General features: G+C 59.4%; 55 protein-coding genes and 7 pseudogenes (2 of these 62 cut by a window edge). 41 read left to right on the forward strand and 21 right to left on the reverse strand.

The genetic code is table 11. From position 1 onward, the window contains the following. Window positions 1-86: pseudogene (locus tag AC56QP_RS34535) on the reverse strand (cytochrome b) (it extends 528 nt beyond the left edge of the window). Between the two features lie 42 nt (window positions 87-128). Between AC56QP_RS34535 and AC56QP_RS34540 the strand changes: the two are divergent. Together AC56QP_RS34540 and AC56QP_RS34545 are read left to right on the forward strand one after the other, a co-directional pair. Beyond that, the gene (locus AC56QP_RS34540) at window positions 129-926 is read left to right on the forward strand and encodes a YdcF family protein (protein WP_269908173.1); all 798 of its coding nucleotides are present in this window, start codon (window positions 129-131) and stop codon (window positions 924-926) included. A gap of 219 nt (window positions 927-1145) precedes the next feature. Beyond that, window positions 1146-2159: an iron ABC transporter substrate-binding protein gene (locus AC56QP_RS34545; protein ID WP_497100897.1), complete on the forward strand. Its 1014-nt coding sequence runs from the start codon at window positions 1146-1148 to the stop codon at window positions 2157-2159. Window positions 2160-2618: 459 nt separating this feature from the next. Here AC56QP_RS34545 and AC56QP_RS34550 read toward each other — a convergent pair whose 3' ends face one another. Both AC56QP_RS34550 and AC56QP_RS34555 read right to left on the reverse strand, forming a co-directional pair. Beyond that, entirely contained in the window at window positions 2619-3872 is a 1254-nt protein-coding gene (locus AC56QP_RS34550; protein WP_269908226.1) for a type II restriction enzyme NmeDI-related protein, read from the reverse strand. Window positions 3873-4306: 434 nt separating this feature from the next. Continuing rightward, the gene (locus AC56QP_RS34555) at window positions 4307-4543 is read right to left on the reverse strand and encodes a hypothetical protein (RefSeq protein WP_269908171.1); all 237 of its coding nucleotides are present in this window, start codon (window positions 4541-4543) and stop codon (window positions 4307-4309) included. 447 nt (window positions 4544-4990) lie between these two features. Between AC56QP_RS34555 and AC56QP_RS34560 the strand changes: the two genes are divergently transcribed. From AC56QP_RS34560 to AC56QP_RS34585, 6 genes and pseudogenes are all read left to right on the forward strand, one after another. Further along, complete coding sequence (locus tag AC56QP_RS34560) at window positions 4991-5635, forward strand: hypothetical protein (protein WP_497109013.1); 645 nt, start codon at window positions 4991-4993, stop codon at window positions 5633-5635. Window positions 5636-5749: 114 nt separating this feature from the next. After that, entirely contained in the window at window positions 5750-6493 is a 744-nt protein-coding gene (locus tag AC56QP_RS34565) for a transglutaminase-like domain-containing protein (protein ID WP_269908169.1), read from the forward strand. Window positions 6494-6497: 4 nt separating this feature from the next. Then, window positions 6498-8264, forward strand: a complete 1767-nt coding sequence (locus AC56QP_RS34570; RefSeq protein WP_497100896.1) for a peptidoglycan D,D-transpeptidase FtsI family protein — start codon at window positions 6498-6500, stop codon at window positions 8262-8264. 189 nt (window positions 8265-8453) lie between these two features. Next, complete coding sequence (locus AC56QP_RS34575; protein ID WP_497100895.1) at window positions 8454-8900, forward strand: hypothetical protein; 447 nt, start codon at window positions 8454-8456, stop codon at window positions 8898-8900. 215 nt (window positions 8901-9115) lie between these two features. Then, window positions 9116-10006 carry a transglutaminase-like cysteine peptidase gene (locus AC56QP_RS34580; protein ID WP_497100894.1) on the forward strand — a complete coding sequence of 297 codons (891 nt, stop codon included), beginning with the start codon at window positions 9116-9118 and terminating at the stop codon, window positions 10004-10006. Between the two features lie 215 nt (window positions 10007-10221). After that, a pseudogene (locus tag AC56QP_RS34585) lies at window positions 10222-10963 on the forward strand (pyridoxine 5'-phosphate synthase). A gap of 5 nt (window positions 10964-10968) precedes the next feature. Here AC56QP_RS34585 and AC56QP_RS34590 read toward each other — a convergent pair. The 3 genes and pseudogenes from AC56QP_RS34590 to AC56QP_RS34600 form a co-directional block, all read right to left on the reverse strand. Then, window positions 10969-11637, reverse strand: a complete 669-nt coding sequence (locus AC56QP_RS34590) for a DUF1007 family protein (protein ID WP_489861492.1) — start codon at window positions 11635-11637, stop codon at window positions 10969-10971. A gap of 86 nt (window positions 11638-11723) precedes the next feature. Next, a pseudogene (locus AC56QP_RS34595) lies at window positions 11724-13707 on the reverse strand (M23 family metallopeptidase). 391 nt (window positions 13708-14098) lie between these two features. Continuing rightward, window positions 14099-15193: an acyltransferase family protein gene (locus tag AC56QP_RS34600; RefSeq protein ID WP_489861490.1), complete on the reverse strand. Its 1095-nt coding sequence runs from the start codon at window positions 15191-15193 to the stop codon at window positions 14099-14101. Window positions 15194-15649: 456 nt separating this feature from the next. Here AC56QP_RS34600 and AC56QP_RS34605 point away from each other — a divergent pair, with 456 nt between their 5' ends. The 3 genes and pseudogenes from AC56QP_RS34605 (at window position 15650) to AC56QP_RS34615 (ending at window position 18023) form a co-directional block, all read left to right on the forward strand. Continuing rightward, a complete protein-coding gene (locus AC56QP_RS34605) occupies window positions 15650-16291 on the forward strand; it encodes an NrsF family protein (RefSeq protein ID WP_489861489.1) in 642 nt (213 codons plus the stop codon). A 98-nt stretch (window positions 16292-16389) separates the two neighbouring features. Further along, window positions 16390-17255: pseudogene (motA, locus tag AC56QP_RS34610) on the forward strand (flagellar motor stator protein MotA). A gap of 144 nt (window positions 17256-17399) precedes the next feature. Next, a complete protein-coding gene (locus AC56QP_RS34615; protein ID WP_489861488.1) occupies window positions 17400-18023 on the forward strand; it encodes a transglutaminase-like cysteine peptidase in 624 nt (207 codons plus the stop codon). A gap of 208 nt (window positions 18024-18231) precedes the next feature. Here the strand turns inward: AC56QP_RS34615 and AC56QP_RS34620 are convergent, their stop codons facing one another. The 4 genes from AC56QP_RS34620 to AC56QP_RS34635 form a co-directional block, all read right to left on the reverse strand. After that, complete coding sequence (locus tag AC56QP_RS34620) at window positions 18232-18648, reverse strand: rhodanese-like domain-containing protein (protein WP_269908157.1); 417 nt, start codon at window positions 18646-18648, stop codon at window positions 18232-18234. Window positions 18649-18923: 275 nt separating this feature from the next. Further along, window positions 18924-19379, reverse strand: coding sequence for a L,D-transpeptidase (locus tag AC56QP_RS34625; RefSeq protein WP_489863446.1), 456 nt, complete (start codon window positions 19377-19379; stop codon window positions 18924-18926). A 75-nt stretch (window positions 19380-19454) separates the two neighbouring features. Then, window positions 19455-20405: an IS630 family transposase gene (locus AC56QP_RS34630; protein WP_489861487.1), complete on the reverse strand. Its 951-nt coding sequence runs from the start codon at window positions 20403-20405 to the stop codon at window positions 19455-19457. A 680-nt stretch (window positions 20406-21085) separates the two neighbouring features. After that, complete coding sequence (locus AC56QP_RS34635; protein ID WP_489863445.1) at window positions 21086-22063, reverse strand: L,D-transpeptidase family protein; 978 nt, start codon at window positions 22061-22063, stop codon at window positions 21086-21088. A 415-nt stretch (window positions 22064-22478) separates the two neighbouring features. Here AC56QP_RS34635 and AC56QP_RS34640 point away from each other — a divergent pair. Both AC56QP_RS34640 and AC56QP_RS34645 read left to right on the forward strand, forming a co-directional pair. Then, window positions 22479-22777: pseudogene (locus tag AC56QP_RS34640) on the forward strand (hypothetical protein). Window positions 22778-22814: 37 nt separating this feature from the next. Further along, entirely contained in the window at window positions 22815-23060 is a 246-nt protein-coding gene (locus tag AC56QP_RS34645; protein ID WP_269908462.1) for a hypothetical protein, read from the forward strand. Window positions 23061-23299: 239 nt separating this feature from the next. Here AC56QP_RS34645 and AC56QP_RS34650 read toward each other — a convergent pair whose 3' ends face one another. From AC56QP_RS34650 to AC56QP_RS34670, 5 genes are all read right to left on the reverse strand, one after another. Then, complete coding sequence (locus AC56QP_RS34650; protein WP_489861486.1) at window positions 23300-24091, reverse strand: DsbA family protein; 792 nt, start codon at window positions 24089-24091, stop codon at window positions 23300-23302. A 364-nt stretch (window positions 24092-24455) separates the two neighbouring features. Continuing rightward, a complete protein-coding gene (locus tag AC56QP_RS34655; protein WP_489861485.1) occupies window positions 24456-26255 on the reverse strand; it encodes a peptidoglycan L,D-endopeptidase MepK in 1800 nt (599 codons plus the stop codon). A 476-nt stretch (window positions 26256-26731) separates the two neighbouring features. Next, window positions 26732-27106: a hypothetical protein gene (locus AC56QP_RS34660; RefSeq protein ID WP_269908459.1), complete on the reverse strand. Its 375-nt coding sequence runs from the start codon at window positions 27104-27106 to the stop codon at window positions 26732-26734. 4 nt (window positions 27107-27110) lie between these two features. Beyond that, complete coding sequence (locus tag AC56QP_RS34665) at window positions 27111-27632, reverse strand: signal peptidase II (RefSeq protein WP_269908458.1); 522 nt, start codon at window positions 27630-27632, stop codon at window positions 27111-27113. 89 nt (window positions 27633-27721) lie between these two features. Next, complete coding sequence (locus tag AC56QP_RS34670; protein ID WP_489861484.1) at window positions 27722-28681, reverse strand: NAD(P)/FAD-dependent oxidoreductase; 960 nt, start codon at window positions 28679-28681, stop codon at window positions 27722-27724. A gap of 221 nt (window positions 28682-28902) precedes the next feature. On the opposite strand from AC56QP_RS34670, the gene lgt reads away from it, so the two are divergent. Continuing rightward, window positions 28903-29757 (forward strand): prolipoprotein diacylglyceryl transferase, encoded by an 855-nt coding sequence (lgt, locus tag AC56QP_RS34675; protein WP_489861483.1) that lies wholly within the window; start codon window positions 28903-28905, stop codon window positions 29755-29757. Between the two features lie 137 nt (window positions 29758-29894). On the opposite strand, the gene AC56QP_RS34680 is transcribed toward lgt, so the two are convergent. Then, a complete protein-coding gene (locus tag AC56QP_RS34680; RefSeq protein ID WP_489861482.1) occupies window positions 29895-30503 on the reverse strand; it encodes a transglutaminase-like cysteine peptidase in 609 nt (202 codons plus the stop codon). A gap of 289 nt (window positions 30504-30792) precedes the next feature. Between AC56QP_RS34680 and AC56QP_RS34685 the strand changes: the two genes are divergently transcribed. From AC56QP_RS34685 to AC56QP_RS34735, 11 genes and pseudogenes are all read left to right on the forward strand, one after another. After that, window positions 30793-31260, forward strand: coding sequence for a hypothetical protein (locus tag AC56QP_RS34685; RefSeq protein WP_489861481.1), 468 nt, complete (start codon window positions 30793-30795; stop codon window positions 31258-31260). A gap of 149 nt (window positions 31261-31409) precedes the next feature. Continuing rightward, the gene (locus AC56QP_RS34690) at window positions 31410-32852 is read left to right on the forward strand and encodes a multicopper oxidase family protein (RefSeq protein ID WP_489861480.1); all 1443 of its coding nucleotides are present in this window, start codon (window positions 31410-31412) and stop codon (window positions 32850-32852) included. Between the two features lie 31 nt (window positions 32853-32883). Beyond that, window positions 32884-33324, forward strand: a complete 441-nt coding sequence (locus tag AC56QP_RS34695) for a DUF411 domain-containing protein (RefSeq protein ID WP_497100889.1) — start codon at window positions 32884-32886, stop codon at window positions 33322-33324. Window positions 33325-33490: 166 nt separating this feature from the next. Further along, window positions 33491-34099 (forward strand): DsbE family thiol:disulfide interchange protein, encoded by a 609-nt coding sequence (locus AC56QP_RS34700; RefSeq protein ID WP_489861479.1) that lies wholly within the window; start codon window positions 33491-33493, stop codon window positions 34097-34099. After that, window positions 34096-34623 carry a TlpA family protein disulfide reductase gene (locus AC56QP_RS34705; protein ID WP_489861478.1) on the forward strand — a complete coding sequence of 176 codons (528 nt, stop codon included), beginning with the start codon at window positions 34096-34098 and terminating at the stop codon, window positions 34621-34623. The genes AC56QP_RS34700 and AC56QP_RS34705 overlap by 4 nt, the downstream gene beginning before the upstream one ends. 13 nt (window positions 34624-34636) lie before the next feature. After that, on the forward strand, window positions 34637-34984 hold the full coding sequence (locus AC56QP_RS34710) for a hypothetical protein (protein ID WP_489861477.1): 348 nt from the start codon (window positions 34637-34639) through the stop codon (window positions 34982-34984). Window positions 34985-35100: 116 nt separating this feature from the next. After that, window positions 35101-35784 (forward strand): SCO family protein, encoded by a 684-nt coding sequence (locus AC56QP_RS34715; RefSeq protein WP_489861476.1) that lies wholly within the window; start codon window positions 35101-35103, stop codon window positions 35782-35784. Window positions 35785-35825: 41 nt separating this feature from the next. Then, window positions 35826-36614, forward strand: coding sequence for a DsbA family protein (locus AC56QP_RS34720; protein ID WP_489861475.1), 789 nt, complete (start codon window positions 35826-35828; stop codon window positions 36612-36614). A 33-nt stretch (window positions 36615-36647) separates the two neighbouring features. Next, entirely contained in the window at window positions 36648-37388 is a 741-nt protein-coding gene (locus AC56QP_RS34725; RefSeq protein ID WP_489861474.1) for a cytochrome c biogenesis CcdA family protein, read from the forward strand. Between the two features lie 21 nt (window positions 37389-37409). Next, the gene (locus tag AC56QP_RS34730; protein WP_489861473.1) at window positions 37410-37976 is read left to right on the forward strand and encodes a hypothetical protein; all 567 of its coding nucleotides are present in this window, start codon (window positions 37410-37412) and stop codon (window positions 37974-37976) included. 90 nt (window positions 37977-38066) lie between these two features. Next, a pseudogene (locus AC56QP_RS34735) lies at window positions 38067-38408 on the forward strand (HAD-IC family P-type ATPase); the annotation flags it as partial. Window positions 38409-38500: 92 nt separating this feature from the next. On the opposite strand, the gene AC56QP_RS34740 reads toward AC56QP_RS34735, so the two are convergent. Continuing rightward, the gene (locus AC56QP_RS34740) at window positions 38501-38947 is read right to left on the reverse strand and encodes a pyridoxamine 5'-phosphate oxidase family protein (RefSeq protein WP_489861472.1); all 447 of its coding nucleotides are present in this window, start codon (window positions 38945-38947) and stop codon (window positions 38501-38503) included. A 591-nt stretch (window positions 38948-39538) separates the two neighbouring features. On the opposite strand from AC56QP_RS34740, the gene AC56QP_RS34745 reads away from it, so the two are divergent. The 12 genes from AC56QP_RS34745 to AC56QP_RS34800 all read left to right on the forward strand — a co-directional run bounded on the left by AC56QP_RS34745 (window position 39539) and on the right by AC56QP_RS34800 (window position 49576). Beyond that, on the forward strand, window positions 39539-39748 hold the full coding sequence (locus AC56QP_RS34745) for a hypothetical protein (RefSeq protein WP_489861471.1): 210 nt from the start codon (window positions 39539-39541) through the stop codon (window positions 39746-39748). A gap of 65 nt (window positions 39749-39813) precedes the next feature. Beyond that, window positions 39814-40755 carry a LysR family transcriptional regulator gene (locus AC56QP_RS34750; protein ID WP_497109014.1) on the forward strand — a complete coding sequence of 314 codons (942 nt, stop codon included), beginning with the start codon at window positions 39814-39816 and terminating at the stop codon, window positions 40753-40755. Between the two features lie 37 nt (window positions 40756-40792). Continuing rightward, on the forward strand, window positions 40793-42262 hold the full coding sequence (locus tag AC56QP_RS34755) for an NAD(P)-binding domain-containing protein (RefSeq protein ID WP_489861469.1): 1470 nt from the start codon (window positions 40793-40795) through the stop codon (window positions 42260-42262). Continuing rightward, the gene (locus AC56QP_RS34760; RefSeq protein WP_489861468.1) at window positions 42259-42741 is read left to right on the forward strand and encodes a CMD domain-containing protein; all 483 of its coding nucleotides are present in this window, start codon (window positions 42259-42261) and stop codon (window positions 42739-42741) included. Before AC56QP_RS34755 ends, AC56QP_RS34760 begins: the two co-directional genes overlap by 4 nt. Continuing rightward, entirely contained in the window at window positions 42738-43301 is a 564-nt protein-coding gene (locus tag AC56QP_RS34765; RefSeq protein ID WP_489861467.1) for a peroxidase-related enzyme, read from the forward strand. The genes AC56QP_RS34760 and AC56QP_RS34765 overlap by 4 nt, the downstream gene beginning before the upstream one ends. A 56-nt stretch (window positions 43302-43357) precedes the next feature. Then, window positions 43358-44098 carry an amino acid ABC transporter ATP-binding protein gene (locus tag AC56QP_RS34770; RefSeq protein WP_489861466.1) on the forward strand — a complete coding sequence of 247 codons (741 nt, stop codon included), beginning with the start codon at window positions 43358-43360 and terminating at the stop codon, window positions 44096-44098. A gap of 31 nt (window positions 44099-44129) precedes the next feature. Beyond that, on the forward strand, window positions 44130-44957 hold the full coding sequence (locus AC56QP_RS34775; RefSeq protein ID WP_489861465.1) for a transporter substrate-binding domain-containing protein: 828 nt from the start codon (window positions 44130-44132) through the stop codon (window positions 44955-44957). 66 nt (window positions 44958-45023) lie between these two features. Beyond that, window positions 45024-45740 carry an amino acid ABC transporter permease gene (locus tag AC56QP_RS34780; RefSeq protein WP_489861464.1) on the forward strand — a complete coding sequence of 239 codons (717 nt, stop codon included), beginning with the start codon at window positions 45024-45026 and terminating at the stop codon, window positions 45738-45740. A gap of 20 nt (window positions 45741-45760) precedes the next feature. Continuing rightward, window positions 45761-46453, forward strand: coding sequence for an amino acid ABC transporter permease (locus AC56QP_RS34785; RefSeq protein ID WP_489861463.1), 693 nt, complete (start codon window positions 45761-45763; stop codon window positions 46451-46453). Window positions 46454-46727: 274 nt separating this feature from the next. After that, the gene (locus AC56QP_RS34790; RefSeq protein WP_489861462.1) at window positions 46728-47798 is read left to right on the forward strand and encodes an NAD/NADP octopine/nopaline dehydrogenase family protein; all 1071 of its coding nucleotides are present in this window, start codon (window positions 46728-46730) and stop codon (window positions 47796-47798) included. A 153-nt stretch (window positions 47799-47951) separates the two neighbouring features. Next, window positions 47952-48233: a metal-sensing transcriptional repressor gene (locus tag AC56QP_RS34795; RefSeq protein ID WP_489861461.1), complete on the forward strand. Its 282-nt coding sequence runs from the start codon at window positions 47952-47954 to the stop codon at window positions 48231-48233. An 8-nt stretch (window positions 48234-48241) separates the two neighbouring features. Then, complete coding sequence (locus AC56QP_RS34800) at window positions 48242-49576, forward strand: cation diffusion facilitator family transporter (RefSeq protein WP_489861460.1); 1335 nt, start codon at window positions 48242-48244, stop codon at window positions 49574-49576. 181 nt (window positions 49577-49757) lie between these two features. Here AC56QP_RS34800 and AC56QP_RS34805 read toward each other — a convergent pair whose 3' ends face one another. After that, on the reverse strand, window positions 49758-50228 hold the full coding sequence (locus tag AC56QP_RS34805) for an Lrp/AsnC family transcriptional regulator (RefSeq protein WP_256752878.1): 471 nt from the start codon (window positions 50226-50228) through the stop codon (window positions 49758-49760). Between the two features lie 112 nt (window positions 50229-50340). Here AC56QP_RS34805 and AC56QP_RS34810 point away from each other — a divergent pair, with 112 nt between their 5' ends. Together AC56QP_RS34810 and AC56QP_RS34815 are read left to right on the forward strand one after the other, a co-directional pair. Further along, window positions 50341-51831: an aminotransferase class V-fold PLP-dependent enzyme gene (locus tag AC56QP_RS34810; protein ID WP_489861459.1), complete on the forward strand. Its 1491-nt coding sequence runs from the start codon at window positions 50341-50343 to the stop codon at window positions 51829-51831. 196 nt (window positions 51832-52027) lie between these two features. Further along, window positions 52028-52654 (forward strand): hypothetical protein, encoded by a 627-nt coding sequence (locus AC56QP_RS34815; protein WP_489861458.1) that lies wholly within the window; start codon window positions 52028-52030, stop codon window positions 52652-52654. Here the strand turns inward: AC56QP_RS34815 and AC56QP_RS34820 are convergent. The 3 genes and pseudogenes from AC56QP_RS34820 to AC56QP_RS34830 all read right to left on the reverse strand — a co-directional run bounded on the left by AC56QP_RS34820 (window position 52632) and on the right by AC56QP_RS34830 (window position 54169). Beyond that, window positions 52632-52970 carry a phosphorylase family protein gene (locus tag AC56QP_RS34820; protein WP_497103871.1) on the reverse strand — a complete coding sequence of 113 codons (339 nt, stop codon included), beginning with the start codon at window positions 52968-52970 and terminating at the stop codon, window positions 52632-52634. The two genes, AC56QP_RS34815 and AC56QP_RS34820, sit on opposite strands and share 23 nt — an antisense overlap. Before the next feature lie 56 nt (window positions 52971-53026). Then, window positions 53027-53464, reverse strand: a pseudogene (locus tag AC56QP_RS34825) (nucleoside phosphorylase-I family protein); the annotation flags it as partial. Between the two features lie 36 nt (window positions 53465-53500). Next, a complete protein-coding gene (locus AC56QP_RS34830) occupies window positions 53501-54169 on the reverse strand; it encodes an ArsR/SmtB family transcription factor (protein WP_489861456.1) in 669 nt (222 codons plus the stop codon). 69 nt (window positions 54170-54238) lie between these two features. Between AC56QP_RS34830 and AC56QP_RS34835 the strand changes: the two genes are divergently transcribed. Together AC56QP_RS34835 and AC56QP_RS34840 are read left to right on the forward strand one after the other, a co-directional pair. Beyond that, the gene (locus AC56QP_RS34835; protein WP_489861455.1) at window positions 54239-54979 is read left to right on the forward strand and encodes an MBL fold metallo-hydrolase; all 741 of its coding nucleotides are present in this window, start codon (window positions 54239-54241) and stop codon (window positions 54977-54979) included. A 90-nt stretch (window positions 54980-55069) separates the two neighbouring features. After that, on the forward strand, window positions 55070-55872 hold the 5' portion of the coding sequence (locus tag AC56QP_RS34840) for an MFS transporter (protein WP_489863444.1). Its footprint extends 373 nt past the window's final position; 803 of the gene's 1176 nt are visible here — the first part of the coding sequence; the start codon lies at window positions 55070-55072; its stop codon lies off the right edge, out of view.

Consider the following 55872-nt stretch of genomic DNA (forward strand, 5'->3'; position numbering starts at 1 on the left):
GCGATTTGCGCCGCGAGCGCGATCACGGTCAGCCAATGCAGCAGCCGAATGCCGAAATGCCAGTGCAGGCGAGGATTCTCTCTCACCTTTGAGGCCCGCCGGTTGTCAAATGCGCGTGAGAGGGCGTGATGTTTTTCGTCATCTCAAAGCTCGTCGAGTTTTTCCTGATCCCTTCCAATCTGATCGCGCTGCTCGGCATGGTCGGCATTCCTGCCGCGCTCCTCGGCAGATTCCGCCTGGGACGGGCATGCATCATAGCGTCGGTTCTGTTGTTGGCCATCTGCGGTTGGAGCCCTCTGGGACCGGCTGCGTTGATGTTGCTCGAGAACCGCTTCCCCCAGCCGGTCATCGATATGCCGGTGGCTGGTATCATCCTGCTTGGCGGGGCCGTCGACCCGCATATCAGCAGCTATCGCGGCACTTTGGCGATGAATGAGGCGGGAGAACGGCTGACCGCGACTGTCGATCTCAGCAGGCGTTATCCAGATGCACGAATTTTTCTCTCCGGAGGGTTGGGCCAGAGTCATGGTGCCAGCACACTGACGGAATCAAAGGTCGCCCGCGATATTCTCGTGTCGCTGGGCGTGTCGCCCGAGCGCATCGAGATGGAGGAACGATCTCGAAATACCTGCGAGAACGGCACGGAGAGCGCCGCCTCGATCCAACCGAAGCCAGGCGAGCTTTGGCTCCTGGTCACGTCGGCGAGCCACATGCCGAGGGCGATCGGATGTTTTCGCGCTGCCGGTTTTGATGTGACCCCTTACCCTGTCGACTATCGTACGCGCGGCGCGGCAGATCTCAAACGCCCGACTGATTCAATCACGGTCGGTCTTGCAGCGACCGATCTCGCCGCGCATGAATGGTTCGGCTTATTGACTTACCGGATTGCAGGGCTGACGGCTGAGTTGTTTCCTTCCGTGCATTAGGTATCATTCGCGAGGCGAAGTTATCGCTCCGGTCGTGAGGGGAGACGATTTCCGAAGCCACCTCCCGCCAAGGATTGCTGTCGAACGACAAATCGCTCAGCCAGACGCCATATTTTTCCCGCCTCGGCGGCTACTGCGACCTGTGTAGTTATGTTGACATCAATACTCCAGTATTGCTAAGAGCCGGCCGGCACATCAGCCTGTAGCCTGGAGCATCCGATGAGATCCGCCCTTTCAATTTTCGCGAGCGCCATGGCGCTATGCTACGCCTTTCTCGCTGCACCGGCGCTGGCCCAGGACACAAACGACGGTATCATCGTCTACAATGCCCAGCACGAGAGCCTGGCCAACGAATGGGTAAAGGGCTTCACCAGGGACACAGGAATCAAGGTCACACTGCGCAACGGCGAAGACCCTGAATTCGCCAACCAGATCGTCACCGAAGGCGCCGCCACGCCGGCCGATGTATTCCTGACAGAAAATTCGCCCGCCATGGCACTTGTCGACGCGGCGGGCCTGTTCGCGCCGGTCGATGGAGACACGCTGGCGCAGGTGTCCAAAGAATTCCGTCCTGCTAATGGGCATTGGGTCGGTATTGCCGCGCGCAGTACCGTCTTTGCTTACGACAAGACCAAGCTGACTGCCGACAAGCTTCCAAAGTCGCTGCTGGATCTGGCTGACCCGGGCTGGAAGGGCCGTTGGGCTGCTTCTCCGTCGGGTGCCGATTTTCAGTCGATCATTGGGGCCCTGCTTGAGATAAAGGGCGAAGCCGATACGGCGGAATGGCTGAACGCGACAAAGGCCAATGTCACCGCCTACCGAAGCAATAGTGCCGCCATGAAGGCGGTCAATGCTGGTGAAATCGAAGGTGCGGTGATCTTCCACTACTACTATTATGGAGATCAGGCCCAGACTGGAGAAAACAGCAAGAACGTGGGGCTCCTCTATTTCAAGGATCAGGATCCGGGCGCATTTGTCAGCATTTCTGGAGGGGGCGTGCTTACTTCGAGCAAGCATGCCAAGGAGGCGCAGGCCTTCCTGAAGTGGATCACCGGCAAGGATGGCCAGGACGTCCTTAAGACCGGAACGTCGTTCGAATATGCCGTCAGCGTCGGTGCCGACAGCAATCCAGCGCTGGTTCCGCTGAAGGATCTTCAGGCGCCGAAAGTCGATCCGTCGAATTTGAACAGCAAGAAGGTCACCGACCTTATGACCGCTGCCGGGTTGCTCTGAGCGGCTTACCATTGGCGACGATAGCCGCATTTTTCCCACCCGATACCTAGGCTCACTGCCATATCCGGCAGTGAGCCTTTTGTTTAGGCGGAAGAGAAACAAACCCACTCTTCGGGCGGCCGAAACGTTCGCATCAAATGATCGCTGCGGCAGAAGCCGACCAACAGCTTAGCCAACACATTCTTGTGACCTGCCCGATGGGCCTTGCTCCCCTAGCGGCCAGGGGATGTAGGGTGATGAGGCCGTCGCGCGTGTTCCTTTCACTTCAAGGGCCACGGCGATATGGAGCGGCCGCCGGCACGCGGCCGCTCCAACTTTTGTGCGCTGTGGTTCGCCGACACCTCGATCACTCGACAACTTTTCCAAGCCAGCATCCCTCAACCATGAGTTCCAGCTCTTAAACGCTATCTTGTTTCGGTCCGCGTAGCCGAGGTGCGCGGGTTCGAATAATATCGACTCTCAACTGAGCGTCCGCGAAATCGCGTGGATGGGCTTCATGCCATGGCCGAATTTGGCGATAGCCTCGCGATTGTGCTTGAGTTCGCCGTACGCCAAATATCGCACCTTCAGATCCGCAATTCGGCTGAATGCCGGCCTGTTGAGCTGATTGCGGACATCTTGCTCCCGCGCGTCGGGCGCTACAAGGAATAGCCCCTCCAGCCCTTGCACTTCCTCGCCAAGGGCAAGATCCAACATGCGGACTATTCCGGAATAGATCGATGTGGTGTGCTCTACCTCGTAGGCAGCGACGATCCGCCTCGTCGCCTTATCGAGCCACAGCACGTCGATGAGCCGAACTGCGTCCGCGGCCGAAACGCCTTCGGGAAATGGAAGGACTTCAAGACAGAAGTCGCTGAGCTTCCCACCGCCAAAAGCACGGTTGCGGTCGTTGGAAGCCACCCAAACATCGTAGCCCATAGCGAAACCGAGATCGCGCAACCAACCTTGGATCTCTGTGTGTGTGTGATCGTTCTCGCGCGCCGCATTGATCAGACGGTCGGCTATCGCCTCCTCCCGAACGCGCGCCAGGTCGTCGCGCCAGGCGGCCATCGCCACAGGACTGTCCTCGAGCGGCGGCGCGGCGTACCGGCCACTGCCAATATCGAACAGCAGGCCGCCAATCGCTCCAAGATCGTTCGAAAGCGAAGCGCGGTTTTTGGCGTTCAGGACAAGGATTCCCTTCCTCATTGCCAGATATTGCTCCCATCGGCCGAGCTTCACTTTGGCCCCGGTGAGCGCGTTGTAGCCGTTAACGATCGCGGTATTGAAGGGCGGCGCCAACGTTGGATGCAGGAAATAAAGAAGATTTGCGACGGCAGGGCCTAGCCCCTTGATCGCCCGTGCGTCGATTTCCTGTATCGCCGCGAGCATCACCGACTCCTCGTTGCAGCACACGCAGGTGTCGAGCATTCGTCCGAATGCGCGCTGGTTGTCGGCATTCTCGTAGATGTCCGGGATTCGTAGCTTGGGTTTCCAAAGAAAGGCGTGATCGGCCCCCTTGAAAATCTGTCTTTGCTCGGCGATCGAATGGACGACCACTTCCAACGAGGACCCTCTGTAGGCGTTTCCGAACGCGCCCGCACCGATCTCGCTCACGACCTGCTGAATGCCACGGCGTATCGAGCGAAAGTTCTTGATGCGCTCTTCCCACAAGAACCATGATCGATAGGTCCCGTTGGGATCACTGCGCCAACGGTTCAACAACGCCGCCATCGCTTCTGACAAGCCGACCTCCCTAAGCTGCGCTCGCTTGCGAACTGCAACCGCCAAGGTGCATTTTGGCGTGTTACCGTGACCCGCGGCAAGGGCGCTTGCCACAAAATCACAGAACGGGTTCCAGGGTTCAGTGCATGCCTTGCATCATAGGAGCTGGATCCAAAGAATAGCACCGTCGAAGGCCCCCCGGCCACCGCCGTCGCCAAGGGTGATCTTCGGCGAGGGAAGGCCAAGGCGGCAACGCCAGGCGTCGCCGCGAACATGCGATGCTCCGTCGCACGAATGCATGGACACGTTGAGCGCCTGGGATTATCCCTAGACTAAGTGACGCCTTACGATTCGGCGAAGCTGTCTGGCCTTAACCAGACCTTAACAATGTGATGCAAACTGGAACTATGCGCATTCCTCGCTCAGCTTGGCCGGCCCGTCGCCTAATTGCTGCAGCCATCACTTTGGTGATGCTGTTGTTGGCATTTGCTGCGCATCCGCCGGCGCTTGAGGCTGTCGATCTTCCACTCGCGCAGCTCACTCACGTTCACGATCAGGGATCCAAGGATGCGGGCGCTTTGTCGCATCAGGTTCTGCATCACGATCATCATTTCGAGATGATCAGTCAGCAGGCAATTGACATTGCAGGGATGAAGGACCGCCCAACCTTTGTTGCCCATCAGGACGACGTGCGCATAGTCCAGATAACTTTCGATCGCCCTCCGCGATCCGCTTGGTGCTGATGCACTGAGTGTGTTTTTGCCGGCGCCGATGGCGCCTGTCCTTCTTCCGCTCAGTGCCCACCCGCCGCCCGCAATGCGGGCGGCATTTGAAGCTATAGCGGAATTTCACAATGTTCATCGCAGCGGCGCGCGCGCGCAAATTGATTCTACGCAACCTCGAAGCCATTGGATACGAACCGGACGAGGCCGCGTGGCGCTCGATCCGAATGGGCGTGAAACGGGACCTGCAAGCTCACAGACTGCGTCCCAACGTACCGATACCATCGCGGCGGAACCCGGTCAGGTATCTGAAAGCGATGTTTCGCGAGACTGGGTCGATCTACGATACCCTTGTTTCCTTTCTTCATGACGGAACATGGACCTCTAGCGGCGGGTCGTTTCGTCTTGCTGAACAGCTTGGCTTCGATCTGGTCCACGAAGCGAGATCGCCGTCTGCAGGCGGACGGAACCTTACGATATCTGGAAGTCGGCGGCGGCTGGGCAGGATTGAAAAGCCCTGCGTCAGGGAGCTCTCGCGATATTGCAGGCCTTGCCAAACATTTTGAACGCGATCTTGGTCAGAGCGTCTTTCTCCACTTCACGAATCTGACGCAGTGGCACGCCGACCTGCCAAAGGGGATCTTTGAACACCCTTATGTCACAGCTGCGGGCCTGCCGGTCCTTGACACACAAGGAATTCCGCCTGGGACGGTCGGCATCCTCTATTCGCAAGCAGCGGCCTATTTCGAAACAGATGTAAAATCGTTTCTGGCCGCAGCCGCAGCCCTGCTGTGTCCTGGCGGACTGCTCATATTCAACCTTCGTCCGGAATATGTCGGATTGGTTTCAGACTGTGCCGGCACCGGCGGTCTGACGATGCGCAAATCTTGCGATCTTGGTGGCATGAACGGGGTCGTTGTTGCGTTCGAAAAGCAGCCTTCACTCAAGAAAGGTCGCGCGGCCGTCGTCGACATGACCGGCATGAAGTCGCTCCGCGCAAAACAGTATCCGGCTGAGAAGGGGCGCCCATATGCGAGCAACCAACGTTAGACGATCCGTCACGGCACCGAGACGGATCCTTGTCAAGGCGGCCTTGACGGTCGAAATCCCGCAGCGGCTGCGGCACAGCCAGCCTAGCATGGCACCGCTTTTGGAGGGGGTTCGATGAACAGGCGGATGTTCTTGATCGGCGCCGGCCTGACTGCTTTCGCGCCTGCTTACGCAGTAGCGCAAAGTCAGACCTCGGAGCCACTTGATGCACGCGTCGCCGAGTTGGAGCGCGAAATGGCAACTCTGCGTGCCGAAGGCAAACCAATTTCCACCGGCTGGGTTGCCGGCAAGCTGGAAGCCGGTCTGACCGACCGTGACCGGCGGGTCGCGGCATTCAAAATCGTTCAGAATCTCCCTTATAGGCTAACGGCGTGGACTGGTGATCCCGACAGCCTTTTCGCGAACGGTCGCGGCGATTGCCGTCACAAGTCGGCCGCCCTACTTCGACTGATGCGAGCCCGAAAGTTCGATGCCCGGCCCATCCAATTGCCATTCGACTGGGCTGACCTGCCGATACCCAAAGCAGTGCTTGCACCCCTGGCCGAAACCCGCGGCTTTCATGATACCGTGGAGGTCCGGATCAATGGCAAGATGACGCTGGTCGACCCGACCTGGGATCCTGTGCTTGCCAAAGCAGGATTTCCCTTTCTCGCAAACTGGGACGGCATTGAACCAACGCCAGCGATTACTCCCCGCGCCAACGGAGTCATACGGCAAGGGGATTTTAAGGCGGGGACCGATCTTTACGCACATTTCGGAATCAGGTGGCCGGAACGCGCTCGCACATTGGCCTTCAACCGCGCTTTCAACGCCTGGACCGATGAATTGCGCGCGCGCGAAAATCCCGTCAGAGGATAACGTCATGGATGACTCGTCTTCACAGACCAACCCGTTATCCACCAATTACCGCGTCCGGATCTACATGGTTATGGCGCTGTTTTCCGCCTTCTTTGCCGCGATAGGGGTACGCCTGGTGATCCTTGGAAACATGGAACGGCCAGATAAAGCGTACGCAGCGGTACCGCCGTCTGTTGCGCGGCCGGACATAGTCGATCGCAACAACGTCACTCTTGCCATGGATGTCGCAAGCCGTTCCGTCTATGCCGAGCCTCGCCGGATTATCGATGTCGACGAAGCAGCCGAAGGCCTGACGAGCGTCTTTCCCGACCTCGACATGATCGATATTCATAAGCGCCTAGCCAGCAACAGCGGCTTTACCTGGATCAAGCGTGGCATAACGCCTGCTGAAAAGGATCGCCTGTGGGCACTTGGAATTCCAGGTGTCGGCATTCGGGATGAAACCCGGCGTCTTTATCCCAATGGGCCTGCTGCTGCGCATGTCCTGGGGTCGGTCAACATAGACAATGCCGGAATCGCCGGCATCGAACGCTGGATCGACGAACAGGGACTCCAAGACCTTAGATCCGCTGGCTTGAACCTCAATCGACGAAATCTCGAACCGATTGTTCTCAGTCTGGATCTGAGGGTTCAGTATGCATTGAGCGATGAATTGAGGAAAGCCGTCACCCGTTTCGAAGCTATCGCGGGGGCAGGGCTGGTAATGGATGTAACGAATGGGGAGGTGCTCGCGCTTGTTTCGCTGCCGGATTTCGACCCCAACATTCCCGCCGACGCATTGAAGCCGGACCGCATCAATCGTGTCAGCGTCGGCACATATGAAATGGGCTCCACCTTCAAAGCCATGACCACCGCCATGGCTCTGGACTCGGGAGTGTTCAACATCCACTCCGTCCTCGACGCCAGCCAGCCTTTGCGCTTCGGCCGGTTTTCAATCAACGACTACCGTGGCCAAGGGCGCCCCTTGTTTGTTCCCGAAGCATTTATCTACTCTTCGAACATCGCTATGGCGCGAATGGCGATGGGTGTGGGCGTCGAAAAACACAAGGCCTTTTTGAGGCGGCTGGGCCAGTTCGACCGTCTCGTAACCGAACTGCCGGAGAACGCACAGCCTCTCATTCCCCCGAATTGGAGTGAGATCAGTACTGCCACCATCGCCTTTGGCCACGGCATGGCAGTCACACCGCTTCAGGCGAGCATCGCTATCAGCGCAATTGTCAACGGTGGGCGCCTGATCCGGCCGACCTTCATAGAAGGTACCCCGGTCGAGAAACGCATTTTGGCGACAGATGTGGTCACGCCGCAAACAGGCGAAGCGGTGCGGTTTCTGATGCGCCTGAATGCCGAGGTTGGCTCCGCCAAAAAAGCCGATGTCGCCGGGTATTTTATTGGGGGCAAGACAGGCACTTCGGAGAAAGTGGTAAATGGCGCCTACTCGGGAGACCGGGTGCTGACGGCCTTCATGGGCATAGTCCCTGCCGACAAACCTCGCTATCTTTTCCTTACAATTCTCGATGAGCCAAAAGGGTTACCGGAAACCAGCGGGTTCAGAACCTCGGGCTGGAACGCGGTTCCGGTGACCGGGACCATCATGGCGCGGGTTCTACCCTTTCTGCCGATCGCACCGCAAAAAGAGCGGCCGGCCAATCCGTTTCCGACGATGGTAAGGATTGCGGCCTGGGGTTCCGAGCGTTTTCAGCCATTACCCCCGGAGCCGACCCTTCCGGCGCTTCAAACGGTTGCCGCCCCGAGCAAGGCCGCGGCAGAATGAGGAAATCCAGAGAGCCATGTCACATCGCTGCCATTGGTCCGAGATCCACGACGGTCTTCAAGCATTTATACGCCGCTCAGCCACATATTCAGCTGTTTCTTGCGCAACCTTGGTGCATCTGCGGACGTTTTGCTTCGTCGGGATCGAGCTATCCGCGCCTGTCAATGATACCAAAATATGGAGATGGAAATGACGTTTGGCTCATTTTTTAAGGGGGCTTTGGTCGCGGTCGTTTCTTTCGCAATGCTTGGGACGGTGGCCGCCCTATGGGTCAATCCGTTTTTTATTCGAATGACGCCGACGAGCGGATTTGAGGTCGCATTCCTCACCCTCCAGGCGCTTTTGCTTGGGGTCTATGTGGCGATCCCGGTTCCCGCGTGCGCGGTCAAGCTCGCGAGCGTCGGCGGGATTGCCAACTACATCGGCATCGCTTGCCCGATCTGTAACAAGATACTGCTCTTCATGTTCGGCGCAGACGCGCTGCTGACCTATCTGGAGCCCGTGCGAATCTATCTGGCGGCGGGCGGAGCCCTCGTGACGATGGTCGCCGTCCTCATCCGCTGGCGAAACTTCCGGGCCGTTACGTCTGCAAAAGCACCTTTGTCTTTCCGCGATCAGCCTCCGGCAACAATTTAGGATATGGAGACGCGACAGGTTTCTCTTGGGTATCGCAGGCGAAGATCAGTTGTGTCGATAGAGCCGGCGTCGCGTTGCCTGTGACCATCGGGTAAGTATAAAGGTATTTAAAATTTTAGATAAGATGGACAGAACGACTTTCCGAAACAGTATCTACCTTCCTTTCCAGTAATTTGAGACAAGATTGGTAGCGTCCACGATTAAAGGTGGGCGTTATGAAAAAACAAAACACTGCTCGGGGAACAACCAGCCTCAAAGTGCTGTTGCTGGCAATCGGCGTTGCCGGTTTGGCGCAGCCTTCCCTTGCCAACAACGGTTTCGGCACAGCCGCCCCTGCCGGGGCACTCCTGGAAAAAGTCGAGGCGCCGTCTTATCTCGGCGGCGTTTCGCTGGAAAGGCCACGGCCATCGCGGCCCGCCGCAGCCTACCGGATCGGTATGGTTCTCGACGGTTACGGCCCAGCCATCGCAGACCGCGAGGTCGGCCCTGCAACGGCGCAAGGCGATATCGGCATAGATCCCGTGCAGACGGCGGCGATCATCCCGGGTGTGTTCGGATCGGTCGCCTTGTCCATGCGCAACTTTCCCGCTTCGGCACGCTGGGCGCCTGTCTACCAGGCGATCGTCGGCTGCTCTGCGGGCAGCGCCTGCGAGCGCAAAAGCGCCGCTTTTGCCGCCATCATCGACGTGGTTCGAGGCAAGAGGTTCAGCGACAAGCTAGCCATCTACGGGAAACTCGACTATTGGGCGACGCCTTCGGAAATTCTCGATCGGCGGGCCGGCGACTGCGAGGATTTTGCCATCCTCAGGATGACGGCACTGCTGCGGGCCGGCATTCCGGCGCAGAGCATGTCGCTTGTTGTCCTCCAGGATCGCCGGAGAAAATTCTTCCATGCGGTGCTGTCGGTAAGCACAGTCAGCGGCACCTTCATTCTCGACAGCCTCAGCAATGTTGTTCTTCGCGACAGCGATCTCCCTGACTACCTGCCGCTGTATTCCGTCAGCACCGACCGGGCGTGGATCCATGGTTCAAAGCCCGGTGGCGCGCAGGTGGCAAACATCAAAGGCGGCTTCGCGACGGTCGCTCCCGGCGAAGGTCTGCAGTAACCTCCGGGTGATGCACAGAAGTTCTCCTTGTGAGCATGCCGATTGGCGCGAAGACACACGTACCTGACTATTTTGCATTCGTCTTGAGCCACGTTGGTCAGCACAGCGGAACGCTCACCCGTTCTGAGGTCCACTTTCCCTGCTGAAACACTGAATGGTGCTGTCTGTTGCCGCTCGAAATTAGTATAGCTGAGTACCTTTTCGGACCCGAAGCCATGCCTGCAAAGCTTTCCGTCAATCTCAACGCAACCGCCATGCTGCGCAACCGGCGCGACCTGCCATGGCCGAGCGTGACCGGGCTCGGGCGCCTCGCCCTTGCCGCGGGCGCACACGGGGTTGACGGTGTATCCGCGCCCTGACGAGCGGCACACCCGACAACTCCGACCTGCCGGAGATTAGGGCATTGATCGACGACGAGTTTCCCAAGGCGGAATTCAACATCGAGGGCTATCCGAGCGGGGATTTCCCGGCGCTGGTGGAAAAGCACCAACCGCAACAGGTGACGCTGGTACCCGACGATCCGGCCCAGGCGACATCAGACCATGACTGGAACTTCGCCGCCGAGGCCGCGTTCCTCACGCCCATCGTCAAGCGCCTGAAAAAGGGAGGCTTTCGCGTGTCGCTGTTTTCCGATCCGGATCCGGACGGCGTGAAGGCCGCGCGCGACACCGGCGCCGACCGAATCGAACTCTATACCGGCCCATACGACAGTTGCCATTCCGATCCCGCCAGAGCGGCCAAGGAACTGAAAAGACTGGTAAAAACCGCCGATGCCGCCCTTGCCGCCCGGCTTGAGGTCAATGCCGGGCATGATCTAGTGGTGAGCAATCTGCCGAAGCTGGCAGAGCGCATTCCGGCACTGGCGGAAGCCTCGGTCGAGCACGGGTTGACAGCCGATGCGCTGGAGTATGGCCTGGCCGGCACCGTTACGCGGTTCTGAAGGCCTGCGGGTGGTGAAGTTGCTAACCCTTGGCGCCGCAGGATAGTTCAAGTTTCGTCGCAAATATCTTGCTCATATCAGTCCCTGTGGGATCGTTGAAAAACGCATCCGTGAGGGTTTTCTGGTTCTGTGAAATGGCTTCATCGGCATTGGGCCGGATGACGGTGCGCGTGCACGCGGCGGGCAATTGATCGACTACAAGGTTGTCATCCGTTAGAAAATCGATGGCGGTATAGAAGGTCGGATCGTAGACCCCAAAATCAATTCTCCCGGCAAGCATAAGCGGTTTGTTTGGCTTTGATTCAAATGAGACGGTCAACTGGTCACTCTCAAATGTTGTCGTGAGCGAAGGTGGGGAGTTCATCAAAACGTCTTTTCCATTAACGGTCACGATCTGGAAATAGTTGTAGTCGGCGAGCGACGCGTAAACTGTTTCGGAAACGAGTTTCATTTCTGATGGATCAAGCTGGAGGTCAAGATTCTTATCGAACTCCATCATTACTGTGCTTGAAAATATCTCGTCGAAGCGCCAAAAGTGCTGCAGCGACGTGACGGATGACTGATCGGCGGAGAGTGTGATACGGAGCTGTGCTTCGGCAAAGACATGCGGATGTGCGTTAGCTTGGCCAGGCAACGAAAAGGCTACCATTTGCGCCACTGACGCAACTGAAAATATTGATTTGCCGTTCATGGGCACTTCTCCAGGGCATCACAAGCGGATGGCTCGACTCAAACTGGAACTATGTCAGCGATGGCCCATCAAGACTGTGCAATAATTTAGCAAATTGTTGCACAGTCGTCGACTTTTGTGCTCGCGACCTTCAACTGGTCGCTGTCTTCCTGCTTGAGCAGGTCATCAATGCGTTCGCGCTCGCGCTTGAAGGCAACGAGATCGTCGCCCTTTAGTACCTTGCCGACCGGCAGGCGAACGCGCATCGGGTCGACCTTGGTGCCGTTGACGGCGATTTCGAAATGCAAATGATTGCCCGTCGAGAGGCCAGTCGATCCCACATAGCCGATGACCTGGCCCTGTCGTATTCTGACGCCCGGCTCCATCCCGTCCGCGATCCTGCTCTGGTGATTGTAGGTTGTCCGATAGCCGTTGGCGTGCTGGATGACCGTCTGCTTGCCGTAGCCGCCGGCCCAGCCGGCCTTCTCGACGACGCCGTTGCCGGCGGCAATGATGGGCGTGCCAGAAGGCGCGGCCCAATCCACGCCGGTGTGCATCTTGAAATAACCGAGAACAGGATGCACCCGCCCACCAAAGCCAGATGTAAAACGACCGTTTGGAACCGGCTTGCGCAGCAGGAACTGCCGGGCGCTGCTGCCGTTCTCGTCGAAATAGTCGGTGCTGCCGTCCGGCATCTGGAAGCGGTAGAAATTGCGGGTCTGTCCGCCGAAGGTCGACGACACATAAAGCAGCTCGGATTCGTCGGACGCCTGGTCGTCACCGTCCGGCTGCGAGAACAGCACTTCGAGACGGTCCGACGGGCTGAGCCGCGACTGGAAGTCGACATCGGACGCCAGAAGCTTGACCAGCCGCTGGGTCAACTTCTTCGACATGCCGTAGGAATAGGCGGTGCGATAGATGCCGTCGTAGACGTTCGGCAAATTGGCGCGTTCCACCACCGGCGGCGAGATCGTCGAACGCCGTCAGCAATTCGGGATTGGGCTCCGGCTCCTGCGCCGGCACATACTGGCCATGATCATCGAGCGCGATGGTCACGATGTGCTGGGTTTTGTCGTAGACGCTGGTACGCACGACCTTGGCGGCGTCGCCATGGACTTCCAGCCCGACGCGCAGCACGGTTCCTGCCTTGAGCGCCGGGGCGTTCAGCAATTTGGAGATCGCCTCGGCCATGCCGGTGGCGTCCTCGCCCGTATAGCCCGAATCCGCGAGGGCTTCGATTATGTCGCGATCCTTGGTGAAGGGAATGATTTCCTCGGCGAAGGCTGGCGTCTGGTCGTGGGCAACGGCGCGCGGCGACACCGAGACGTTTTCCGGCACGATCTTGACGTAGGAGCCGGCCATGCTCTGTGCCAGCGAATCGCCGAATCGCTGCGGGTCGACATAACGCAGCGACGCCACCTGCACGGCGCCGTCACTCAGACCTGTGCCGGCGCCACGCACCACTTTTTCCACCTCGTCGGCGGACAGGTCGCTTTTTTCATCGAAGGACGCCGTCTCGACCGGGAAGTCGACCGTCTTCAGGCTCATCTCGCTTTCGACCTTGGCGCCATAGATCTGGCCGGCGGTTGCAGCGGCAGCGGCGGCCGGCTGGCCCGAATTGTCATCGCCGTCGTCGCCAAACACCTGCATCGGGTCGAAAGGCGGGTAGGGGCGGTTGGTCGTGTGTCCTGCGGCTAGCGCCATCTTGATCTGCACGAAAGGCATTGTGTGGATGACATCGCGGTCGCCGACCTTGGTCACCATCGACACTTCCATGCGTCGGCGGTCCTTGGCCTTGGCGATCTGGCGCGGCGCCACCAGCCTAGTGGTCTTGGCGACCTCACCGGAATCGTCGCTGTTGGAGGGATGACCCAGTTCGGCGATCTCTGGCGGCGTCGCCAGCTGCTGGCGACCGTCAAGGGCGGCGAACAGCGCCACGCCCATCAGGACGCTCGAGGTCACGCCGGTAAGGAAGGTGCCCGACAGCCAGCGCGCCGAAACTTCGCGCCGGTCTGGTGCGCGACTGCGGCCGTCCGCAACCAGCGGGGGCTCATTGCCGAGCGCAGCTATCACCTCTGCCGTGTCGTGCATTCAGAAAGGCTGCTTCTTCCCCGGGCGGAACGGCTTGTCGCCATTTTGAGCCGAAACAGTTGCCCGTCACGGCTGATAAAGTCAACGAAGCGACTGGCCAAAGACAGGGTTTCGCACCACTCGACCGCATCGTGCTGATTGGCTTCGGATGGCATTGTGGCGGCAGTTGGGTCTAAATGTGGCTATCTAGCTCTAATAGCCGGGATTCGAGCCGCTGTGTTTGTCTTCGCGCTTCACCAACATGCCTGGCCAGGCAGCCAGAAGTGGTTCGGCCTTCGGTACCATGGCGCGCGCGTGATTTTGCGACGTCATAGCGTCGACTGAGATTGCTTCCGTATTGCCGGGTCCGAGACCTCAAAAGACGATACAATCAGCCGCACTCGGCGCTAGTTCACTCAACGGCCTTCAGCGCTGCACCTAACGAAATGTGCCCGAGTGGAGCCCCCATTTGGTCCGATCTTGCGATGCGCGCCCAGTTTGGCCGTTCAAACAGGAAGGCGCCAATCCCAGTACGCTTGACCAGCAGGTAGAGCACTACGGGGCTGGCGACCGAGACAACCAGAACTGCCAGGCTGAGTGTGCCCGTTTCGGTGATCAGACCACTCCTCAAAGCAGCCGCGCGAAAGATCGACATCGGAAGCGTGAAAGCGACGTAAACCACCAGGGAATGCTCGCCGAGCCAGCGCAGCCATTCCATGAAGGGAAGTCGGACAAGCAACGCGCCCAATATGCAAAGTGCCAGGGCCCCGAGGATGGCGAGGCCAAGATGCAACGGTGGAAAGGCTGCCAGTCCCATATATGTGACCGTTGGTTGAACGGAGTACCCCGGTGAAAAGACCAGCAAGCCGTTTCCGAGCGCCCAGGCGAGCAAGCCCGCTATCGACAGGGCAATGTGGCGTTGCGTCCATGTAATGAGGCGAAATACGAACGGCGCCATCGCGTAGCCGAGATAGAAGAAAACGAAATAGGCAGCGAACTGCGTAAGAGCATAGCTGCTCGTCTCAAGGGCCGACATCTGAAACGCGGCCGCTAGCAAGGTCACGACTTCATCAGGAATCCGGAATTGCCGCAACAGCTTTGCTACAAGGCCGAATACCGCCAGCATGTAGATGAACCACAGAACGCCATATGGCTCGACCAGTGACACGGCGACATCGTAGAGCATCGCACCAGGGTCTCGGCCATAGATGCCTATTTTCAGGCCAATCATGATGACCGCCCAGACAGAATAGAAATAAAGATAGTGCACAATTCGACGATCGGCATAGCGCCGCCACGGCCGACCGATCACCTGCGAGAGGAAGAGTCCTGAAATCAGAAAAAACTCGGGCATTCGAAAGGGCGTTGCAAAGCCGATCGCGTAATGCAGGAAGCCAACTTTCCCGGTATATTCCCCGGTGTTGTAGGCCGAATACATCATGACGACCAGGATGATCGAAAGGCCCTTTGCCATATCGACCCAAGGCATTCGCGCGGGGCTGTTCATTCACAAGGCTCCAAGCAGGCTCAGTCCTAGGCCTGTGATCGGTCACGTCCCGATGGTCAATTTCGTCGCTCTTTGGTGCTTTTTGGTTAATGGAACCTCAGGGTCGACTTGAGATCGGTTAAAAAAACCCTGCTTTGGTAAACGAATGGGCGTCACCTTCAACGAACTCTTACGAAAAAGCGGGTTGAGCTTTTTAGGCTGACGTTGCCAGCGTGAGATAGCTCGCGGATGATAAAGTTGCCTGCTAGCTGTTCGCGATGGACAACGGCCGCGGGGCAAAAAGATCTGATTGGCGTCGTCACCTACGCCTATCAGATGTGCGGTCATTAGGAGCTGTTGGAGCGCAGTGGATGGCCGCCGGGCCGATATTAAATAGGAATCGAGGTAACCACGGCGGGTCTTTGAACGAATATGGTAAAAGCAGCGCCTTCAATCGACTATTCGGGCTGAATTGCAATGAACACAAGTGATCTCATCAGGGCTTTGGCTACAGACGCTCGACGGCCTGTGGTGCCGCTCTCCAAAGTTTGGCTAGGCGCGGTGGGACTGGCAATTCTGGTTGCGGCGATTGTCTTCTTCGTGACGCTCGGTCTGCGACCGGACTTCGTCGAGGCTGCCCGGACGCCGTGGTTTCTGTTCAAGTTCGTTGTGACGATATCGCTCGCTGCGAGCGCGTTTGGTCCCGCTCGCGCACTTTCACGCCCGGGCGATGCGTTGCGAAAAGCGCTTCCGTACCTGGCCATCGCTCCCGTACTCATCGCCATTGCGGTGGTTGTCGAACTTTTCGTTCTTCCTCCGAATGTCTGGTCGGCGAGGATGATTGGCAAGAACAGCATGGTTTGCCTGACCTACATTCCGCTGATTGGCATCGGTCCCCTGGCCATTTTTCAGACGGTCCTGCGCTATGGCGCGCCGACGCGGCCGACCCTTGCAGGCGCGGTTTGTGGGATATTTGCGGGAGCGATTGCAGCGACGCTCTACGCGGCCCAGTGTACGGACGACTCGCCGCTGTTTGTTGCCACGTGGTATACGATCGCTATCGCAGGCCTGGCCGCAATTGGGGCCGTGAGCGGGACCATATTTGCGCGGCGTTGGTAATATTCTCGGGGTGACGGATAACCCTCCGTGTAGCTCAACAAGCCTCACACAAGACACGATACTTGAGGATCCTGAGCTGAAATTTGGAAGGACCTTGCGTGGGCATTCTGATTGGACTGGTGGTTACGCTCGGCTGCGTCCTTGGCGGCTTCATGGCCATGGGTGGCCATCTGCACGTGCTGGTCCAGCCGTGGGAAGCCGTGGTCATCTGCGGCGCGGCGTTGGGCACCTTCCTGGTCGCCAATCCGATGAAGACGGTCAAGGATACCGGCAAGGGCATCATCGAGGCGTTCAAGCAAGCGGTGCCGAAGGAACAGGATTATCTGGAAACGCTCGGCGTGTGCCCAGCTTGATGCGCTCGAAGTCGCGCAGCGAGGTCGAGGCGCATATCGACAATCCCGAGGAGTCGGCGATCTTCCAGGCCTTTCCGACCGTGCTCAAGAACCACGACCTGATGGCCTTCATCTGCGACTATTGCCGCATCATCATCATCGGTAATGCCCGCTCGCATGAGATAGAGGCGCTGATGGACGAGGAAATCCAGACCATCAAGTCCGACAAGATGAAGGCCTATCACGCACTGGTGGCGGTCGGCGACGGCTTGCCGGCGCTCGGCATCGTCGGCGCCGTGCTTGGCGTGGTCAAGGCGATGGGGGCGCTCGACCAGTCGCCGGAAATCCTCGGTGGCCTGATCGGTGCGGCCCTGGTCGGCACCTTCCTCGGCATCTTCCTGTCCTACGCGGTGGTCGGGCCTGTCGCCTCCAAGATCAAGACGGTGCGCGAGAAGAAGAACCGCCTCTACATCATCGTCAAGCAGACGCTGCTGGCCTACATGAACGGCGCGCTGCCGCAGGTGGCGATCGAGTTCGGGCGCAAGACCATATCGTCCTATGAACGGCCGACGATCGACGCCGTCGAGCAGAGCACGATGAACGCCGGCTCCGCCGAGAAGAGGGCCGCCTGAACGCCTCTCGGTGTTCGGCGGCCGTTTGTCGCAGTCGCCACAGACATGTCAGTAACCATGCCGCTGATCTGGCGGGCCGCATCATTGACACGCACTGTAAATGGTCGTTAACGTTTCGTTAACAATCAGGGACGAGCGGGGACAATGTTTTCCTTTTCGACGACGCGGATCGTGCGCACGGCTGCCGGGACTGCGGTGGGATTGGTCGTTTCGGCATTGGCTGCGGTGTCCGCCGTTGCTGCCCATCCGATGGCAACGGGCGGCCTCACCTCGCAGCCGATCGGACACTACGATTTTTGCAAGGCCAATCCGGCCGAATGCTCCATTCGCCCAAGCAAACTGGCACCCGCCACCATGACCGACGCGCTGTGGCGAGAACTGACCAGCGTCACCGCCAAGGTCAACGCCGCGATCAAGCCGATGAGTGACTTGGACATCTACGGCAAGGATGAGGTCTGGGCCTATCCGGACCGAGGCGTCGGCGACTGCGAGGACTATGTGCTCGAGAAACGCCGTGAACTGAACCGCATGGGAATGTCGCTTGCCGATCTTCTGATCACTGTCCTGCGCAAGCCCGACGGCGAAGGACATGCGGTGCTGACGGTGCGCACCGACAAGGGCGATTATCTCTTGGACAATCTGACCGACAAAGTCCGCCAGTGGGATGAGACAGACTATACTTTCTTGAAGCGTCAGGCGATCGACAACACCGGACAATGGGTCTCGATCCGTGAAGGCCAACCCGTCCTGGTTGGCGCGGTTCAATAGGGACGTGCGTCTCGCCTAAGACGGACATTTTTTCTCGGGCTATGTGCATGAACTCGGGGCGTGGGATGTCGGCTCCCGCCCAGGTCCCAGACCACAGATCACATATAGCCGACCTGCTTAGGCAAAGCTCGAAGCCTCGCAGGCGTCAGGAAGTCGAGACTAACTTCCGTTTGCCTGCCGAGCCTCGCTGCTATTCCCCGCACGCACGCTACTTTTCAAGGATATCGTAGCCGGTCTTCTTCCAATCGATCATTCCGCCCGATAAGTGTGACACTTGGCTGAAACCGAGTTGCGTCAACTCCCGTGCCGCTATTTCGCTCATTCGCCCACTTCGACAATACAGTACGATCTTTGCAGATCTATCCTTCGGAAGCTTGTCAAGATTATCCGCGATTTTGTCGAAGACAATAAAGGCGTCAGTATTTCTGATCTCGCCCTCATATGGCGTGTGCACGTTCACGAAGAAGAAGTCCTTTTTCTTCAGCATCTCGGCCAACTGAAAACTCGTCAGGGTCGTGAACTTTGCCTCCTCCGCCTCGGTCGAGCCGCCAGACATCGTGACCGCTGACACTATTGCGATCAGAACGGCGGTCCGTCGATTGATTTCACTTTTTTCCGGTCCCATTTTGCTGCCTCCATATTCCTAGCGGGTTCCATACGACCGCCCGGCATGGGCCCTCCCTTTTCTGTCTGGGCGGGCACACCAATCTAGCGCATGCGGGCGCGAATATCTCTCACACTTCCGTCGTAAGGCACCAAGCGTTGGACCTTTCCGCCAGCAGATTTCGACCAGCGGAACGAAGACGCTCCAGGATGCGCATTTCGTCTTGGAGTGCCGTATCCAATAGAGCGCTGCAGCGAAGCCTCCTGTCGAACATGGATGATGACATTTTCTCTGTGTCACAGAACAACGACTATCGTTCCGATCGGGACGCGTTCATAGAGATCGGCCACATGCTCATTGAGCATTCGAATGCAGCCGTTGGATACCGCCCGGCCGATCGTCCAAGGCTCTGTCGTGCCGTGAATCCGATAGTAGGTATCGCGACCGTTCCGATAAAGATAAAGGGCTCGCGAACCAAGCGGGTTGCTTGGACCGCCCGCGACACCCCCGGCGTACTTCCCGTATTTCTCCGGGGAGCGCTTGATCATATTCTTCGTTGGCGTCCAGCTTGGCCATTTTGCCTTTCGGGCGACTTCCGCTGTCCCTGACCAAGCGAGACCTGCCCGGCCCACGCCGACACCGTAACGCCTGGCCACTCCTGTTGCTTCAACAAGGTACACGAAGCGATTCTTGGGATCGACGACCACAGATCCGATCGCGTAGATGCTCGGAAAATCCACAAGTTGCGGCATAAATTTGGCGTCGAGCACAAATTTGTTTTTGACCTTCGCGGCAAGGGCCGTTTGCGGAGCTAAAGCGTGTCGCGATTAATTGGCCTCATATCCGGCAGCCTTGAAGAAGTTTCTGCATTCGGTTGGCTCGAACAGGTGGCAGATATCGCCGAGAGCCTTGCAGAGAGCGTCGAAGGTTCTGGCCGCCTTCTTTCGCAGCCGCGCCTTGAGTTTTGAGAAGGCCATCTCGATGGGGTTGAGATCGGGCGAGTATGGCGGCAGGAACAAGAGCCAGGCGCCCCTTTGGCGAACCAGTTGGGCGGCGCGCTCGTTCTTGTGGAAGCCGACATTGTCGAGAATGACGACATCGCCGGGCGACAGTTCGGGAGTGAGCTGAGTTTCGACGTAGCGTTCGAAGATGGCGGCATTCATCGGTGCATTGACGATCCACGGCGCGACAAGACCGTGGCATCGCAGCCCGGCGATGAAGGTCTGCGTCTGCCATTTGCCGAATGGCGCATGCGTCTTGAAGCGCTCGCCCTTCGGCGCCCAGCCGGTGCGTTTGGTCAGCTTGGTGTTGGTCGACGTCTCATCGATGAAGATCAGGCGCGCCAAAGCCTTGTTGAAGAAGCGCTTTCGCCGCCCGATCCACAGTTCACGCGCCTGGCGCACGTCGGCCCGCTGCTGCTCGCTGGCCTGTAGAGTTTTTTTATGACTGAGCCCCAGCCGATTGAGCAGGCGCCCGACATTGGAGCGGTGCACGCTCACCCCACGCACCTCCAGCTCGACGCAAAGCTCGTCCAGCGTCAGTTCGCCGGTCTCGGCCAACCGCAAGCGTAAAAACTCGGCATGCGGCTCAAGCTTCCCGCCGCCCACATGGCCCTGCCGGCGCGCTTCAAGCGAACCGGTCTGCCGGCGCAGGTTGATTAGATTGTTCACAAAGCGAGGCGAAACGCGGAAGTGGCGCGCTGCATCGCGGTGACCATGTCCCTCATCGACATACGCAACAACACGCCGACGCAACTCAAGCGGTAGCGGCTTGCCCATCGCGGTTTCCTTTCAACCGCAATGAATCACGAACTCAAATCAATGGGAATCCTGAATCCATTAAAACGCGACACGCTTTAGGATGACGGCGGTCAAACCGAACATCACTGAACGACGATTGAACATTTTTTCCCTCATCTGAGGCACAACTGAATTGGTGGTAGTTGTCAGCTATGCACTTCGATGCTGGGAGGTTTGTTGGAGACGTCGACCGTGGAGCCGACGAGGCATATTTCGGCTGGAACATATGCGGCTCGCCTGAATGGAACCCTACCTTTCAAGCTTGTTTGAGCCACAGCGGCGTCAAACTGACAGTGAAGATCCGTGGAAGGCCGAACCTGTTTCCTATCGTGATCTTGAGCATCGCGGGCAGAAAAGGCGCTTACCGGAGAGCTGGTCGCACTGGGCGGCACATGCGCGACATCAAGCGTACAAGCGCGAGCGACTTCCAATATCGCACCGAAATGCAAAATCAGGATCAGCGAGAGAAAGGCCAGACCGGTTCGGACCAATAAATATCTCATGACCAAATATTCTGAGTGAGAAGTCTGATCGATACCTTACCTTTTTATAAAAATCGCGTGAGCGCCTAACAAGAGGACTACCCGGCGTTGACGCCATCCGCCTGCTTGTAGCTCCGCAGGTTCACTGGTGTGGCGAAAGGGGCGCCCCCAAAAGCCTCATTCGCCCGGACGATGCGGGTCCGCCAACGCGGCCTCCGGACGGCTGATAGGCACGTCGTCCAATGAGGTTTTCTTGGCGAGAGCAGCTGCGCCGCGGCTTTGGAGAAGTTTCCGGAAGCTTGGGTGCATGCCTCCATCCGAATAGGCATGAGCTTCGAGGGCTGTGCCGGAGGCAAGAAGCGCTTCCGTCTTTCGTGCATCAGCATCGTCTCGAGCGGCCACTGCACCATTTTCCCAATTTAGCAGAGGTGGACATGAAGCCAGTGGATCGCGTGGATCGCCACCTTCAAACTCCGCGTCGAAAACATACCGTCTGCCGCAGTAAGAGACCTTAGGCGGTCGCCCCGTGACCTCGAAATTGTCGTAGCCCTGCTTGAGGTTTGTCCAAAAGCTATAGTTGGGGTCGTTTCGGTTCTTTGCCATATTCTCCGGGGTCATCCGGAATGGAAAAGCCTGCACCTGAAATGCTGTCTGGCCGCCCCTTATGGCTTCCCGGATGACCGTGTAGATTTCCGCAACGCCGGCATCCGTGAGCGCAAAGCATCCCGATGATGAGCAGGCGCCATGAACCATCAGCGCCTCGCCGCTGTAGCCAAGGGCGTTTTCCAGCTTGTTCGGGTAACCGAGGTTGAACGACAGATAATACTGCGAATTTGGATTCAGCATGCCTGCGGAGACCGTGTAAAATCCTTCTGGAGCTTGCCGATCGCCGTTCCTGGTTTTCGGTCCAAGTTTCCCGGACCAACGGCACATCGGAAAGGTCTTCAAGAGCGCGTAGCGCCCAGTGCGATCGCGTTTCCAGATCTCCAACTCACTTTCATCCTTGAAGATGCGGACCAGAATCGGGTCGGCAGGCGTCATTTTGCGCCTGCTCATATCGCTGACGAGGCTTGCATTGATTGGCTGGTTTGCCTTGTCGGCAACGTCAAGAACGGTCGACACGCACCCTGACATGAAAATTGCCAGCGTTGACATAATCAAGAATCTGGGCAGCTTGTTAAGCACCGTATCTCGTTCCCCTTAGGTCCAACTTCCAGTCTTGGCCCGATACGGCCAGTCTGGATGTCGCGGGACGTGCTGATCGCAGCAGCAGCATTGTCCGTCAGCAGGGTTAACGAAAAATTTGATTCCGTCTACTGGCTTCGTGTCAGTCCGTGGTAGCCAACTCGGACCACGCCGTCCCTGCTGTGAGTAGTGAGGCGGTCTTTGCGACGGTGACAGCATTGGGCGGAGACCGCCATGCGCCGATCTGACGACGAATCCGCAGAAACAATCCAGAAACAAAATTCTACAATCCGGAAAAACTTCCGAAAAGAATTCGAGGGCATAGGTGGAGTGTGCGGTCAGATCATCGGCTGCGACACTAATCTTCGGGATGTGCGGCCAAACCATGCAAAGGGTTTCGATCAGCTTGATGGGTGCGTTGCTCGGCCTATCGCTCTTAGCGGCTGCGGTCGAACGCTCGGACGCAAAGGTCGCGATCACCCGAACTGAGCGTTGCAGCAATCTCAGCCACCAATTTGATGACGCACTCAAAACTCATGCCACGGCAACGCAGGTCACCGCGGCGAAAGCACTTCAAAGGAGGGGAAATCGGTACTGCGCCATCAAGAAACAGGCACAGGAATCCGGATGCTCGCAAATGCTTTGAAACTGCTAGGAGTGACACCGATCGACGCGGATCAGTGACTCTCAACCCGATCTGCACAAAAAAGGAAACGAAGCTATGAAAAAGTCCCTCCTCTCCGCTCTCGGTCTCGCCGTTGCTCTCGCCTTCTCGATGCCGGCTCTCGGCAACGCCGCTGCCACCACGACAGCGGCTCCCGCTGCTACGACGACTGCTCCGGCAGCTGCGCCTGCGAAGGCTGCTCCGAAGAAGACCACCAAGAAAGCCTGCAAGGTGACCAAGAAGCATAAGTGCCCAGTTGCAAAGAAGCACACGACGAAAAAGGCTGCCCCCAAGAAGGCCTAATCCAGGTCAGACATCTTGTCTGTCACAGACCGCTCCAGCTGAGATTCAGCCGGAGCGGTCTTGTTCGAACCCGGGCGTCGAAACTGACCGTGCCGTCATGCTCATGGCATGAGCCGGAATGTTGCTGGTTTCCTAGCCCGATCGGCCAGCCATTGGACCGATGGCAACCCAGTTGCGCGGTTCATGGATAGGAGTAGCCGTTAGAGCACGATGCGAGCCCGCCTTGCCAGCTGACTCGGTTACATTGTGCTCAGCACCTCATCGATTGCCGCCTTCAACACTCGATAGGGCTGTGCCCCGACCATCATTTGCTTGCCGACCAGGAAAGCCGGCGTGCCCTCGACGCCCATGCCGTTACCTTCGGCCTCATCGGTTTGCATTGCCCTATCGTAGTCGGCCGCCCGGCTGGTCATCAGTTCCTCGACCTTCGCCACGTCGATCCCGGCGATCGCCTTGGTCAAGGCGATGATGTCGTCCTTCTTTCCCCAACCGGCGTTTTCGTCGTCCTGCTTGTCGAACATCGCCTTGTGCCAGGCGCGGAACTTGTCGGGCGCCGTTTCCCAGACCGCACGGGCCGCAGCGCCGGCGGTCTGGGAGTCGGGTCCGAGGAACTCAAAGTCCTTGAACACGATTCGAACCTTGCCCGTATCGACGTAGTCCTTGATCAGATCGGGAAGAATGGTCTCCTCTGTCTCTCGGCAGAACGGGCACTGGTAGTCGAACCAGTAGGCCACCACGACCGGCGCATCGGCGTCGCCGATGAATGGCTCTCCCTGCAGATTGACCTTCGCGATATCCGCCGCCGGACCCGGTGGCTGGGCAGGCTCCGCCGGAGACGCGACAGTGTCCGTCAGTGGCGCGGCAGCGATGGATTCCAGGCCCGCGGGTTGCGGCGGCGGCCGGCTGCTCCACACGATCGACCCTGAGACCATGAGGCCGGCGACGATGATTGCGAGCGGCGTGAGCAGATCGCGCCCCGACAACTTTGCCACCGGGGCGCTGTGCGTTTCGTTTGTGTTTTGATTGGTCATGTTAGCGCTCACCCCTTGCCGGCGTCTGGCTGCCGCGGCGTGTTAATGACTCCCTTAACGAACGCACCTAGCGATGGCCTCGCTGAAACTCTCAAGATACCGTTGACCAGAAATATGACCTGAACGCCAACGCAATCCGCGAAGCAGATTTTGAAGCCGAGGCTTTTCCTTGCGTCTTCGTCGTATATTCCAATCATCGCATTTTTTGGAGCAGGCACCGCATCGCGGCCCGCTTTCACAGTCATTGCCACTGCGCTACCAAAGTCTGCATCGTTGCCGTCATCGCTGGTGGACCTGACTGAGTGTCGAATTTGGGCTCGACGGGTGGCCTGCGGCGCGGCTTTTTGGGTGGTTGGTCAGACCGTTACTTGGTCTGGAAGCGGGCGACCGAAAGGAACCTGACGGCGTTGCCGGTGAACCGGTTGGCATCGGCCATCTGGTTGTCGGTTTGGAAGCCTGCGGTGTACACCTCGCTCGGCGGGCTATGCACGATGTTGTAGGCATAGCGCGGCGCCGTCGTTGCGCTGGAAACGGTGGCGATGTTTTCGCCACTGTTCAACGCCCAGCGGGCGGCCTGCGGTGCGGCGGCAACCACCACCGCCTTGGGATTATGCTTCAGGTCGTGGGCGGTGGCCCTTGATTCCTTGCGCGTCGTCTTCACGCCTGTGCCGATCGCCAGAGCCGGATCGGAACCAGCCGGGCGGGCAGCGATGGCATCGCGGGGCGATGCGGCGTCGACCCCCGACGGGTTGTTGAACGGCGAGCGTGGCCCCGAGAGCGAGGCCACCTGATATCCGTCGGTCGCGCTGGCTTGCTTGAGCACGGCCTTGACCTCATCCGGACCCGCAGGCGGCAGCACCGAGAAGGCATCGGTGGCGGTCTGGTCGTGTGATGCCGTGTCCGCCAGCGCCACCAGCACGTCCTTGTCCCACGGTGCAAGATCAGCCGGCAATGAATGGTCGGGACGCCAGCTCGGCAGCGGAATGTTGTTGGTCCCCACCTGCGCTGGATCGGCAACTGTGGACGGATCCGCCATGCCGGAAGGAATGTTGGCTGGGGCCTGAGCCATCGCCACCGTCTGCTCGATGGTGGCGGCGTCTGCTGCGTCGAACGGAACATTTTCCGGCGTCGTCGCATCGGCATCCGCCTTCGAGCGCGGGGCAAAATCAGGCAGTGGAATGCTGCGCGCTGGCAGCGCCGCTATGATCGTCTCCGGTGTGTCCTTCTGCGGTGCCGGGTCATCGACTGCCTGCGGCACATCTTCGGGAGCCTGGGCATTCTTGGCGCGCTTGGCATCCTGCGGCGCCACGATGGCAATGCCCGACAGGTCGCCGCTCTTAGAGGCGGGCGCGGGCTTCAAGTTCCTTGGCTTGGGAGCAGGTGCGGCTGTAGCCACGTCTACGCTGTCGTCCGCCTCGTCGGAACCACCGCCGAAGAAGGCCGCCAGCAGGCCACCAGATTTTCTGGTGTCACCGCCGGCGCTGGCCATTTCGATGGCGGGAGCGCCAGCACCCTTGCGCGCCTTGTAGGCGGCAAGCGCCAGTTCATAGCCAGGCAGCGGCCTGCCGTCGCTCGGCACATGCAGCGTCTTGCCGTTGGGGAACAGGCTGACGAGTTCCTGGCGGCTGATGCCCGGCCAGTGGCGCACATTGCCGACATCCAGGTGGACGAATGGTGAACCGGACGTCGGATAGTAGCCGACGCCGCCGCCCTGCAGCTTGAGGCCAATATTGCGCAGCTTCTTCAGCGGCACGCCGGGAATATAGAAGTCTATCGCCTTGCCGAGCATGTGCTGGCTTTCTTTAGCTACACCCCTGCTGCGGCTGCGCAGCATCGAGTTCGTCGCCGGCGAGCGATAGCCGCATACGACCTGGATGTAGTCGGTGGCGCCGCTGGCGCGATACGCTTCCCAGACCAGATCCAGCAAACGCGGATCCATCTTGGTCGGCTCGTTGCGACGCCAGTCGCGCAGGATGATGTTGATCTTCCTGAGACCTTCTGGATCGTAGCGCCCATTGCGTTTGAAGACGATCTCGGCTTTTTCCTGTGTGTGCAGATGATAGAGTTTCAGCGAACGTGTCTCGGCGCTGGCGCCGGTCGCAGCCGTTGCAAGAAAACCAAAGGCAAGAATCACCGCTGCCAGCCATCTCGGCCAGACGCTCATGTGATGGTGCCGCCCGTTTTTATGTCGTTCGACGTTGTTCAAATCAAAAGGCCTTGCAGGCTGCCGTTTGTCCCCGGATTTGCCCAAACGGATGCGTGGTTCTCACATCCGGTATCGATCCTAATGGTTAATCATCGCTTACTGGAGTCGAAATGCGGTAACACCGTGGCGATATCCCGTCAAAAATTGTGCGCTAGATTTAATGGTAAATTGAAGATTAGGGCAATGGGCTCAAACAGCTGGTAGACGACCGCTACGCGAGTGCGGATCGGTCAGGCAGCTTGTGGGCGTGCCAACTGCATTCACGTGGAGCAACTGCGGATGTTTTGCCCTCCACCGGAGTGACCATGGGCAATGGCGCTGATCGAAGATCCCTACGCAACAGGAAGGGCGCCGAAGTGTTTTGTCGAGGTCATGGAGAGGAATGATCCCGGGCAGTCAATTAACAAGCTTGGGCTACGGATTCACAATCCAAGTCAATCGGCCTGCTTGCGCACCGACCATTGACCAGGTGCCAACAGGTGGGTTGACCGATGCTCTCTCAGGTGGAGATGCGCGAATATGCTAAAAGTCGGCCCGCCGGGGTTATCATTCTTGGTGGGGCGCATGGCACGCTGGCGCTGGCCAGGAGCCTTGGCGCGCAGAAGGTGCCGGTCTGGCTGGTGAGCGCCGATACCCCTTTGCCGCGTTTCTCGCGTTACGCTGATCGGCAGATGACGTGGCCCGGCTCCGACGATGACGGCGCCGTTGCCTTCCTGCTCAAGCTGGCTGAGACTCAGGGGTTTGACGGCTTTCTTCTGATCCCTGGCGGTGATCCTGAAGTTCGGCTGGTGTCGCAGTCCATTGACCAATTGTCTAGGCTTCGTCGGGACCTTTCTTGTGTATCCCACGCGAGCCAAAGAACACCAGAATCGAACCGAGAACCACCCAAATGTCGGCCAGATTGAAGATGACGGAATACCAACCGCCCACATGCAGACCTATAAAATCCGTCACCATCCCTATGGACAGCCGATCGACGAGATTGCCGAGTGCGCCGGCTGCCATGAGGCCAGCGCCAAGGATGACCCGTGGCCCTTGCGCACGCGCGACCCACCACCAAAGACCGACGACGGCAAGCACGGTTACAGTCACTAAAACCGTCAGGCTTGATGTGGTGCCGCCCGACAGCAGGCCGAACGTCGTGCCCTCGTTGTACCGCGGGCGCAGCGCCAAAAACGGCAATGGGTCGAGCCCGTCGGGAGATGGAAGCGACGCGCGCACCCAACTCTTTGTCCCCAAGTCGAGCACGAACGCTGCCACGGAGACGATTGCCGCCAGAGTCTTGCCTGGGCGGAGCCGCCCCGCTGCGACATCTCGCTTGCTTTCGTTTCTCAAACTTCTACTCTTTGGCCATAATCAGGCACCTATGACATGCGCTTAGAATAAAACCCAGCCGCAATCATGACCCATCTGTTTAGAAGAAATCAGCGTCGCAGTGCGCGCCAGCCGGCCAGATCATTCCGAATTGCGGCGGCGGCGACCCCGGCTTGCCCGATTGCATTGCTGATTTGATCAAGCCCGACTACTACATCGCCAGCGGCGTAGAGGCCTGGCACGTCGGTTCTCTGGTGACGGTCGACGACAATGCATCCATCTGCTGATAGGTGGGCGCCTGCGCAACGCGCGAGCTGCGAACAGACGTCAGTTCCAAGAGCCGGGTAAATAGCTCCAAAAGTGAGCCGCCCATCAGGCAACTCGACAATAATCTCATCTTGCATCAGGAGAAATCGGAGACAGGGCCCGTTAACCATTTTGATTCCGCTGGCTCCGAGCGGCACCATTTTTGCTACGTCAGGATCATGCACGTCATCCGGAGCGATGAGCGTCACGTCATCGCTGTAGCTGCGCAAGAACTCCGCTTCACGTAGACCCCTCGCGCCAGTTCCGATCACCCCAATACGTCGATCGGTCATCTCATAGCCATCGCATATCGGACAATATCGCAACAGTCCTTGAGCCAGCGCCTCGTCATGCAGATCATCAGGAATCGTGGGGCGTCGATTGACCACGCCTGTTGCCAAAAGAACGGTTCGAGCGGGCACGGCGAAATTCGTTCCATTGGCGATCAGAACATCATCTTCCATTCTCAAACTGGAAACTTCACCTTTGCGGACGGCGGCGCCATAACGTTGTGCTTGCTCTTGCATACGCGCGAGAAGCGCGGGGCCTGAGATCCCTTCTGGAAAACCAGCAACGTTGTGTGACATCGGAATTGAAGCCGCACGGCTTCTGCCGGCGTCTACGACGAGGACCGATAAATGAAATCGCGCAAGATAGATGGCAGCGGTCAGACCTGCCGGGCCAGCGCCGATGACGAGGCAGTCGAGCGGTTTGCTGGATGTTTCAGCGGGACCAAAATCTATGATAGGCTCAGCGAGTGTCAAGTTTTTGCCTCGAAGCACTTCGCCCTCCCAGGCGAGACGAGTGGAAGTAGCCGCGAAGCGGTCCCATTCATACTGCTCCCGATTGGTCGACCTGCAGGAAAGTCACTGTTTGACTTGAGCTAGCGCGCGCGACGCGGAATGCAAGCACAGGCTTGCCTTGACCCCGCCAAAACCCTGCCGCATGGTCCGCGCCGAATGCGACCGCAACCGAGAGCTCCCCGTTGAACGAATATTTCCTGCTGCCGCTGGCCTCGCTGCCCTTTCCCAACATCAACCCGATCCTGATCCAGATCGGGCCGCTGGCAGTGCACTGGTACGGCGTCGGCTACATCGTCGGCATCCTGTTCGCCTGGTGGTATGCCAAGCGGCTCGCCGCCAATGCCAAGCTGTGGCCGAACGGCATCCCGCCGATGAAGCCCGAAGACCTCGACGATTTCATCGTCTGGGCTGCCATCGGCGTCGTGCTGGGCGGCCGCACCGGCTACGTGCTGTTCTACGACCTGCCGCGCTACATCGCCCACCCGCTCGACATCTTCGCCGTCTGGCAAGGTGGCATGTCGTTCCATGGCGGCCTGCTCGGCGTCACCCTCGCCATGACGCTGTTTTCCATCAAGCGCGGGATCCGCACCTGGTCGCTGTTCGATGTCGTGGCGGCTGGCGTGCCGGTCGGTCTCGGCCTGGTGCGCGTCGCCAACTTCATCAATTCCGAACTCTGGGGCCGGCCGACTGACGTGCCCTGGGCGATCGAATTTCCCAATGGCGGCCCGTTTGCCCGCCATCCGAGCCAGCTCTACGAGGCCCTGCTCGAGGGCGTCGTGCTTTTCCTCGTGCTGCGCATCCTCACCCATTCGCGCCTCAAGCTGAAGACCCCGCGCTTCGTCGGCGGCGCCTTCATCTGCGGCTATGGCCTGTCACGCATCTTCGTCGAGTTCTTCCGCGAGCCCGACCAGCAACTCGGCTATCTCCTTGGCACCAACTGGCTGACCATGGGCATGATCCTGTCGTCACCGATGGTGCTGGCCGGCATCTGGGCGATGGCGACCGCCAAGCGGGTGCCACAGTCACAGCCGGCATGACACGGCTGAAGGCCCGCATCGTCGACCTGATCGAGGCGCTGGGGCCGCTTTGGGACAACAAGACACAAAGTGATACTTGTTCCGAGATGGCGGACTGACGCCGTTCGGCGCCAATTTGCTCTCGTTGTCCTTGTGCTCTAATGGACGCTGGCGACCGCGTCTTCACGGCCCTCGTTGATCGTCACCCAAACGCCTGAATTCTGGTCCGATTGGCGCTTCAGGTAGGTATTGTCGGTGTCAGTCCAGACCAGCACCTTGGGTTCCAGATTGTCGAGGATGAAATCGCCGAGGCTGGTGCGCATGGTGAGCACCGCATGGCCATCGCCGTTCGACCGCCGCGCCACCGTTATCAGCAGGTCTCCGGCCGGAACACCGGCGCTCATCAGTTCCCGACGCTTCTCCAGCGCATAATCCTCGCAGTCGCCGAAGCCCGTGTCGGGATAGGACCAGACTTCTTCTTTGCCCCCTTGCTCGATGTCTGTGAGGGGCTTGATCCTCGTGTTGACCGAATTGTTGATGTTGACGACCGTCGCCCACAGCTTGCGGGTCAATTCGACCGGCGCCTGCTTCGGCGTCCTCTCATTGCATTCCTGCGGAAGTTTCTGGCAGAACTCGTAGTGGCCGACCGGCTGGGTGGTGCGGCCGCCAGTATGCATGAAGGCCGGTCCTGCCGCATATGCAGTTCCCCAAGCGTAAATCTGAATAGCCATTGTCAACAGCAACAGGTTGATCGCCGTCTTCTTCATTGTTCTTGTCTCCCCGTTTGAGGAGACACATTGCCATAGGCGGATTTATTTGACGCAAAATCGCAAATGTGGTTTTAAGTAAAATGTCGGTCGATATAATAGAAATATCGAATTGTATAAATCTAAAATGATCGCTAATTTTATCTAAAATTTGAATGGCTTTGGCTTATGGGACATACTGGCTGTGTGATGAGGGCGTAAGCGCCAGCGGAATTCGGCGCCGCACACCCTAGCCTAGCTGCAGTGCCGAATAGGATCAGCCGCTGCAATCACGCGTTGGTGAGCGGGATTGCTCAAACGTCGCAGCTTTTCGTTTTGGCTTGCCAAATTCGCATTTCGAGATCAGCCTGAGAACATGAAGGCACGGTTGTCGCCAAAACATGTTATTGCTTTGCTGCTCGCGGTACTCGTGACCGCCGGGTTCAGTCTTTCTGCCGGTGAGGCCAGCGCCATGTCGGCCAAGATGGCCATGACGCCCAGCATCGGCATGACCATGCTATCCGACACGAACATGACCATGCCCGACATGCGCGCCGCTGGTAGCTGCGCGGCGTGCCAGAAAGGGTCTGGCGACAACGGCAATCCAATGCACTGTCCGCCTGTGTGCGTCGCTCCAGTTCTAGCGATGTTGCCGCAGGCGTTCGAGCTTAACCTGATGAAGCTGACAGCGCGGCTGTTTGCATGGCAATATCCGCTCCTTTCCGGGCGCAATTCCGTTCCCGACCCATCCCCTCCCAAATCCAGCGTTCTCGCCTGACGCGACGTCAGTGGCCTCAGTAGCTGATTTTTGCGTCTGTTCTCGCCCGCGCCATTTAACTAACGCGTTGGCGGCGATCTCGATGGTTATGACGGCGACCGAGTTTCGCTGCCTCCCATCGGCTTCTGCGATCCAGGAAGGGTCAGGGGTTGGATACCGACTTTGTATATTTCTTCTCGCGCCGAAGATTGCTTCAGGCAGCGGCGGGTATTGCCTCGACAACTCTGTTGACCGCGAGGTCACTCCGGGCGTCCGAGCTCGATGAGCGCGAGCTAAAGGCCGCGCACGGCCGCGCCAGCCTTGCCGGTCCGGACGCTCCTTGGACCACTGTCTGGGCTTATGACGGCACCGTTCCTGGCCCGACGTTGCGCGTACAACAAGGCCGGCCGCTTCGCATCACCGTGGAGAATGGGCTCGACGAAGACACGACCACCCATTGGCATGGCATCCGGCTGCCGAACGCCATGGACGGCGTGCCGGGCCTCACCCAGAAGCCGATCAAGCCGGGCGAAAATTTCGTCTATGAGTTCACGCCGCCCGACGCCGGCACCTTCTGGTACCATCCGCACGCCGACAGCCTTGTACAACTCGGCCGTGGGCTCGCCGGTGCCCTCATTGTCGAGGAGGCTGAACCCATTGTCGTCGACCGCGACCTCCTGTGGCTGCTTCAGGACTGGCGGCTGACCGACGATAAGCAACTCGCCCCTCGCTTCGGCAGTGCGATGGATGCGGCGATGTCGGGCCGTGTCGGCAACGTCGTCACCGTCAATGGGACGGTGCCGGTCGATCAATTGGTGAAAGCGGGTGAGCGCGTCAGGTTGCGCTTGGTCAATGCTTGCCTCGCTCGCATGGTGGCGCTTCGCTTCGAAGGCCATCGCCCGGTCATCGTGGCGATCGATGGCCAGCCCTGCGACCCGCACGAACCGGAGGACGGCCGCCTCATGCTGGCGCCGGCCATGCGCATCGACATCGTGCTCGACATGCAGGGCGACCCCGGTAGCCGCCATACCGTGACTGACGATTTCTATGACGGTCTCGCCTACACGCTGACCACGCTTGCCTATGACAGCGCATCGCCGCTGCGGACCCATCCGCTCGACGCGCCGCTTGGCCTGCCGCGCAACCCGTTGCCGCAACCCGATCTCGCCAGTGCCGAGCGCCAGGAGATCGTCCTGCAGGGTGGCATGATGGGTGGCGGCAAGCTCGCCGGCGTCGGTGGCATGACGGGCATGGCGAGGCCGGGCATGAATGGTGGCGCTGCGTGGGCGATCAACGGCATGTCGATGACCGGTGACGGCCACGCCGGCATGGCGCCGCAGTTCACCCTGAAACGCGGCACCACTTGTCATCTCACCATGCGCAACGAAACCGCCTGGTGGCATCCGATGCATGTCCATGGCTTCAGCCTGCTAGTGCTTGCGCGCAACGGTTCAGCGGTACCGAACCGGCAATGGCAGGACACGGTGCTGCTCGCCCCCAAGGACACGATCGAATGCGCCTTCGTCGCCGACAATCCCGGCGACTGGATGCTGCACTGCCACGTCGCCGACCACCAGATGGCCGGCCTGATGACAGTTTTTCGTGTGACGTGAATTTGAGCCGCTTATCCAAAGGAGAATTGTAATGAAACTGACCTACCGCCTCGCCGCCCTTGCTACGCTGATCGCAACGCCGCTGCCCGCCTTCGCGGCAACGATCAACGCCGTGATGTACAAGAACCCGCAGTGCAGTTGCTGCGAGTCCTATGCCAACTATCTTGAGCACAACGGCTTCAAGGTCGACATCAAGCCGGTCAACAATCTCTCCCAGATCAGCAGCGACGCCGGCGTGCCGGCCGACCTCGAAGGCTGCCACACCCTGATGGTCGATGGCTATGTCGTCGACGGCCTGGTGCCGGTCGACATCGTCAAGAAGCTTCTGGCGGAGCGGCCCCCCATCACGGGCATCACGCTGGCCGGCATGCCCTCGGGCGCGCCTGGCATGGGCGGCGAGAAGTCCGGCCCCTTCGTCGTCTACGCCTTCACCAAGGATGGCAAGGCGCCCACCGTCTACGCGACCGACTGAGGAGCGACCTCGATGGTGGCCAACCTGTCCGATTGTCCCGCCAAGACCTGGCTCGCCATGATGTTCAGTCGGTTGCGGGTTGTTGTCCTACTGGTTCTGATGCTTACCGTCGCGGCGCTCGCAAGATATGTGCGCACGGGACAGGGGATCACATTCGGGCGGGGGCATGATGGCCCGCGGTGACATCGTTCATTCGGATGTGCCTGACGCGCAGCACACCACGCTGCGGCGGCGGCTGGTTGTCCTGCCTGTGGTGCTTTTCGCAGGGCTGGCCGTTGTGCTTGCCTGGGGGCTGACACGCAATGCTTCGGACATTCCCTCGGCGCTTGTCGGCAAGCCGGTGCCCGCGTTCAGCCTGCCGCCGGTTAAGGGGCGCACCCTTGGTTTGTCGAGCGGCGATCTCCGTGGTGAGGTTTCGCTGGTCAATGTCTTTGCGTCATGGTGCCTGGCCTGCCGCGAGGAGCATCCCGCGTTCATGCAACTGGCAGCAAGCAGGAAGGTGCCGGTGCATGGGCTCAATTACAAAGACCAGCCTGAAGATGCCGCGAGATGGCTTGATACGGAGGGCGATCCTTACACGCGAACCGGCGCGGACCTGAACGGCCGCGTCGCCATCGACTGGGGCGTCTACGGCGTACCGGAAAGCTTTGTGGTGAGCGCCAACGGTCACATTGCCTACAAGCACATTGGCGCGGTGACGCAAGAGGCGCTTGAGAAAACGATCCTGCCGTTGGTCGAGCGTCTCAGGGCCGAGGCGAAGGAACGCCAGCCATGAAGATGTTCGCTCTCGCTCTGTTAGGAGCGATGCTCGCGGTGGCGCAGCCCGCAGCCGGCGTCGAGGCACCGCAGAATTTTGCCGTTCACGAGACTCCGGTGCCGGTGCCGGAATTCCAATTCCAGGACGCGAACCGGCAACCCAAAACGCTTGCGGATTTCCGCGGCAAGGTGGTGCTGCTCAACATCTGGGCGACATGGTGCGCGCCCTGCCGGAAGGAAATGCCAACGCTCGACCGGCTGCAGGGCAAACTCGGCGGGTCTGATTTCGAGGTCGTTGCGCTGTCAGTGGATCGCGCCGGCCCGGATGTGGTCAAAAAGTTCTTCGCCGAGATCGGTATCGAGCATCTCGCCCTCAGTGTCGATGCCTCGGCCAAGGCCATGTTCGCCATCGGCACCATCGGTCTCCCGACAACCTTGCTGATAGATCGCGACGGCAAGGAAATCGGCCGGCTGATCGGCCCGGCCGAATGGGATACGCCTGATATGATCGACTTCATTCGTGGCCGCATCGCCGCCAACTGAAAAAGGAACAAACATGTCCAACACACAATCGCCCCCAATTTCACAGGCCTCACTTGGGCGCGACGTTCTGCACGCCATCCGATATTATCTCGGCGGTCGGCGAGGCCTGATCGTGGCCGGCGCGTCCGTAGCCGTGGCCGGCGTTGCATTCAACTGGGGCTGGCTGGTCGCGGCCGGGATCGCGCCGCTGCTTCTCGCAATGCTCCCCTGCGCTGCGATGTGTGCGCTTGGCCTGTGCATGAACCGCACGACCGCCGGACACAGCTCAACTGATGTCGATTCGAAGACGCCTGACGAGAACGATCAGATGAACCAGACGGCGACAAAAGCAGCACACATCCGCACACGGGGATGCAGTTGAAAACGCGCCTGCCGGCCGACGGCGCCTGTAACATCAGAGAACCGCCCAGTCGGTATCATCGGTCATGACGAATGGAGGCGCCGAGGGGTCAGCCGGGTCGCGGTCTTGGAGGTTCAATGCGTTTACTCAAAAATCTGGTTGCCGTCCTGGCGTTGATCGTTGCCATCGTTCCGATGGCCCGTGCTCATTCGCTCGACGAAGTCGACGCCATGCTGGAGAGCGATGAGAAATATTTCCAGCCGATCGACAAGCCGGCACCCGATTTCACCCTGCGCACCGCCGACGGACGCGTCGTGCGGCCAGCCGATCTGCGCGGCAAGGTCGTCATCCTCAATTTCATCTACACATCGTGCCCGGACGTGTGCCCATTGCATGCCGAGAAGATCGCCGAGATTCAGGCGATGGTGAACGGCACGCCGATGAAGGATCAGGTCACCTTCGTGACCATTACCACCGACCCGACGCGAGACACGCCGGACGTACTGCGCAAATACGGGCCAGGGCACGGGCTGGACCCGGTCAACTGGTTTTTCCTGACCACGACCCAGGATCAGCCAGAGGATGCGACCCGCAAGCTGGCGGAAGGCTTCGGCCACAAGTTCACCCCGACCGATGACGGCTATCAGATGCACGGCACCGTTACCCATGTGATCGACAAGGAGGGCCGCTGGCGGGCGAACTTCCACGGCCTGAATTTCGCGCCGGTCAACCTCGTCACCTTCGTCAATGCGCTTACCAACAAAGTCGAGCTTCCGCATCAGGAAACCGGGTGGTGGGCGAGGATCAAAAGCTTTTTTTGATGGACCATCATAATCATTCGAAACAGAGGAAGGAAATTCTTGTGATCCACAATTCAATCAAATTGCCCAGGGGCACCGGCAAAATGGCCCGTGCGCTCATCCTGGTCGTCGCCACGGCCTGGCTCGTACTCGGTCCCGGATCGCACGGTCAGGCAGTCGCCGCCGGAGAGATGTCCCAGGACCAGTTCGACCAGCGGGTGCACGACTACATCCTCTCTCACCCTGAAGTTGTCATGGAGGCTTTGCAGACCCTGGACGCCCGCCAGCGCGAGGCTGCGGCGAAGGAGGCGAAAGCCGCGCTGGCGGCAAAGGCCGATGAGATTTTTCGCGACCCGGCCAGCCCGGTCAGCGGCAACGTCAGCGGCGATGTTACCATGGCCGAATTCTTCGACTACAATTGCCCCTATTGCCGCCAGGTGGCGCCGATCATGGCGCAAGCGGTGGCCGACGACCCACAGCTCCGGATCGTCTATAAGGAATTCCCCATCCTCGGCCCGGATTCCGTGTTCGCGGCCAAGGCGGCGCTCGCTGCCCAGCGCCAGAACAAATACGCGCAATTCCACAAGGCCCTCTATGACGCCAGGACACGGGTGACCGAGGCAGTGGTGCTCAAGGTCGCGGCAGAAATCGGCCTCGATATCCCTCGCCTGAAGACCGACATGCAGCTTCCGGAGATCCAGGCGGCGATAGAAAAGAATACGCAACTGGCCCAGGCACTGGGAATCACCGGAACGCCGGGCTTCGTCGTCGGCGACCAGATCTTTCCCGGCGCCACCGACCTTGCGACGATGAAGAAATTGATCGAGCAGACGCGAGCCGTTAAGAAATGAGGCCTTTGCCGGCAATCAGGGGACAACTGATCGATGCCCGAGATCTCCAACATCGGCGTGCTGGCCGCATTCGGCGCGGGCGTGCTCTCGTTCCTGTCGCCTTGCGTGCTGCCGCTGGTGCCGGGCTATGTCTCGTATGTGGCCGGAGGGGCACTAACGGTCGCGTCGGCCGATCGAACTGGCGCGGCCCGCTGGGCGGCGGTCGGACTGAGCCTGTGTTTCGCGCTCGGCTTCTCTACCGTCTTCATCGTGCTTGGCGCCAGTGCTTCGGTGCTCGGCCGAATGCTGATCGGCTACCGCTACGAACTCAATCTCGTCGGCGGTGCCATCGTCATCCTGTTCGGGCTGTTCCTCACCGGCTTAATTCGTCCATCCTGGATGATGCGCGAAGCGAGATTTCATGCCGACATCGCCGGGGGCAGAGTGGTATCCGCCTATGTCCTCGGCCTTGCCTTCGCCTTCGGCTGGACGCCGTGCATCGGTCCTATTCTCGGTTCGATACTGACCGTGGGCGCTGCCTCTGCCACCGTTGCCGACGGCGTTGCCTTGCTTGCGATCTATTCGCTTGGCCTTGGCCTTCCGTTCCTGCTTACTGCCCTGTTCACCGATAACCTGACGCAGCGACTGAGCGTAATGCGCCGAGCGGGCCGGCTGCTGCAGCCAGCAGCAGGTGTAGTCATGGTGGGTATGGGGATCGCAATGATCACGGGACAGATGTCGACATTCTCATTCTGGCTGCTTCAGCAATTTCCCATTTTCACGCGTATCGGCTGAGGGCCGGCAACGGAGTTCGCCATGATTCGAACAATGCACCCAAATAGACGAATGGTTGTTCTCGGGGGCCTTTTTGGCGCCTCTGCGGTTGTGAGCTTCTTCAAGGGGCCGGATTTTGCAATCGCCGCGGACGTTCCGGGTTTGACCAAGCGTTTCGAGGATCTCAGCCACAATGGCAACAGCTCCTGCTCGGCCAAGTTCACTGAGTCGATCGCAACCATGCCGAGCACGTCGCGGATCAAGGGATCGTGTTGCAGCCCGATGGAAATGAAGCGCTATTCCGAACAGACGGAAGGCCTGACCAAATATCGCGACATCGCGATGATCCCGCAGGATCCGTACGATATCCCCGCGGGCATCGCGCAGAAGATGATGCCTTACTACGACATGCAACTCACCAGCGTGGAGCAGGCGGCCTACGACTACGCCATGGCCACTTCCAACGAGAAAGGCCCGTGCTGTTGCCAATGCTGGCGATGGAAAATGTATGGCGGGCTGGCAAAATACTTGATCCATGAACACGGTTTTACCGGTAAGCAGATCGTGGATGTGTGGAACCTGTCCGACGGTTGTGGCGGTGGTATGTAAAATTGGCGTGGCGGCATGACCGAGTGAAGCGGACTGCCGTCGTAGCGATCCATCCACCAGGCCAGGACCGACATCAGGGCGCCTACTGTGCTGGCCGGGTTCATCGCCATGCGCGACGAGCCCCGGCCGGACGCGCTGGCCGGTCTCAAGGCGCTGACCGATGCTGGCATCAGGACTGTTAAGCTGACCGGCGACAACCAGCGCACCGCGGCGGCTATCGGCAAGCAACTCGGCATCGAGGTTCGCGCTGAACTGTTGCCAGAGGACAAGCAGCGCATTGTCGGTGAGTTGAAAGGGCAGGGGCTCATCGTCGCCAAGGTCGGCGACGGCATCAACGACGCGCCGGCGCTGGCGGCGGCCGATGTTGGGATTGCCATGGGGGGCACGGATGTTGCATTGGAGACCCTTTCGCCGTGCTGGCAGCCTGGGCGATCGAGTTGGGCGCGGGCTTGGTCCGTCGAAAGCGGGCCGCGCCCGCGCAATTCATGGCCTCCCCGTGCCACCGGCCACACGCATGGTGGAGCCTACTCACTTGCTTCCCGGCCAGTCATCTCTTCTATGAGAATCCGGAAGAAAACGTGCGGCAAGCTATCTGACACGGGAGGCATGACAGGATTGAGCGCGCCGGGCTCCCACCAGTCCGCGTGCTTGCTCAACACTGACCATGCGTGATCGCGCTGAAGCTTGTGGCCGATCTGGTCAGGCAGCTCTTCAAAGCGGCCGTCGACAATCACGCTTCTCCATCCGCGTCCCTGGGTGTGTTCGACGATCTGGGCGCATACCAGGGAGTTGGCGCGCATCCAGTCGATCTTCTTGCCCGGCAAGGAGACCGCGTAGAGGTGACTGTCGGCGTAGGCGTAGTTGAAGCAGACGACGTAGGGTTGTCCGTCCTTAGCGCATGCCAGATGGCCGACGCGATTGGCAGCCAGCAAGTTCGCGCATTCCAAAGTGGAGAGCGTGCGGATCAGCATCGATGCGACCCTCCTTTTTGCATTTCAAACCTTGGCAGCTGAACTCGCTATGACGTGGATCAAATTGGCGCGTCTGTGCTTGATTTGCGCCGTAGGACGATGGACGATCCCGTTCCGGTGCCGCTGGACGGACCCTTCCCGGCGAAAATAGAGTCACCCTCGATGAAACCGTACTTTCGGAGTGGCCCTGCAACACATATCTGAGGAATTTCTCGATGTGGAACATAATTGGCAGGCTTCGGATATCGAGCCGTACTTGGGAAATAATTCTCCTGGGAATGAGAAGCCCGAGAGGGTCTGTATATTACCGCAGTATCTGGCGGTGATATGCCCAAGGCGGCGCCCGATCAGTTGCGCCGCAGCCGATATTTCAAATGGTATCATGGCCGGATCGGCATAACCGATCAGATTTCCGTTGTCCTCCCATCGGCAAGAATGTGACCGTCACGATCTCGTTGGGCAAGGCTAGTTGTTCCGGCCAGGTCCTTTCGCGGAAGGCCGTGGGAATGCCTGCGATCGCATGAACCGGTCATCGTGCCCCTGCTAAGTTGCCGATTGGCTTCCGAGACACCGCTCCATCGTCGCGGGTCAATGTCGATCACGGACAGTCTCGTCGCCACGATCGGTGCGTATCGCGGCGTTTCGCCGAGCAACGCCCCGACGAAGCGGGATATGCGGCGAGAGCTCGCTGAGCTTGCCGAGCAGTCGCTCGACTACCCCGCTTGGATGGACCCGGCCACGATCGCGATGCCGGATACGAATGCCACAATCATCGCAGCCGCGCTGAACGCGTTCTCCTGAAAAATTGTTTTCGCCTTGACATAGATCAAATCTGCATGAGATGGTGCTATTCATGCAGAATATGCATGAAGGCGACCATGGAAACCCGAGACCTTCAGACCTTTCTTGCGGTTGCCGCCAGCGGCAGCATTACCAAGGCGGCCGATTTGCTCGGGCGTTCCCAACCCGCGGTGACACGCACCATTCAGGATCTCGAGGCCGAGCTTGGCTTCGAATTGCTGCACCGGATCGGTCGACGGGTGCAGTTGTCTGAAGAGGGGGTTGCCTTCGAGGAAGAAGCGCGGCGTCTGCTGATGTCGTTCACGGAACTTGCTGCTCGAGCAAAGATGATTGCCGCTGGCAAGGGCCGGATCCTCCAAATCGCTACAACCGCCGCAATCGGCAACGGTTTGATCCCGACGGCCTTGGCAGAGCTGAAAAATATCGAGCTTCCGTATGAGACGCATATTGGACATTTTCTGTCCTCGACAGTCGCTCAGGAAGTCCGCAGCGGGCGTGCCGAGATGGGCTTTTCAAGCTTGCCGCTCGATACGCCTGGATTGGATGTCCTGCGGCTTTATTCGGCGCCGGTCGTTGTCGCCATGCATGAGGGCGATGCGCTGGCTGAGTTCGATGTCGTTCCGCTGTCTGCTTTCTCCGGTCGCCCACTCGCCACGATCCTCAACCCGCTGCGGTTTCAATCGCACATTTCTCGGACACTGGCGGCCCGTGGTATCGAGACGGGTCCGGTGATCCGGACGAATACTGCCTACAGCGCCCTGCTGATCGCAAACAAAGTAGGTTTCGCCGCGATTATCGATCCTCTCACGGCCTACGGCCTGAGCCCCCTGGCGTCGTCATTCGCGCGATCGACATCACCGTTCCATTCTACTGGGGCGTATTGGTTGCCCAAAACCGACCGCTGCGCGCAGTACCGCAGGCGTTGGTTGAGGCTGTCGAAGCTGTCGCAGAACGGTCGATCGCCGGTTTTACTAGACTCGACCCGGGCATGGCCGGCCAACTGGTGACCGGTCCCGGATCGAGCATAAATTACGGAACCGGAATATGAGGCATACTCCCACCTCGGCAGTGTCCACGGGCCTTGCCGCGCTAGAAGCAAAGCTTGAGCAGGATCTCGACTTTCTCGAGCTGCCCGCCAAGCCCTGGGTCCCCGCAGTCTCCCGCGATGGTGTGCCGGTCCGTGACGTCGTCGTCATAGGCGCCGGCATGTGCGGACTTGCGGCCACGGCAAAGCTGGTGCTGACCGGGATCACCAATGTCGTCGCCTATGATGCTGCTCCGGCAGGGCTCGAGGGGCCGTGGGTAACATTTGCCCGCATGCAAACACTTCGGTCGCCGAAGACCCTCAACGGTCCGTCGCTCGGCCTGGCGCAGCTCACGTTCCGCGCCTGGTTCACGGCACAATGGGGCGTCGAAGCCTGGCAGTCCCTGGACAAAATCCCCAAGGGCCAGTGGATGGATTACCTGGTCTGGTATCGCAAGGTTCTTGCGCTGCCGGTGCGCAATGGCGTGCGCATGACCGGGGTCGCGCCTGTTGGTGACCTGATTGCGGTCGATATCGAGGGCGCGGAAACAGGTCGGATTCTCACCCGCCATCTCGTTCTGGCCACAGGCCGGTCGGGTCTCGGCGGTTTTACCGTGCCCGATTTCCTGAGGGGTATCGACCACACCTATTGGGCTCATTCAGCCGACGACATCGATTTTGGTGCGCTTAAAGGTAAGCGCGTGGCGGTCATCGGTGCCGGTGCCTCGTCCATGGACAACGCCGCAACGGCGCTCGAAGCGGGCGCCGGCTCCGTGGACATGTTGATCCGGCGCAAGGAAATGCCTCGCATCAACAAGCTGACCGGCATCGGCAGCCAGGGTGTGGTGCACGGCATCTGCCACCTGCCCGATGCCTGGAAGTGGAAGTTCTTCGACTACACCGCCTCGACCCAGACGCCGCCGCCGCGTTCATCGACGCTTCGCGTATCTCGCCACCCGAACGCCCGGTTCTTTCTCGACTGCGGCATAATCGCGGTAAAGCAAGATGCGGATGGCCTTCTGGTCGAAACCACGCAGGGCCCGATGCGCTACGACTTCCTGATCGCGGCAACCGGCTTTTCGAACGACTTCAGCGACCGCCCGGAATTTGCAGCACTCGCCCCATACATCCGCACCTGGTCGGATGGTCGATATACGCCGGATATGGGGCCGGCGCGTGCAGGCATGTCGGACGCGCCGGATCTTGGTCCCGCCTTCGAATTTCGCGAACGTGTCCCCGGCTCTTGCCCGATGCTGGCGCATATCCACTGCTTCAACGACGCGGCCATGCTGACCCACGGCAAGGTCTCCGGCGATATCCCGGCTGTCAGTGCCGGCGCCGACCGCCTGGTCCGCGGCATTACCGCATCGCTTTTTGCCGAAGACGTCGAAACCCACTTCGCCAATCTCATTGCTTACGACACTCCCGAACTTCAGGGCGACGAATGGGTCGATTCAACCCCCTTGCTGCAGAAGGAGGCCGCGTTGTGATCGACGCAATGGACAAGGCCGCCGGTCTTTCACCGGATGATGCCCTTTTCGCCGCACGGCGGTTTCGACCCGAATTCGTGCGAGGGGCGGAGGAATGTCGCATCTCCGTGCTGCATCCGGCAAACGATCAGGGGCTGGCCGCTAATTTAAGGGTTGCCCTGGCCCGTCGCATGGCCGCCATGAATGCAGATCCGGTCCTGATGGCCGAATATGATGTGCAACTGGCTCAGCTTGGTCCGACTGAGCAGCTTCTGGCCTTGGCCCAGGGGGAAACGGATTTGAATGAACCCCTGGCGACCATCGTCCGTCATGTTGACCTGATCACCATGACGCCGAAGAAGGCGGAAGCGAGCCATATCGAACTGCTTGCCAAGGTCGGACTGAACAATCCCCAGATCGTCGCGCTCTCCGAACTGATTGCCTTTGTCAATTTCCAGACACGGGTGGCGGCCGGCTTGCGCCTGATGAGGTCGACATGATTTCCTCGGTTCGCCTGAAGCCATTGAATTGGCATCCCTACATCGCGCCGGTCGAGCTATCCGAGGCCACGCCGGAACAGCTTGAAGCGATGAAGGTCACGCCATCGGCCAAGAAAGTTTCGGAATATGTGCGCACCCTTGCGCATGACCCAGAGAGCTATCTTGCCCGCACCATCATGTTCAACGCAATCATGTATGTCGAAGGCGGGCTTGCCCGTCCCGACCGCGAACTTGGTGCATTGGGTGCCTCGATCGTCAATGGCTGCAAATTCTGTGCCGTGGTTCATGCCCGCAGGCATGCAGAGCTGACCAAGAGCGACCAAGTGGTCACCGCACTTTATCTCGACAGCCCTGAAGCGCTCGGCCCACGCGATGCGGCAATCTACAGCTTTGCCCGCCACCTGTCGGCGGCTCCGTCGGAAGCGACGGCAGACGATATCGCGGCGCTTCGATCTGTCGGCATGGATGATCGGGAAATCATAGACCTGATCCACGCCATATCGATTTTCGGCTGGGCTAACCGGCTGATGCACGTTCTCGGCCATGCGGAAAGCGGGTGATGATGTCGCATGCGGTCGAGGCACTCCGTCCCACACTGTGAAGGGCACCAATCAGAATGCTTGAACTCAAAGACATAAAGCTGTCCTACGGAAGCACGCAGGTCCTGAACGGCGTCAATCTCTCGGTGAAACGCGGAGATGTGGTGTCAATCATCGGCCCCAGCGGTACCGGTAAGACCACGCTGCTGAAATGCATCAACTACCTCGCTAAGCCGACATCTGGGACCATCGCATTCGATCAAATCCAGATGGATTACCAGCATGTTGATAAGACGGCGGTCCAGGCGATCCGGTTGCGGACGGCAATGGTCTTCCAGCAGTTCAACGTCTTCAAGAACATGACGGTCATTCAGAACGTGATGGATCCGCTTGTTGTCGTGCAGCGCAAATCCAAGGAAGAGGCACGGGAAATCGCCGTGCGGGAGCTTGAGCGCGTCGGCCTCTCCTCGAAGCGAGACAGCTATCCGTCTCAACTCTCTGGCGGCCAACTTCAGCGTACGGGTATCGCACGGGCGCTAGCGGTTCGGCCCGATGTGATGCTCTTCGACGAACCGACATCATCGCTTGATCCTGAACTGGTCGGTGAAGTTCTGAAGGTGATCAAGGACGTCACGTCGTCCGGGATCACTTCGCTGCTTGTGACCCACGAGATGCAATTCGCAAGGAACATCTCAAACCGGATCGTCTTCATGGATCGTGGCGTGGTTGCCGCCGACGGCAGTCCGGCTGAGATCTTCGATGCGCCTTCCAGCCCACGACTTGCTCAATTCCTGCAGTCTGAACTTGCTTTTCAATAACTCAAAACTCAACAAGAAGGGAACCTAAGAAATGTCTGCAATCAAATCCAGTTTTTCCCGTCGCCATGCCCTGGCCGTCGCCGGCGGCATCGCAATTGCCCTTGCGACAGCAGGGATCAGTTACGGTCAGACCGTTCGGACAATCAAGATCGCGACGTCTGCCGAGTCCAAGCCGCTGGCATGGGGCGCGCTCGGCGTCGAGCCGCAAGGCTATGAACCCGACCTCCTGAGGGCGATCAACGCAAAGCTGCCGCAGTACAAGTTCGAGATGGAAGGTGTCTCTGATATAGCGCAGGAAACCGGCCTGGCCACGGGCAAGTACGACATCGCGGTCGGCGGCTTCTACAAGTCCCCCGAGCGCGCCAAGCAGTTCCTCATCCCGGAAAACCCGATGGGTGCCAGCCTGATGAAGATCTACAGCAAAAAAGACAGCGGCATCAAGGAAATGAAAGATCTCGTCGGCAAGAAGATCGTTCCGCTCAATGCCGGTGGCGGAACCTACAAGTTCGTCATGAACTGGCAGAAGGAAAATCCGCAATACAAGCTTGACGTGACGGCTTCGAGCGCCGGCATCCCGTACCCGAACCGGCTGGATGAAGTCCAGAACGGCAAGTTCGACGCGCTGGTCCTGCCATCGAACCTGGGTGAGCAGACCGTGATCGAGGAGAAAAAGCTCGACATCGTGGCGTCCGAACCGGTCTTCAGCAACAACACCTACATGCTGATTCACAATTCGGACGAGAACAAGGTTCTGGCCGACGATGTGAGCAAGGTTCTCAAGCAATTGAAAGACGACGGCACGATCGAAAAGCTCTCGCAGAAGTGGTTCGGCGAGGGGATAGTCCAGTACATGAAGTAAGACGACGTCTGCAACCATTCTGGTTAGTCAGCGGCAAGGCTGAATTGCAAGAAGGAGTGCTTCAAAGTGGATGTTTCTGCTATGATCCCCGAGTTGCTCTCGGCGTTGCCGCTGACGCTCGCCATTACGTTTACGGCCATTGTCGTCGGGTTCTGCCTGGCGCTCGTGGCGTCGACTCTGCGAATCCGCAGGGTGCCGGTGATCAGCAACCTGGTCGACCTTTACGTGTCGTACGCGCGAAGTGTTCCCGTGGTGCTGCAACTTTTCGTCGCGTTCTACGGGCTTCCCCTTCTGGTGGCCCTGTTCGGCGCCGCCGATTTCTTCTCGCCAAACGTCGCCGCCATGGTGGGGCTCAGCCTCTATCACGGTGGCTACCTTTCCGAGGTCATGCGGCCTGCATATCTGGCGGTCGATCGAGGCCAGCACGATGCGGCCGACAGCCTGGGCTATACCTTCAGGCAAAAGATATTCCGCATCGTCGGCCCGCAAGCCATACATATCGGCCTGCCGGGATACGGAAACTCCATCATCTACCTGATCCATAACGTCGCGCTGGTCATGTATATCGGGGCGGCGGACGTGATGGCGACCGCGCACCTGATCATGGAGCGGGACTACAACCAGTACCAGTTCGAGACCTACCTCGTGCTGGCGGTCATCTATTCCGTGTTGTGCCTGATCGCGTGGCTTATCATTCGCTTCTTCGAGCTTCGCTCGCCCATGCAGGCGCCAGAGGCGACGGCCACAACTCAGATCAAGCACGCGCTCATCTCGAACGCCTGACCTAACGAAGGTATTCAGCCATGTTCGACACCGAAATTTTGCTCCAGGACACGCGGGAAATTCTGGGAGCCGTACCTATAACGCTTGGAATGGCGCTCTTGATCTTCCCCCTTTCCGTTATAGTCGGCAGCCTGTTTGCCCTTGTCGAATACAGACGTGTCTCTGTGCTTCGAGAGCTTGTCATGGTCTACAAGATCATCCTGAAGGGTGTCCCGATGGTGATCGTGATTTTCCTGTCCTATTTCGGCCTGCCCACGGCCTTGCAATTCCTGTACTCGGCGCTCGGGATCGACGCCAACGCCCACGAGATGCCGAATTGGATCATCCTTGTCATCGCGATTACCGGCTGTGTCGCTGCCTTCCAGGCGGAGATCATCAAAGGGGCCCTCAATGCCTTTGACACCGGCCAGTCGGACGCGGCCTATTCGCTGGGTTACTCAGGCGGCCAACTCTTCCGGCGGGTCTTGTTCCCACAGGTGGCCCTCACTGCGATTCCCGACCTGACAACGTCGATGATGGTCATCATGAAGGCACTTTCACTCGGATTCGCCATTGAGGTTGTCGATATCTTCGCCCAGTCCCAGTTAACCGCCGCGCTGAACTACTACTACCTCGAGGCCTTCGTGATTGCCGTCGTGATCTACATGGTGATTGCCTATGTCGTCACCCAGATTGCCGATAGGCTGGAGCAGGCGCTGAGGGTGCGGACCTAAGGGTAAGCCTCCTCGCAGCTCTCTTGAGCGGAATTCGTTCAGCTGAATCGCAGTCTCGCAGGTAACCTGGGATAACCCCACGGCATGGGGAAAGGCGGCGAAGAGGTGGCTCATGAGCTGCCGGCCGACCGTTATCCGACGCCGATTAGCCGGCGCCATCTCGAAGGGCAATCGGGCGGCACATCAAGCGGTCAACGACGCGGCTGCAATTTCGGCATGGGCTGGAGGGCCGCGACAGTCTTAGAGCCTCGATGGCTGCAACGGGAGCATTACTATGCGGGTGAGTGTTCTGGGCGCCGGAGCGATTGCTTATGGCCTTGCCGCCTATTTGGCGGAAGCTGGACACGACCCTATGCTTTGGTCGCCGTCCGGAGAGCGCACCAAGGCGCTTGCCGCCGGCGAATTGCTGAAGGCCACGGGGGCTATCGAGGCAACGGTACCGGTGCGCATCGCCAAGGATTGTAAAGATGCCATTGCCAATGCGGACGTCGTCATAATCGCGCTGCCGGCTAACGGCCACAAGATGGTGATGGATGCTGCCACTCCTTATCTGAGCGAGGGATTGCCGGTCATCATCAGCTCTCACAGTTCCTTCGGAGCGCTGTATCTTTCCAAGCAGCTGGCGGAGCGCAAGGTCAGCCTGCCGATCGTCGTCTGGGGCACAACGCTCGTGACCGGCCGCCAGCGCGGACCAACTGAAATCGATGTTACCACCGTTCGCCAGAAGCTTGATGTTGCGACGCTGCCATTCAATGCGCTGGACCAAGGGTTCGAGCTTTGCACGGCCCTGTTCGGCGATCGTTTCGTCAAGCGCGACGGTCTGCTTGCGATCGCGCTCAGCAACCTCAACCCCCAGAACCATCTGGGAATTGCCCTTCTCAATCTCACGCGCATGGAGAAGGCCGAGCAATGGAGCCAGGGGGGAAACATCACCCCGGCCGTTGGCCGCTTCATCGAGGCTCTGGACGCCGAACGATTGGCGATCGCTGCCCGTTTCGGCATAGCCGTACGCACCGTCGAAGAGCATTTTTCATTGTCGTTCCACGTCCCCAAGGGCTCCGTTTCGGAGATGAATCAGGAGATGGATCGCCAAGGCCGTGGCGGCTTTGGCCCGACAACTATCGAAAGCCGCTATATTCTGGAGGACGTTCCGTTCGGGCTGCTACCGACCGTATTTCTGGGGAAGATGAGCGGAAATCCAGCGATCCTCCATGAGTCTGGAATTTCCATATTCTCGGCGGCTTATGGTCGCGATCTCAAGGGTGACAATGATATTCTTCCTGCGCTCGGCATCGAGGCCATGGCAAAAGCGGATCTCGAAAACCTCTGCCGTAGGGGATTCTAACAACTCTTCAGAGTGGATTGCCGCATAGGCCAATACACCCGATAAGCCGCCGGCGGTGCCCGCCGGCGAGCAAATGGCAGTCTCCCCGGCGAGCACAGGCGGACGCTCGAATCGATATTGCCATATCCTCTCCAGGGGGATAGGAATCAAGCCATGAGCGAACAGCCACACGTCCACGAAACTCACCCTGATATTGTCAAGCGCCTGAAACGGGCCGACGGGCATCTCAAAGGCATAATTGAGATGATCGAGGCGGGCCGCCCCTGCCTAGATATCGCCCAGCAACTTCATGCGGTCGAAAAGGCCATCTGCCAGGCCAAGAAGACCCTGATCCAGGACCATCTCAACCATTGCCTTGAAGATGTCGTCGGTCCTTTGGCGCGTGAGCAGCGCCGCTCGATCGACGAGTTCAAGGAAATCACCAAGTACCTGTGAGACGCGGCATGATGGATAAAGTACGTGAATGGTTCGGCTTCGGCCCGATGTCACAGGCTTTCGGCGGACACGGTCATGACCATGGAGAAGGTGGCCACGGGCACACCCATGGCGTCATTGATCCTACGATCGCGACGACGACGCGCGGCATCTGGGCGATCAAATGGTCATTCGTCGTTCTGGCCATCACGGCAGCGCTTCAGCTCGTCGTCGTGATCCTTTCCGGGAGCGTGGCGCTGCTGGCCGATACGATCCACAATGTCGGCGACGCGGTGACAGCCGTACCGTTGTGGGTCGCGTTTGTGCTGGCCCGCCGCCAGCCGAGCAAGACCTTCACCTACGGCTTGGGCCGCGTCGAAGATCTCGCCGGAATCCTGATCGTTCTCATCATCCTCTTCAGCGCCATCGTCGCCGGCTACGAAGCGATCGACAGGCTGATCAATCCGCGACCTATCGCATTTCTCGGCTGGGTCGCCATCGCCGGCCTCATAGGCTTCATCGGCAATGAGGTCGTGGCGGTGTTCCGCATCCGTGTCGGCCGCGAGATTAACAGCGCGGCACTGATCGCGGATGGCTATCATGCCCGCACGGATGGCTTTACGAGTCTTGCGGTTGTCCTGGGTGCTCTTGGCGTGTGGCTTGGCTTTCCGCTTGCCGATCCGATCATCGGGCTCCTGATCACGCTAGCGATCTTCGCGATCGTTTGGCAATCGTCGAAAGCTGTCCTCACGCGCATGCTCGACGGCGTCGAACCCGGCATCGTCGATGAAATCCGTCATGCCGCCGAGCACGTGCCCGGCATCGAGCGTGTCCAAAGCGTGCAGGCGCGCTGGATCGGGCATCGCCTGCATGCGGACGTTGCCATCGGTGTACTGGACACCGCGACGGCAAAAGAGGTCCTAAGCGTCACCGAGGCCCTGAAGGAGGAACTGTCTGCTCACTTGCCGGCCCTGGCGGAAGCGAATGTTCGTCTTGAGAACCCGGCCAATCCGCCCGCACCGGGCATGGGAAGCTCTCATGCTCATCATGCTCCCGCGCCCTTCAAGGTCGAGTGCGATCTGGCCGCAGGGACATTGGAAATCGTCGATACGCCTGGCGGCGAGCGGATGCGTCTCACGATCGACCGGCACGCTGATGATTTGACGGCTATGGTGATAATCGACCGGCCAAAGGGACCGGAGACACTTCGCCTCGAGCCTGTCGCCGACGATCATCATCGCCTTGAGAGCACCGTGGCCCCTGCCGAACCCCATGAGTTCGAAGCGAGGCTGATCTTGGCTGCGACGAATCGCGAGCAGGTGCTGCCGTTCAAAATGATCGAGCCGGAAGGCCACCATCACTGAGATACGGTAGCTATCGATGTCTGCCGCGTCGAGGAACCAATGCTGCGATCTGTACCGCATGGCGGCGTTGCAGCTTGCCATTGGCTGACCGCAACCGCCGCCCGGTGATCTGAACACCGCGTTTGGCGTCCATGCGCGTCGGATGGTTGCGAGGGGATTGTCCTGCGGTCCAGTGGTGATCTCATCGCATCCGGTTGAGATCCGACGGGCGGCTCTGAAAGATCGCCTCCATCGAGAAGAAGCCAGTCACAGTGGCCAAATCGAAATTGGTGATTAGCTGTTGGTAGAAGGCGTCGTAGCCTGCCATCCCCTTGGTGACGACCTTCAGCAGATAGTCCCAATCGCCGCCGATCCGATAGAAGTCGGCAACTTCCGGCAGGCGCTCGACATGCCTGCGGAAGTCGTCGGCCCATTCGCGCGAATGGTGGCGGGTCTTGATCATCACGAAGACAATGAGATCGAAGCCGAGCGCCTGCAGGTTGATCTCCGCATGCGATCCGCGCACAAGCCCGCTTGCATGGAGGCGCTGCAGGCGGCGCCAGCACGCGTTTTGTGAGAGGCCAACCTTTTCGGCAAGATCCCGCTGGGACAGGCTGCTGTCATTTTGCAGGCTGCTCATGATTTTCAGATCAAAGCTATCAATTTCTGACATTGATTCGATCAAATGACCCAAGTTTTGGCAATTGTTGCAGAATTTTGATGGGGATTAACAGCGGCGCGTGGCTATACTGCGGCACAGGCCAGACAAACCAAGTGTTTTAGCTATGAACGTGAACCGTCACCATTTTCCCCCCGCGCTGAGCCTTCTGGAGCAGTTCGCAGGTAGCCTTGGCGACAGTGACGTGGTGACCTCACTTCAGGCAGGGCTGATCGGCATCGACGCGGAGATGGACGGACCCTTTGGACGCAAGACGCTGGTCTATGCGGACTACGTGGCGTCGGGACGGGCGCTGCGTCAAGTCGAGCAGTTTGTGATCGAAAAGATTCTGCCATACTACGCGAACAGCCATACCGAGGCGTCGTTTTGCGGTGGCTTCATGACCCGCCTGCGCCGAGAAGCCCGCAGTACGGTCGCCGCCTTCTGCGGCGCGGATGAGCGCCACGCAGTTATATTCGCCGGCTCGGGAGCAACGGCTGGCATCAACCGCCTGACTGCTTTGCTGGGAATTCCCGGCGCACTCGCGCGGGGTGAGACCCCGTGCGTCATCCTTGGCCCCTACGAGCATCACTCCAACATTCTGCCATGGCGGGAAAGCGGTGCGGAAGTCGTCGAGATTGGCGAGGGCGCCGACGGTGGGCCAGATCTCGCCCAGCTCGCGGAAGTCCTCTCGCAGGTCGGCCCAGACCGATTGATCATCGGAGCCTTTTCCGCCGCGTCAAACGTCACCGGTATCCTGACCGACGTGGTCGCCGTCACGCGTCTTCTCAAGCAGGTCGGCGCAAAAGTGATCTGGGACTACGCCGGTGGAGGACCTTATCTGCCCATTTGCATGTCTCCTTCCGAAGACGCAGAGATCGACGCGATCGTTGTTTCTCCGCACAAGTTCCCGGGAGGTCCGGGTGCCTCCGGTGTGCTGGTGGTGCGTCAGGATGCTGTGGTCTCCGTCAAGCCGACTTGGCCAGGCGGTGGCACAGTGAAGTTCGTTTCTCCCAGCGGCCATGATTACAGCGACAGCGTCGAGGTCCGCGAGGAGGCCGGTACGCCCAACGTCATTGGTGATATCCGGGCGGCACTGTCCTTTCTGGTCAAGGATGCGATCGGCGAGAACAAGATTGCGCGGCGCAACCGCCAACTGACCGAACGCGCAATCGACGCCTGGGCATCCGTCGACGATCTCGAACTGCTGGGTCACTTAACTGCCGAACGCCTGCCGATTTTCTCGTTCCGGCTTAGGAACGGCAGGGGCGGCTATGTCCATCAGCAACTCGTGACAAGGATGCTGAGCGACCGGTTCGGCATCCAGGCGCGCGGCGGCTGCGCCTGCGCAGGCCCCTATGTTCATCGCCTCCTCGCGATCGACGAAAGCGAGTCCGACCGTCTACGCCGTGCGATTCTCGGCGGCGACGAGATTACCAAGCCAGGCTTCACTCGACTGAATTTCAGTGTGCTGTTGCCGGACGATAAGGTCGATTACATCATCGACTCCGTCATCCAGCTCGCCGGGGATGCTGCTTCGTTCGAGGAGCGGTATGAGTTCGATCCCAAGCGCGCGATATTCTCTCCAGTGCAAGCGTGCGCACAAAACTGTTCCTGAACCAGATATTGCATTGAGGCTCGACAACGGACGTTGCAGGCAATCCCTCACGATTGTGCTTGTGACCCCGAACGACATACGGCCGTTGCGCTGGAAGAGCGCTTTTGTCAGCCAACGACATCCGAAAAATCGCTGGCAATCCTTGCAAGACTTGACTTAACCGCCGCCACCGCCCTTGCCTAGTGCAGCCATATCCTTGAAAATCACGCAGTCCTTCCAAGGCGACATGGTGCAAAAGATCGAAATTCAGCGGCAAGCGAGCATGGAAAACGTAAGCTCGACAATCGTCCTGGGCATTCCTATTCCGTCCAGCGACCCAGTCTTTCTGACTGTTGTCGGCGGTCATGTTCTGTTCGGGCTCGCCGCCGCAATCACCGGCGCTGTCGCGATGCTCAGTAAAAAGGGGTATGGCCGGCACTCGAACTTCGGCATCATTTACTTCTGGTGCCTGTTCGGCGTGTTCGTCACCATGAGCGTTCTGTCGCTCATGCGTTGGGCGGAAAACGCCCACCTGTTCGCTCTAGGAACTGTTTCTTTCGTGTCTGCGTGTTTCGGACGCACTGCCGCCCGGCGGCACTGGCGCCAATGGCCCAGGCTGCATCTCACCGGCATGGGCGCGTCTTACATCGTGATGCTTACCGCATTCTACGTCGACAACGGCAGGAACTTGCCTCTCTGGAAGGAGCTTCCGGACATTGCGTTTTGGATTCTGCCTGGGGTGATCGGAATGCCGATAATCCTCTATGCCTTGCTTCGGCATAAACTGGTTCTGGACTTCGATCGCTCGCGAGCGGCTATCGTCAGGTCCGCAAAATTGGACTGAGACATAACCGCCGGCGGCTCCTATGGCTCCGCGCAACCGCACTGATTACGGCCAATGCGTCGGCAGTACCGTCCGCTTCACCCTTCTCAAAATCACCTTCGGTCTGACCCATCTGGTTTGTTACATGGGCAAAGCAAATCACGTCCTTGTGACGCGCCGACGCAAAGGAATAGAGGGCCGCCGCCTCCATCTCCACGGCAGCAATGCCCTGCGCTCTGCGGGCTTCAATCGCCCGCTCAGTTTCGCGAAAGGGGGCATCGGTGGTCCAGCTCGCTCCTGTATGCATGGGCTCAGGCAAATTCGAAGGTATGGGCATATCCGCGCTATGAGGTCCGGATTGGCTTCGGCGAATTCAGCCGGCGCCAGGTAGTGGTGGCTGGTGCCCTCGTCGCGAACGGCGCGGTCAATCAACACAAAATACGGTGGTGGCCCGAGCGGCGTTATTTGCCCCGCCGAGGTGATGCTGATCAGCAAGCGGCATCCCGAGGCAAACAGCTGCTCGGCGACCAGCACGGCGAACGAAGAACCGACCGCACAGCCAATGACGCCAAGCGTCTGGCCGCCCAACTCGAACTCGTCAAGCACTGTATGATAGCAGGCCCAGCCCGCCGAGGGGCGGGCGCGGCCATCGTTCCGCAAGCGGCGCACGATGTCGCCGTCCGGATCAAGTACGCATACGGCAGGCACGGGCTCCAGAGGCAGGCCTTTCTGCCGCCGCGCCTCGCGCAGCATGTTTTCAACCTGAAACACGGACACGGCCGAATAGTCCTTTAGATCGAGCAAAGGTGATCGCGGAATTGGTGGCGTCATGATGTTCGTCCATAAATCTTTGGATGCAAGACCACTTCAGGCCGCTGCCTCAACTGGAAGGCCTGCAGCCTTCCATTCGGGATAGCCGTCCTCGAGCCGGTGAACGACATACCCTCGCATCCGCAATGCCGCGACAGCCTCGAAGGACAGGACGCAATAAGGACCACGGCAATAGGCGATGACCTCCCGGTTCGCGGGAAGCTCCGCCAACCGGCGCTTGAGTTCAGTGAGCGGGATGTTGAGCGCCCCCGGAAGATGTCCGAGCGCAAATTCATCCTCCGACCGGACGTCGAGAACAGTGACAAGGCCGTCATGCAGCCTTGAGACAAGATCTTCGCGCGACACGGCCTCCAGCGCGTCGCGAGTGTGGAAATAGTCGGTCATGACGCGATTGACCTCGGCGATGTTCCGCTCGCCGACGCGCCCCAGGGCCTTCATCAATTCGACCACCTGGGCATCTCCGGCAAGACGATAAAGCACATGCTTGCCGTGCCGCTGCGCCTCGACAAGTCGCGCGCGTCGAAGAATTTGAAGGTGGCGTGAGGCGTTGGCAAAGTTGAGGCCGGCTCGCGCCGCAAGTCCCTCGACGCTGCGTTCGCCCTGGGCGAGATGCTCCAGCAATTCCAGCCGGTGCGCATGCCCGAGCGCCTGAGCTACTTCGGCAAGGCTGGCGAAGATCGCCTGTTTTGGCCCGATGCTTGACATGCGACCTTCTCGATGAAACATTCAGCAGAATAATTGAATGTTACCCAGGAGAGGAAGAGAGCGCAAGCCATGATCCTCCGTCAATTCCTCCATTCCGATCCCGTCGCCGCGTCCTATCTGTTCGGATGCGGCGGCAAGTCGGCCGCCGCCGTCGTCGATCCGGTCGGCGACATCGCACCCTATCTTAGGGTTGCCGAGGCAACCGGCATGCGCATCCTCTACGTGGTCGACACGCACATTCATGCCGACCACATTTCCACCGGGCGCTCGCTCGCCGCAGCTTCCGGCGCGCAATACGTGCTCTTCGATGGCGCGCAAGCCGGTTTCCCGTTTCGGGGCGCCAAGGACGGCGAGGTGCTTGAGCTGGGTAACGTGACCATGACCGTCATGCACACGCCCGGACACACGCCGGAGCACGTCTCGCTCCTGGTCACCGACAGGACACGCGCGGCCGAGCCATGGTTCGTGCTGACAGGCCACACGCTCATGGTTGGCGATCTTGGACGAACCGAACTTGCAACCAGCGCTGAGGCCGGTGCGCGGATGCTGTTTTCCAGCGTGCGCCGTCTCAAGCAACTGCCAGATCACGTCGAGGTGCTGCCAGGCGCCTATTCCGGCTCGGTCTGCGGGCGCTCGCTCAGCGGCAAGCCGACATCCACGATTGGCTTCGAAAAGCGCTTCAACAAGGCATTCCGCATCGAGGACGAGGACGTTTTCGTTGCTACGATGATCGCGGACATACCGCCCCCGCCGCCGGATGCGGCGCGCAACCGCGCCGCCAATGCCGGCCTGGCCGCCGCTGCGGCCTGACCGGTGAGCAATGTGGCATCGCTTTCGCGGTCAGCAGGCTCGACGGTAAGGCTTGGGCTCAAGGAAAACTGGCGGCAATTTGCTCTCCTGATGCTGGTGAATGCCTTTGTCGGCGGCATGGTCGGGATCGAACGCACGGTCGTGCCGCTCATCGGGTCGGAAGAGTTCGGCATCACGTCGACGACACTCGTCGTCTCCTTCATCGTCAGCTTCGGCGTGGTCAAGGCGCTTGCCAATCTCGTCTCGGGCCAGCTCGCCGATAGCTGGGGGCGCAAGCGCGTTCTCGTCCTCGGCTGGCTTGTCGGCTTGCCGGTCCCGTTCATGATCATCTGGGCCCCGAGCTGGGGATGGGTGATTGCGGCTAATGCACTGCTCGGCATCAACCAGGGACTGGCCTGGTCGATGACGGTGATCATGAAGGTCGATCTCGTCGGCCCGAAGTCGCGCGGCCTTGCCGTCGGCCTCAATGAATTTGCCGGCTATCTCGCCGTCGGCGTAACGGCGTTCCTCACCGGCTATCTTGCTTCGCGATACGGATTGCGGCCGGTGCCGATCTATCTCGGGATCGGCTACGCGGTCATTGGCGCCATGCTATCGATCCTGCTGGTCCGCGACACGCGCGACCACCTCCGGCTGGAGGCATCCACTCACGCACAGCAATCCGCGCCGATAAGCTTCCGGGAGGTCTTCGCGCTGACTTCGTTCCGGGATCGCAATCTATTCGCGGCCTCGCAAGCCGGCCTCGTCAACAACCTCAACGACGGCATGAGCTGGGGCATATTCCCGCTGTTCTTCGTTTCTTTCGGACTTGGCGTCGAGCGCATCGGCATCCTGAAGGCGATCTATCCCGCGACATGGGGAATCCTGCAGATCGTCACCGGCCCCTTGAGCGA

This window comes from Mesorhizobium sp. RCAM 05104 (assembly GCF_059683645.1).

Excerpts from the sequence above, each read along its gene's own strand:
- AC56QP_RS34540 (WP_269908173.1), top strand. The coding sequence starts at position 129 with ATGTTTTTCGTCATCTCAAAGCTCGTCGAGTTTTTCCTGATCCCTTCC.
- AC56QP_RS34545 (WP_497100897.1), top strand. The coding sequence starts at position 1,146 with ATGAGATCCGCCCTTTCAATTTTCGCGAGCGCCATGGCGCTATGCTAC.
- AC56QP_RS34550 (WP_269908226.1), bottom strand. The coding sequence starts at position 3,872 with ATGGCGGCGTTGTTGAACCGTTGGCGCAGTGATCCCAACGGGACCTAT.
- AC56QP_RS34555 (WP_269908171.1), bottom strand. The coding sequence starts at position 4,543 with ATGGGCAACAAAGGTTGGGCGGTCCTTCATCCCTGCAATGTCAATTGC.
- AC56QP_RS34565 (WP_269908169.1), top strand. The coding sequence starts at position 5,750 with ATGAACAGGCGGATGTTCTTGATCGGCGCCGGCCTGACTGCTTTCGCG.
- AC56QP_RS34570 (WP_497100896.1), top strand. The coding sequence starts at position 6,498 with ATGGATGACTCGTCTTCACAGACCAACCCGTTATCCACCAATTACCGC.
- AC56QP_RS34575 (WP_497100895.1), top strand. The coding sequence starts at position 8,454 with ATGACGTTTGGCTCATTTTTTAAGGGGGCTTTGGTCGCGGTCGTTTCT.
- AC56QP_RS34580 (WP_497100894.1), top strand. The coding sequence starts at position 9,116 with ATGAAAAAACAAAACACTGCTCGGGGAACAACCAGCCTCAAAGTGCTG.
- AC56QP_RS34590 (WP_489861492.1), bottom strand. The coding sequence starts at position 11,637 with ATGAACGGCAAATCAATATTTTCAGTTGCGTCAGTGGCGCAAATGGTA.
- AC56QP_RS34600 (WP_489861490.1), bottom strand. The coding sequence starts at position 15,193 with ATGAACAGCCCCGCGCGAATGCCTTGGGTCGATATGGCAAAGGGCCTT.
- AC56QP_RS34605 (WP_489861489.1), top strand. The coding sequence starts at position 15,650 with ATGAACACAAGTGATCTCATCAGGGCTTTGGCTACAGACGCTCGACGG.
- AC56QP_RS34615 (WP_489861488.1), top strand. The coding sequence starts at position 17,400 with ATGTTTTCCTTTTCGACGACGCGGATCGTGCGCACGGCTGCCGGGACT.
- AC56QP_RS34620 (WP_269908157.1), bottom strand. The coding sequence starts at position 18,648 with ATGGGACCGGAAAAAAGTGAAATCAATCGACGGACCGCCGTTCTGATC.
- AC56QP_RS34625 (WP_489863446.1), bottom strand. The coding sequence starts at position 19,379 with ATGCCGCAACTTGTGGATTTTCCGAGCATCTACGCGATCGGATCTGTG.
- AC56QP_RS34630 (WP_489861487.1), bottom strand. The coding sequence starts at position 20,405 with ATGGGCAAGCCGCTACCGCTTGAGTTGCGTCGGCGTGTTGTTGCGTAT.
- AC56QP_RS34635 (WP_489863445.1), bottom strand. The coding sequence starts at position 22,063 with ATGTCAACGCTGGCAATTTTCATGTCAGGGTGCGTGTCGACCGTTCTT.
- AC56QP_RS34645 (WP_269908462.1), top strand. The coding sequence starts at position 22,815 with ATGAAAAAGTCCCTCCTCTCCGCTCTCGGTCTCGCCGTTGCTCTCGCC.
- AC56QP_RS34650 (WP_489861486.1), bottom strand. The coding sequence starts at position 24,091 with ATGACCAATCAAAACACAAACGAAACGCACAGCGCCCCGGTGGCAAAG.
- AC56QP_RS34655 (WP_489861485.1), bottom strand. The coding sequence starts at position 26,255 with ATGAGCGTCTGGCCGAGATGGCTGGCAGCGGTGATTCTTGCCTTTGGT.
- AC56QP_RS34680 (WP_489861482.1), bottom strand. The coding sequence starts at position 30,503 with ATGAAGAAGACGGCGATCAACCTGTTGCTGTTGACAATGGCTATTCAG.
- AC56QP_RS34695 (WP_497100889.1), top strand. The coding sequence starts at position 32,884 with ATGAAACTGACCTACCGCCTCGCCGCCCTTGCTACGCTGATCGCAACG.
- AC56QP_RS34700 (WP_489861479.1), top strand. The coding sequence starts at position 33,491 with ATGATGGCCCGCGGTGACATCGTTCATTCGGATGTGCCTGACGCGCAG.
- AC56QP_RS34705 (WP_489861478.1), top strand. The coding sequence starts at position 34,096 with ATGAAGATGTTCGCTCTCGCTCTGTTAGGAGCGATGCTCGCGGTGGCG.
- AC56QP_RS34710 (WP_489861477.1), top strand. The coding sequence starts at position 34,637 with ATGTCCAACACACAATCGCCCCCAATTTCACAGGCCTCACTTGGGCGC.
- AC56QP_RS34715 (WP_489861476.1), top strand. The coding sequence starts at position 35,101 with ATGCGTTTACTCAAAAATCTGGTTGCCGTCCTGGCGTTGATCGTTGCC.
- AC56QP_RS34725 (WP_489861474.1), top strand. The coding sequence starts at position 36,648 with ATGCCCGAGATCTCCAACATCGGCGTGCTGGCCGCATTCGGCGCGGGC.
- AC56QP_RS34730 (WP_489861473.1), top strand. The coding sequence starts at position 37,410 with ATGATTCGAACAATGCACCCAAATAGACGAATGGTTGTTCTCGGGGGC.
- AC56QP_RS34740 (WP_489861472.1), bottom strand. The coding sequence starts at position 38,947 with ATGCTGATCCGCACGCTCTCCACTTTGGAATGCGCGAACTTGCTGGCT.
- AC56QP_RS34745 (WP_489861471.1), top strand. The coding sequence starts at position 39,539 with ATGTCGATCACGGACAGTCTCGTCGCCACGATCGGTGCGTATCGCGGC.
- AC56QP_RS34750 (WP_497109014.1), top strand. The coding sequence starts at position 39,814 with ATGAAGGCGACCATGGAAACCCGAGACCTTCAGACCTTTCTTGCGGTT.
- AC56QP_RS34755 (WP_489861469.1), top strand. The coding sequence starts at position 40,793 with ATGAGGCATACTCCCACCTCGGCAGTGTCCACGGGCCTTGCCGCGCTA.
- AC56QP_RS34765 (WP_489861467.1), top strand. The coding sequence starts at position 42,738 with ATGATTTCCTCGGTTCGCCTGAAGCCATTGAATTGGCATCCCTACATC.
- AC56QP_RS34770 (WP_489861466.1), top strand. The coding sequence starts at position 43,358 with ATGCTTGAACTCAAAGACATAAAGCTGTCCTACGGAAGCACGCAGGTC.
- AC56QP_RS34775 (WP_489861465.1), top strand. The coding sequence starts at position 44,130 with ATGTCTGCAATCAAATCCAGTTTTTCCCGTCGCCATGCCCTGGCCGTC.
- AC56QP_RS34785 (WP_489861463.1), top strand. The coding sequence starts at position 45,761 with ATGTTCGACACCGAAATTTTGCTCCAGGACACGCGGGAAATTCTGGGA.
- AC56QP_RS34790 (WP_489861462.1), top strand. The coding sequence starts at position 46,728 with ATGCGGGTGAGTGTTCTGGGCGCCGGAGCGATTGCTTATGGCCTTGCC.
- AC56QP_RS34795 (WP_489861461.1), top strand. The coding sequence starts at position 47,952 with ATGAGCGAACAGCCACACGTCCACGAAACTCACCCTGATATTGTCAAG.
- AC56QP_RS34800 (WP_489861460.1), top strand. The coding sequence starts at position 48,242 with ATGATGGATAAAGTACGTGAATGGTTCGGCTTCGGCCCGATGTCACAG.
- AC56QP_RS34805 (WP_256752878.1), bottom strand. The coding sequence starts at position 50,228 with ATGTCAGAAATTGATAGCTTTGATCTGAAAATCATGAGCAGCCTGCAA.
- AC56QP_RS34810 (WP_489861459.1), top strand. The coding sequence starts at position 50,341 with ATGAACGTGAACCGTCACCATTTTCCCCCCGCGCTGAGCCTTCTGGAG.
- AC56QP_RS34820 (WP_497103871.1), bottom strand. The coding sequence starts at position 52,970 with ATGCCCATACCTTCGAATTTGCCTGAGCCCATGCATACAGGAGCGAGC.
- AC56QP_RS34830 (WP_489861456.1), bottom strand. The coding sequence starts at position 54,169 with ATGTCAAGCATCGGGCCAAAACAGGCGATCTTCGCCAGCCTTGCCGAA.
- AC56QP_RS34835 (WP_489861455.1), top strand. The coding sequence starts at position 54,239 with ATGATCCTCCGTCAATTCCTCCATTCCGATCCCGTCGCCGCGTCCTAT.